The organism is Enterobacter sp. Ap-867 (genome assembly GCF_011752855.1).
Lineage (GTDB): Bacteria > Pseudomonadota > Gammaproteobacteria > Enterobacterales > Enterobacteriaceae > Cedecea.
The window spans coordinates 1140985-1197370 of the sequence record NZ_VWWS01000001.1 but is presented as its reverse complement, the minus strand read 5'-3'; the positions used below and the strand labels follow the sequence as shown (position 1 = coordinate 1197370).

54 protein-coding genes and 1 pseudogene (2 of these 55 running past the window's edge) are annotated in these 56386 nt (G+C 55.9%); 27 read left to right on the top strand and 28 right to left on the bottom strand.

What is annotated here, in order from left to right; translation table 11 throughout:
- Positions 1–2082 carry the 5' portion of a YdbH family protein gene (locus F3J26_RS05705; RefSeq protein WP_166992153.1) on the bottom strand. The gene continues 564 nt to the left of window position 1, outside the view, so the window shows 2082 of its 2646 coding nt (coding positions 1–2082); the start codon lies at positions 2080–2082; its stop codon lies off the left edge, out of view.
- Between the two features lie 212 nt (positions 2083–2294).
- Between F3J26_RS05705 and F3J26_RS05700 the strand changes: the two genes are divergently transcribed.
- Positions 2295–3284, top strand: coding sequence for a 2-hydroxyacid dehydrogenase (locus F3J26_RS05700; protein WP_008461388.1), 990 nt, complete (start codon positions 2295–2297; stop codon positions 3282–3284).
- A gap of 120 nt (positions 3285–3404) precedes the next feature.
- A complete protein-coding gene (gene hslJ / locus F3J26_RS05695) occupies positions 3405–3842 on the top strand; it encodes a heat shock protein HslJ (RefSeq protein ID WP_008461387.1) in 438 nt (145 codons plus the stop codon).
- Here hslJ and F3J26_RS05690 read toward each other — a convergent pair whose 3' ends face one another.
- Complete coding sequence (locus F3J26_RS05690; protein WP_008461385.1) at positions 3843–4109, bottom strand: putative hemolysin; 267 nt, start codon at positions 4107–4109, stop codon at positions 3843–3845.
- A gap of 335 nt (positions 4110–4444) precedes the next feature.
- Between F3J26_RS05690 and nifJ the strand changes: the two genes are divergently transcribed.
- On the top strand, positions 4445–7972 hold the full coding sequence (gene nifJ / locus F3J26_RS05685) for a pyruvate:ferredoxin (flavodoxin) oxidoreductase (RefSeq protein WP_166992150.1): 3528 nt from the start codon (positions 4445–4447) through the stop codon (positions 7970–7972).
- 182 nt (positions 7973–8154) lie between these two features.
- Here nifJ and dbpA read toward each other — a convergent pair whose 3' ends face one another.
- Positions 8155–9528: an ATP-dependent RNA helicase DbpA gene (dbpA, locus tag F3J26_RS05680; RefSeq protein WP_166992959.1), complete on the bottom strand. Its 1374-nt coding sequence runs from the start codon at positions 9526–9528 to the stop codon at positions 8155–8157.
- A 152-nt stretch (positions 9529–9680) separates the two neighbouring features.
- On the bottom strand, positions 9681–10184 hold the full coding sequence (locus tag F3J26_RS05675; RefSeq protein WP_008461379.1) for a DUF1543 domain-containing protein: 504 nt from the start codon (positions 10182–10184) through the stop codon (positions 9681–9683).
- Between the two features lie 184 nt (positions 10185–10368).
- On the opposite strand from F3J26_RS05675, the gene F3J26_RS05670 reads away from it, so the two are divergent.
- On the top strand, positions 10369–10788 hold the full coding sequence (locus F3J26_RS05670) for a DUF2000 family protein (RefSeq protein ID WP_166992146.1): 420 nt from the start codon (positions 10369–10371) through the stop codon (positions 10786–10788).
- 39 nt (positions 10789–10827) lie between these two features.
- Here the strand turns inward: F3J26_RS05670 and F3J26_RS05665 are convergent, their stop codons facing one another.
- Positions 10828–10971 carry a hypothetical protein gene (locus F3J26_RS05665; protein WP_156107034.1) on the bottom strand — a complete coding sequence of 48 codons (144 nt, stop codon included), beginning with the start codon at positions 10969–10971 and terminating at the stop codon, positions 10828–10830.
- A gap of 167 nt (positions 10972–11138) precedes the next feature.
- Between F3J26_RS05665 and F3J26_RS05660 the strand changes: the two genes are divergently transcribed.
- Positions 11139–11669 carry an RES family NAD+ phosphorylase gene (locus F3J26_RS05660; RefSeq protein WP_008461375.1) on the top strand — a complete coding sequence of 177 codons (531 nt, stop codon included), beginning with the start codon at positions 11139–11141 and terminating at the stop codon, positions 11667–11669.
- Between the two features lie 11 nt (positions 11670–11680).
- On the opposite strand, the gene umuC is transcribed toward F3J26_RS05660, so the two are convergent.
- Both umuC and umuD read right to left on the bottom strand, forming a co-directional pair.
- Positions 11681–12952 (bottom strand): translesion error-prone DNA polymerase V subunit UmuC, encoded by a 1272-nt coding sequence (gene umuC, locus F3J26_RS05655; protein WP_166992143.1) that lies wholly within the window; start codon positions 12950–12952, stop codon positions 11681–11683.
- Positions 12953–12954: 2 nt separating this feature from the next.
- On the bottom strand, positions 12955–13374 hold the full coding sequence (umuD, locus tag F3J26_RS05650) for a translesion error-prone DNA polymerase V autoproteolytic subunit (protein WP_039293957.1): 420 nt from the start codon (positions 13372–13374) through the stop codon (positions 12955–12957).
- 211 nt (positions 13375–13585) lie between these two features.
- Between umuD and F3J26_RS05645 the strand changes: the two genes are divergently transcribed.
- Together F3J26_RS05645 and F3J26_RS05640 are read left to right on the top strand one after the other, a co-directional pair.
- Positions 13586–15622, top strand: coding sequence for a prolyl oligopeptidase family serine peptidase (locus F3J26_RS05645; RefSeq protein WP_166992140.1), 2037 nt, complete (start codon positions 13586–13588; stop codon positions 15620–15622).
- A 131-nt stretch (positions 15623–15753) separates the two neighbouring features.
- On the top strand, positions 15754–16152 hold the full coding sequence (locus F3J26_RS05640; protein ID WP_166992137.1) for an ACT domain-containing protein: 399 nt from the start codon (positions 15754–15756) through the stop codon (positions 16150–16152).
- Between the two features lie 51 nt (positions 16153–16203).
- Here F3J26_RS05640 and F3J26_RS05635 read toward each other — a convergent pair whose 3' ends face one another.
- The gene (locus tag F3J26_RS05635; RefSeq protein WP_166992134.1) at positions 16204–17040 is read right to left on the bottom strand and encodes an alpha/beta fold hydrolase; all 837 of its coding nucleotides are present in this window, start codon (positions 17038–17040) and stop codon (positions 16204–16206) included.
- A 281-nt stretch (positions 17041–17321) separates the two neighbouring features.
- Between F3J26_RS05635 and F3J26_RS05630 the strand changes: the two are divergent.
- Together F3J26_RS05630 and ttcA are read left to right on the top strand one after the other, a co-directional pair.
- A pseudogene (locus F3J26_RS05630) lies at positions 17322–17585 on the top strand (tyrosine-type recombinase/integrase); the annotation flags it as partial.
- Positions 17586–17633: 48 nt separating this feature from the next.
- Positions 17634–18569 carry a tRNA 2-thiocytidine(32) synthetase TtcA gene (gene ttcA / locus F3J26_RS05625; RefSeq protein WP_008461368.1) on the top strand — a complete coding sequence of 312 codons (936 nt, stop codon included), beginning with the start codon at positions 17634–17636 and terminating at the stop codon, positions 18567–18569.
- A gap of 34 nt (positions 18570–18603) precedes the next feature.
- Here the strand turns inward: ttcA and ynaL are convergent, their stop codons facing one another.
- The 4 genes from ynaL to F3J26_RS05610 form a co-directional block, all read right to left on the bottom strand.
- Positions 18604–18762: a proline-rich small protein YnaL gene (gene ynaL, locus F3J26_RS22835; RefSeq protein ID WP_269320697.1), complete on the bottom strand. Its 159-nt coding sequence runs from the start codon at positions 18760–18762 to the stop codon at positions 18604–18606.
- Between the two features lie 267 nt (positions 18763–19029).
- Positions 19030–20013, bottom strand: coding sequence for a zinc transporter ZntB (gene zntB, locus F3J26_RS05620; protein ID WP_008461367.1), 984 nt, complete (start codon positions 20011–20013; stop codon positions 19030–19032).
- Between the two features lie 159 nt (positions 20014–20172).
- Positions 20173–20439, bottom strand: coding sequence for a DksA/TraR family C4-type zinc finger protein (locus tag F3J26_RS05615; protein ID WP_166873458.1), 267 nt, complete (start codon positions 20437–20439; stop codon positions 20173–20175).
- Between the two features lie 72 nt (positions 20440–20511).
- A complete protein-coding gene (locus F3J26_RS05610) occupies positions 20512–22131 on the bottom strand; it encodes an ABC transporter substrate-binding protein (RefSeq protein WP_166992131.1) in 1620 nt (539 codons plus the stop codon).
- 168 nt (positions 22132–22299) lie between these two features.
- Here F3J26_RS05610 and mpaA point away from each other — a divergent pair, with 168 nt between their 5' ends.
- Positions 22300–23007, top strand: a complete 708-nt coding sequence (gene mpaA / locus F3J26_RS05605) for a murein tripeptide amidase MpaA (protein ID WP_166992128.1) — start codon at positions 22300–22302, stop codon at positions 23005–23007.
- 3 nt (positions 23008–23010) lie between these two features.
- On the opposite strand, the gene ycjG is transcribed toward mpaA, so the two are convergent.
- Positions 23011–23976, bottom strand: coding sequence for an L-Ala-D/L-Glu epimerase (ycjG, locus tag F3J26_RS05600; protein ID WP_166992956.1), 966 nt, complete (start codon positions 23974–23976; stop codon positions 23011–23013).
- A gap of 138 nt (positions 23977–24114) precedes the next feature.
- Here ycjG and tpx point away from each other — a divergent pair, with 138 nt between their 5' ends.
- Positions 24115–24621 carry a thiol peroxidase gene (gene tpx, locus F3J26_RS05595; protein WP_008461361.1) on the top strand — a complete coding sequence of 169 codons (507 nt, stop codon included), beginning with the start codon at positions 24115–24117 and terminating at the stop codon, positions 24619–24621.
- Between the two features lie 51 nt (positions 24622–24672).
- Here tpx and tyrR read toward each other — a convergent pair whose 3' ends face one another.
- The 7 genes from tyrR to pspA form a co-directional block, all read right to left on the bottom strand.
- The gene (tyrR, locus tag F3J26_RS05590) at positions 24673–26235 is read right to left on the bottom strand and encodes a transcriptional regulator TyrR (RefSeq protein WP_008461360.1); all 1563 of its coding nucleotides are present in this window, start codon (positions 26233–26235) and stop codon (positions 24673–24675) included.
- Between the two features lie 226 nt (positions 26236–26461).
- Positions 26462–27529: a TIGR01620 family protein gene (locus F3J26_RS05585; RefSeq protein ID WP_166992125.1), complete on the bottom strand. Its 1068-nt coding sequence runs from the start codon at positions 27527–27529 to the stop codon at positions 26462–26464.
- A complete protein-coding gene (locus F3J26_RS05580; RefSeq protein WP_166992122.1) occupies positions 27526–28923 on the bottom strand; it encodes a YcjX family GTP-binding protein in 1398 nt (465 codons plus the stop codon). Before F3J26_RS05580 ends, F3J26_RS05585 begins: the two co-directional genes overlap by 4 nt.
- A gap of 112 nt (positions 28924–29035) precedes the next feature.
- Complete coding sequence (gene pspD, locus F3J26_RS05575; protein ID WP_008461357.1) at positions 29036–29266, bottom strand: phage shock protein PspD; 231 nt, start codon at positions 29264–29266, stop codon at positions 29036–29038.
- Between the two features lie 127 nt (positions 29267–29393).
- Positions 29394–29753, bottom strand: coding sequence for an envelope stress response membrane protein PspC (gene pspC, locus F3J26_RS05570; RefSeq protein ID WP_039303566.1), 360 nt, complete (start codon positions 29751–29753; stop codon positions 29394–29396).
- On the bottom strand, positions 29753–29977 hold the full coding sequence (pspB, locus tag F3J26_RS05565; RefSeq protein WP_008461355.1) for an envelope stress response membrane protein PspB: 225 nt from the start codon (positions 29975–29977) through the stop codon (positions 29753–29755). The genes pspC and pspB overlap by 1 nt, the downstream gene beginning before the upstream one ends.
- A gap of 61 nt (positions 29978–30038) precedes the next feature.
- Positions 30039–30707, bottom strand: a complete 669-nt coding sequence (gene pspA, locus F3J26_RS05560) for a phage shock protein PspA (protein WP_008461354.1) — start codon at positions 30705–30707, stop codon at positions 30039–30041.
- A gap of 172 nt (positions 30708–30879) precedes the next feature.
- Between pspA and pspF the strand changes: the two genes are divergently transcribed.
- The 10 genes from pspF (at position 30880) to pdeR (ending at position 43931) form a co-directional block, all read left to right on the top strand.
- Entirely contained in the window at positions 30880–31878 is a 999-nt protein-coding gene (pspF, locus tag F3J26_RS05555; RefSeq protein WP_166992119.1) for a phage shock protein operon transcriptional activator, read from the top strand.
- A 114-nt stretch (positions 31879–31992) separates the two neighbouring features.
- A complete protein-coding gene (sapA, locus tag F3J26_RS05550; RefSeq protein WP_008461350.1) occupies positions 31993–33630 on the top strand; it encodes an ABC transporter substrate-binding protein SapA in 1638 nt (545 codons plus the stop codon).
- Positions 33630–34595, top strand: coding sequence for a putrescine export ABC transporter permease SapB (gene sapB / locus F3J26_RS05545; RefSeq protein WP_166992116.1), 966 nt, complete (start codon positions 33630–33632; stop codon positions 34593–34595). The genes sapA and sapB overlap by 1 nt, the downstream gene beginning before the upstream one ends.
- A complete protein-coding gene (sapC, locus tag F3J26_RS05540; RefSeq protein WP_008461347.1) occupies positions 34582–35472 on the top strand; it encodes a putrescine export ABC transporter permease SapC in 891 nt (296 codons plus the stop codon). The genes sapB and sapC overlap by 14 nt, the downstream gene beginning before the upstream one ends.
- Entirely contained in the window at positions 35472–36464 is a 993-nt protein-coding gene (gene sapD, locus F3J26_RS05535) for a putrescine export ABC transporter ATP-binding protein SapD (protein WP_008461346.1), read from the top strand. Before sapC ends, sapD begins: the two co-directional genes overlap by 1 nt.
- A complete protein-coding gene (gene sapF, locus F3J26_RS05530; protein ID WP_008461344.1) occupies positions 36464–37270 on the top strand; it encodes a putrescine export ABC transporter ATP-binding protein SapF in 807 nt (268 codons plus the stop codon). The genes sapD and sapF overlap by 1 nt, the downstream gene beginning before the upstream one ends.
- Before the next feature lie 276 nt (positions 37271–37546).
- Entirely contained in the window at positions 37547–38338 is a 792-nt protein-coding gene (gene fabI, locus F3J26_RS05525; protein ID WP_039294025.1) for an enoyl-ACP reductase FabI, read from the top strand.
- Between the two features lie 211 nt (positions 38339–38549).
- On the top strand, positions 38550–39725 hold the full coding sequence (locus F3J26_RS05520) for a CMD domain-containing protein (RefSeq protein ID WP_166992113.1): 1176 nt from the start codon (positions 38550–38552) through the stop codon (positions 39723–39725).
- Between the two features lie 85 nt (positions 39726–39810).
- Positions 39811–41745, top strand: a complete 1935-nt coding sequence (locus F3J26_RS05515) for an exoribonuclease II (protein WP_166992109.1) — start codon at positions 39811–39813, stop codon at positions 41743–41745.
- Between the two features lie 194 nt (positions 41746–41939).
- Positions 41940–43931 carry a cyclic di-GMP phosphodiesterase gene (gene pdeR, locus F3J26_RS05510; protein WP_166873431.1) on the top strand — a complete coding sequence of 664 codons (1992 nt, stop codon included), beginning with the start codon at positions 41940–41942 and terminating at the stop codon, positions 43929–43931.
- On the opposite strand, the gene F3J26_RS05505 is transcribed toward pdeR, so the two are convergent.
- The gene (locus tag F3J26_RS05505; RefSeq protein WP_008461339.1) at positions 43928–44797 is read right to left on the bottom strand and encodes a crotonase/enoyl-CoA hydratase family protein; all 870 of its coding nucleotides are present in this window, start codon (positions 44795–44797) and stop codon (positions 43928–43930) included. The two genes, pdeR and F3J26_RS05505, sit on opposite strands and share 4 nt — an antisense overlap.
- 222 nt (positions 44798–45019) lie before the next feature.
- Here F3J26_RS05505 and yciZ point away from each other — a divergent pair, with 222 nt between their 5' ends.
- The gene (gene yciZ, locus F3J26_RS05500) at positions 45020–45202 is read left to right on the top strand and encodes a protein YciZ/DeoL (protein WP_008461338.1); all 183 of its coding nucleotides are present in this window, start codon (positions 45020–45022) and stop codon (positions 45200–45202) included.
- Positions 45203–45246: 44 nt separating this feature from the next.
- Here the strand turns inward: yciZ and fsa are convergent, their stop codons facing one another.
- Positions 45247–45909 (bottom strand): fructose-6-phosphate aldolase, encoded by a 663-nt coding sequence (gene fsa, locus F3J26_RS05495; protein ID WP_166992106.1) that lies wholly within the window; start codon positions 45907–45909, stop codon positions 45247–45249.
- Between the two features lie 136 nt (positions 45910–46045).
- Here fsa and F3J26_RS05490 point away from each other — a divergent pair, with 136 nt between their 5' ends.
- The 4 genes from F3J26_RS05490 to osmB all read left to right on the top strand — a co-directional run bounded on the left by F3J26_RS05490 (position 46046) and on the right by osmB (position 50661).
- On the top strand, positions 46046–46945 hold the full coding sequence (locus F3J26_RS05490) for a glycyl-radical enzyme activating protein (RefSeq protein WP_166992103.1): 900 nt from the start codon (positions 46046–46048) through the stop codon (positions 46943–46945).
- Between the two features lie 5 nt (positions 46946–46950).
- The gene (locus tag F3J26_RS05485; RefSeq protein ID WP_166992100.1) at positions 46951–49383 is read left to right on the top strand and encodes a formate C-acetyltransferase/glycerol dehydratase family glycyl radical enzyme; all 2433 of its coding nucleotides are present in this window, start codon (positions 46951–46953) and stop codon (positions 49381–49383) included.
- Positions 49384–49424: 41 nt separating this feature from the next.
- Positions 49425–50183, top strand: a complete 759-nt coding sequence (gene yciT, locus F3J26_RS05480; RefSeq protein ID WP_166992097.1) for a DNA-binding transcriptional regulator YciT — start codon at positions 49425–49427, stop codon at positions 50181–50183.
- Between the two features lie 259 nt (positions 50184–50442).
- A complete protein-coding gene (gene osmB, locus F3J26_RS05475) occupies positions 50443–50661 on the top strand; it encodes an osmotically-inducible lipoprotein OsmB (RefSeq protein ID WP_166992953.1) in 219 nt (72 codons plus the stop codon).
- 130 nt (positions 50662–50791) lie between these two features.
- On the opposite strand, the gene yciH is transcribed toward osmB, so the two are convergent.
- From yciH to pgpB, 5 genes are all read right to left on the bottom strand, one after another.
- Positions 50792–51118, bottom strand: a complete 327-nt coding sequence (yciH, locus tag F3J26_RS05470; protein WP_166873417.1) for a stress response translation initiation inhibitor YciH — start codon at positions 51116–51118, stop codon at positions 50792–50794.
- On the bottom strand, positions 51118–51855 hold the full coding sequence (pyrF, locus tag F3J26_RS05465) for an orotidine-5'-phosphate decarboxylase (RefSeq protein ID WP_166992093.1): 738 nt from the start codon (positions 51853–51855) through the stop codon (positions 51118–51120). The genes yciH and pyrF overlap by 1 nt, the downstream gene beginning before the upstream one ends.
- 193 nt (positions 51856–52048) lie before the next feature.
- On the bottom strand, positions 52049–53218 hold the full coding sequence (gene lapB / locus F3J26_RS05460) for a lipopolysaccharide assembly protein LapB (RefSeq protein ID WP_008461326.1): 1170 nt from the start codon (positions 53216–53218) through the stop codon (positions 52049–52051).
- A 6-nt stretch (positions 53219–53224) separates the two neighbouring features.
- Positions 53225–53530, bottom strand: a complete 306-nt coding sequence (locus F3J26_RS05455) for a LapA family protein (RefSeq protein WP_008461324.1) — start codon at positions 53528–53530, stop codon at positions 53225–53227.
- A 140-nt stretch (positions 53531–53670) separates the two neighbouring features.
- The gene (gene pgpB / locus F3J26_RS05450) at positions 53671–54435 is read right to left on the bottom strand and encodes a phosphatidylglycerophosphatase B (protein WP_166992090.1); all 765 of its coding nucleotides are present in this window, start codon (positions 54433–54435) and stop codon (positions 53671–53673) included.
- A gap of 206 nt (positions 54436–54641) precedes the next feature.
- On the opposite strand from pgpB, the gene ribA reads away from it, so the two are divergent.
- Positions 54642–55232, top strand: coding sequence for a GTP cyclohydrolase II (gene ribA / locus F3J26_RS05445; RefSeq protein WP_008461322.1), 591 nt, complete (start codon positions 54642–54644; stop codon positions 55230–55232).
- 48 nt (positions 55233–55280) lie between these two features.
- On the opposite strand, the gene acnA is transcribed toward ribA, so the two are convergent.
- On the bottom strand, positions 55281–56386 hold the final stretch of the coding sequence (acnA, locus tag F3J26_RS05440) for an aconitate hydratase AcnA (RefSeq protein WP_166992086.1). Its footprint extends 1570 nt past the window's final position; only the last 1106 of its 2676 coding nucleotides appear in the window; its start codon lies beyond the right edge, outside the window — the gene reads right to left on this strand; the stop codon is at positions 55281–55283.

Sequence of the window (56386 nt, the reverse complement as noted above, 5' to 3'; positions counted from 1 at the left end):
CGCATTGACGTTGGTCAGCAGCAGCGGCTGCTGTTCGCTCCATGGATACCAGCCTTCCAGATCGGCGGTGATGTTTTGTGCCGCTATCTGGTTGCGAATTTCAGCAATGCGCAGCGTGACCGGCCTATGCCTGCCAAAGTGCCAGGTTGAATCGCTAAATCGGAACGGCAGTACAAAATCGACGCCGTTAATCTGGTTATCCGGCATCCACACGCTGCCGCTTTTGACCACGCCGTGGCCCCCGGCTTCAAAGCCCTGCCCGGCCGCCGCGGAGAAGGCCACCTGGGCGTAGAGATTGCCCCCTTTCAAATCCATTTTCCAGTCGGCGGGCAGCAGCGGCTGGAACACGGTGAGCGTCTGTTTTGGCCACCACGCGTTGCCTCTCAGACGCTCCCCGTCCCAGCGTCCGACCACACGCACCGGGCCAATTTTCCCGGCGTGTAAATTGCCTTTGAACAGGAAAGCAGTCGGGTTTTGCCCGTCCACGCTGAATTTAAGCGTCGATGGCGGCAAGGTGCTGCCGCCGCTAAAGGTGGTCGCCCCCGCGTCCAGAGAGAAATCGCCGGTGAAGATCTCTTTTTCTTCGTTCCGCTCCCAGCGCAGCGGGTTGTCCAGGCTAAGACGAGGCTTCGACATCAGCATTGAGCCGTACTGCAGCTTGTCGAAACCGGTGGACAGCGAACTCAGTTCAATGGCGCTGTCACGCCATTCGCCCACGCCGCGAACGTCCCATTTTGCCTGCATCGGCGTAAAGCTGCCTTTGCCCCAGTAGCGCCATTGCCACAGCCCGGCGTCCGGCAGGAAGTCATTGGCTTTCCCGTCCAGATGCAGTTCCACGGCGCCCATTTCATTGTCGTGGGCGCGTAAGATAGCCTGTAGCCTGCCGTCGATGCCTTTACTGGAGACTCGCACGCCCGCCAGCGGCCAGCGCACATCGTCAATATTCAGCGTTTCAATCAGGCGGCCACGGGAACGCAGCAAGGCGCCCGGATGGAACAGCAGCGACGGGTCGGTCAATGCGCCCGTCAGTTCACCGGGCAACGCGGCATAGAAAATAAGCTGGTCCTGCTTCGCCTCTCCGGTGAGCTGTAGCGGCAAAGCGCTGTCGGTCAGGCTGAGTTTTCCTGGGCCGAAGTTAAGCACGGCGTTGCCCTTCCCGGCGTCGCCCTGAGTCAGCACATTCAGCCGCCCGGTGAAAATGGCGTTATCCAGCCCGGCCTGCCAGTTATCCACCTTCAGCGACACTCCGCCGCCCAGCGGGAAACCTTCATAAGGCCAGCGCCACTGCCCGGCGTTAATCTCAAGGGCGTTTTCGCTCAGGCGCCAGGGAATGCTCAGCAGCGGGGCCTCGTCGCCTGATAATTTTTTCACCGTCAGGTTGCCGGCGTTAGTGTGCCAGTTCAGGGCCACGTGCAGCCTGTCCGGCTCCTGCGGAATTTGCACCTGCGTGGCCACTTGCCCATCCGTCGGCAGGCCATCCGGCACCAGCGGGAGCGTTAAGTCACCCACCAGCTCAAGCGGCGGAAGCCCTTCGAATGCCCCGACTTTTAGATCGCTAATTTTCAGGTTTTGCCCTTTAAGCGTGGCGGAAAGCGTGAGCAATTTCCCCTGATAATCCAGCTGTTGCTGCTGCGGGGTCAAAGAGAGATGCAGCGCCCCCGCATACTGCAGCCACGGCGTGACGTTAAGCTGGTCGATAGTCAGCCAGGTGTTCGGCAGCATTTTCTGCCATTCTTCAAGGGTGCGCGGTGCGGCGGGAGCCACATCATCGGCGGGGATCTTGCTGATGCAGTCTGGATTGAGATTCAGTTCCGCGAGGTGAAGCCGCCAGCGGCTCGGATGACTGACGCTTGCATCTTTGAGGCTGGCAAGCTCGCACTCCCCGGCCAGATAACGAAGATCGGGGATAATAATCGCCCCGTTGTGCAGGCGTGGGCTGGCCTCCAGCGCAATACGGGTGCCCTGTGGCAGCCAGATCCCGGCTAGCGTCGGCAGCCAGTACGCCACCGTGAGCAGCAGCGACAGCGGCAGCAGAATCAATGCAAGTATCAGCGCAAGCGCGGCTTTATATTTACCCTTCATGGGTGGTTAATATCCTGATTCAGCGACAATTTAAGCCGAAATATGTCATTATTCTGGCACGATTCAGGCCGGGCGTGAAGGCGGCGGCAATAGTAAGCATAGTCTGCCCGGGAAGTGAAATAGTCACCTGCCGTTAAAATTTCAGTTTATAAATTGTATGATTATTTTAAGCATGATAGTTTTGGAACCAACCCTTTCTGGAGATAAGTCTTATGAAACTTGCGGTTTATAGCACAAAACAGTACGACAAAAAGTATCTGGAGCAGGTTAACCAGGAATATGGCTTTGATCTTGAATTTTTTGACTTCCTGTTGAGCGAAAAAACCGCCAAAACGGCCAACGGCTGCGACGGCGTGTGTATTTTCGTTAATGATGATGGTAGTCGCCCGGTGCTGGAAGAGCTAAAAAAACACGGCGTTAAGTTTATCGCGCTGCGCTGTGCCGGCTTTAACAACGTCGATTTAGACGCGGCGAAAGAGCTTGGTATGCCCGTGGTTCGCGTCCCTGCCTACTCGCCGGAAGCCGTGGCTGAACACGCTATCGGGATGATGATGTGCCTTAATCGTCGCATTCATCGCGCCTACCAGCGCACACGTGACGCCAACTTTTCGCTCGAAGGCTTAACCGGTTTTACCATGCACGGCAAAACGGCAGGCGTGATCGGCACCGGGAAAATCGGCGTTGCCGCGCTGCGGATCCTGAAAGGGTTTGGCCTGCGCCTGCTGGCGTTTGATCCTTATCCGAGCGCAGCGGCGCTGGATTTAGGCGTAGAATATGTCGATCTCGAAACGCTGTTTGCGCAGTCCGACATTATTTCCCTGCACTGCCCGTTGACGCCGGAAAACTATCACCTGCTCAACCACTCCGCCTTTGATCAAATGAAAGACGGCGTGATGGTGATAAACACCAGCCGCGGCGGGCTGATTGATTCCCAGGCCGCCATCGACGCGCTCAAGCACCAGAAAATCGGCGCGCTGGGCATGGATGTGTACGAGAACGAACGCGATCTGTTCTTTGAAGATAAGTCTAACGACGTGATTCAGGACGACGTGTTCCGCCGCCTTTCCGCCTGCCACAACGTGTTGTTTACCGGCCACCAGGCATTTTTGACGGCGGAGGCGCTGACCAGCATTTCCGAAACGACGCTTGAAAACCTGCGTCAGCTGGAAAAAGGCGAGCCTTGCCCGAACCAGTTGAATTGATTTTCCGCCCGCCTCTCGCAGGAGGCGGTTAATTTTAAGAGTATCCTTACTGATTCATGCGCCACATCCTGCGAAAGTGGCGCGCTTTCATTGATGACTGATAAAACTTAGGGAGAAGAAATGAAAAAGTTCGCTTCACTGATGCTGGCAAGCGTAGTGCTGGCAGGTTGCGCCCAGCCGTCAGATTCCGATAAAGGTGCCGTGACCGCACAAGATTTGCAGCACCATCGCTTTGTGCTGGAGAGCGTAGACGGTAAGCCTCTGGACGTGAAAAACAGCAAACGCGCGCCTGAGCTTAGCTTCGGTGAAAACATGCAGATTTATGGTCAGATGTGTAACCGCTTTATGGGCCAGGCAACCCTGGAACACAACACGCTGAAGGCGAAAGGCGTGGGCATGACGATGATGCTTTGCAGCGACCCGCTGTTGAACGACCTGGATCACCGTATCAATGACATGCTGACCAGCGGGGCCAAAGTTTCTCTGGCTAACCAGCAGTTGGTGCTGAAGAGCGGCCAGCATACGCTGACGTACAAACTGGCCGATCTCGTTAATTAATCAGTAGCTTCCACAGGTGCCAGCGGCAAGCGAGTTTTCGTTACAGCGCTTGCCGTTCGGCATGGCACACATGCCAATCGCGCTGCCGTCCAGCTGACGCGCAACGCTCATCGTACCGCCAATCATCGCACAGTTCGCTTCGCCCTGGCTGGACATTGCCGCCCTGAGGCCAGGAGGAACGTGGGCCGCAGTGGCCTGTTGAGGGGGTTCATTACTGCATGCCGATAATAACAGTGCGGCACAACCGGCTAAAAACGCAGCGCGCATGGCTTCTCTCTCCCGTCTGAATATGCAAAACCTTTGCATAATGGCGCATGGTTCCCGCTGCGTCGAGAGCATAAGGCAATAAAATGTGTTGATTTTTGTGGCACAGATCACCTTTCAAGCCAAAACATCAGAGTTTTCTGAGCATCCTTCATTCCTTTTATGATTCAGCGCAGTACGTCCCCAGGTTATTTCACTGTTAATCGTGGATCAATTTGTGCACTCGGCAGGCCCATAACTTCTAATGGCCAGGGTGGACACACTATAATTGAGGAATTACAACGGGGCTCCAGGCTTTCAGGCGAGTCCCTTTATTTTGCGCAATGTAAGGGTGTCTTATGATCACTATCGACGGCAACGGCGCAGTCGCCTCCGTGGCGTTTCGTGCCAGCGAAGTAATTGCCATCTACCCGATTACTCCCAGCTCGACAATGGCGGAACAGGCGGATGCCTGGTCGGGTGACGGCAGGAAGAACGTATGGGGCGATGTCCCTCGCGTAGTCGAGATGCAGTCTGAAGCAGGCGCAATTGGCGCGGTGCACGGGGCGCTGCAAACCGGGGCGCTTTCCACTTCGTTTACGTCATCGCAAGGCTTACTGCTGATGATCCCGACGCTGTACAAGCTTGCGGGCCAGCTGACGCCATTTGTTCTCCACGTTGCCGCGCGCACCGTGGCCACCCACGCGCTTTCCATTTTTGGCGATCATTCTGACGTGATGGCCGTGCGCCAGACCGGCTGCGCCATGCTGTGCGCCAGCAGCGTCCAGGAAGCACAGGACTTCGCACTGATTTCCCATATTGCGACCCTGAAAAGCCGCGTGCCGTTTATTCACTTCTTCGACGGCTTCCGCACCTCGCACGAAATCAACAAAATTGTGCCGCTGGCGGACGATACCCTTCGCGGCCTGCTGCCGCAAAAAGAGATCGATGAACATCGCGCCCGCGCCCTGAACCCGGAGCATCCGGTGATTCGCGGGACGTCGGCCAATCCGGATACGTACTTCCAGTCCCGCGAAGCGACCAACCCGTGGTACAACGCGGTTTACGCGCACGTTGAACAGGCGATGAACGACTTTGCCGCCACCACCGGCCGTAGCTATCGTCCGTTTGAGTATTACGGCCACCCGGAAGCGGAGCGCGTGATTATCGTGATGGGCTCCGCCGTCGGCACCTGTGAAGAAGTTGTCGATGAATTGCTGACCAGGGGCGAAAAAGTCGGCGTGCTGAAAGTGCGCCTGTACCGCCCCTTCTCCGCCGAACATTTGCTGGAAGTTCTGCCGCAAACCGCGCGTCAGGTGGCGGTGCTTGACCGTACTAAAGAGCCGGGGGCCCTTGCTGAGCCGCTGTATCTCGACGTGATGACCGCGCTTGCCGAGGCGGTAAGCCGTGGCGAGCGCGAAACGCTGCCTCGCGTGATTGGGGGCCGCTACGGGTTGTCATCCAAAGAGTTCGGTCCGGAATGCGTCCTGGCTATTTTCAATGAACTTCGCGAAGCCAAACCGCGCCCGCGCTTTACCGTGGGCATTTACGACGATGTGACCAACCTGTCGCTGCCGTTGCCGGAAAATACCCTGCCGAACCGCGCTAAACTCGAAGCGCTGTTTTATGGCCTGGGCAGCGACGGCAGCGTGTCTGCCACCAAAAACAATATCAAAATTATCGGTAACTCCACGCCGTGGTTTACCCAGGGTTATTTCGTTTATGACTCCAAAAAGGCCGGAGGGCTGACGGTTTCTCACCTGCGCGTGAGCGAGCAGCCGATCAACTCCACCTACCTGATTGAGAAAGCCGATTTCGTTGGCTGCCACCAGCTGCAGTTTATCGACAAGTACCAGATGGCCGAGCGCCTGAAGCCCGGCGGTATTTTCCTGCTGAACACGCCTTACGCCGCCGACGAGGTGTGGAGTCGCCTGCCGCAGGAAGTTCAGGCGGTGCTCAATCAGAAGCAGGCTCGCCTGTACGTCATTAACGCGGCGAAGATCGCCCGCGAGTGTCATCTTGGTGCCCGTATCAACACCGTAATGCAGATGGCATTCTTCCACCTGACGCAGATCCTGCCTGGCGACACCGCGCTGGCAGAGCTGCAGGGCGCGATTGCCAAAAGCTACAGCAGTAAAGGGACGGAAATCGTCGAGCGTAACTGGCAGGCGCTGGCGCTGGCTCGTGACTCCCTCGCCGAAGTGCCTCTGCAGGACGTTAACCCGGCAAGCGCGATGCGTCCGCCGGTCGTCTCCGACGCCGCACCTGATTTTGTGAAAACCGTTACCGCCGCGATGCTCGCCGGTCTCGGCGATGCCCTGCCGGTTTCCGCCCTGCCGCCGGACGGGACCTGGCCGATGGGCACGACCCGCTGGGAAAAACGCAACATCGCCGAAGAGATTCCTATCTGGAAGCCGGATATTTGTACCCAGTGCAACCACTGCGTCGCCGCCTGCCCGCATTCGGCTATTCGTGCCAAAGTGGTTCAGCCTGAGGCAATGGAAGGCGCCCCGGAAGCCCTGCAGTCGCTGGACGTGAAGTCCCGGGATATGCGCGGCCAGAAATACGTGCTGCAGGTAGCGCCGGAAGATTGCACCGGCTGTAACCTTTGCGTAGAAGTTTGCCCGGCCAAAGATCGCCAGAACCCGGAAATCAAGGCGATTAATATGCTGTCTCGCCTTGAACACGTTGAAGAAGAGAAAGAGAACTATGACTTCTTCCTCGCGCTGCCGGAAATCGATCGCACCAGCCTGGAGCGTATCGATATCCGTACCTCGCAGCTGCTAACGCCGCTGTTTGAATACTCCGGGGCCTGCTCAGGCTGCGGCGAAACGCCGTACATTAAAATTCTGACCCAGCTGTTCGGCGACCGTATGCTGATCGCTAACGCCACCGGCTGTTCGTCTATTTACGGCGGCAACCTGCCATCCACGCCGTACACCACCGACGCAAACGGCCGCGGGCCAGCCTGGGCTAACTCGCTGTTTGAGGATAACGCCGAATTTGGGCTGGGCTTCCGCCTGACGGTGGATCAGCACCGCGCCCGCGTCATGCGTTTACTGGGCCAGTTTGCCGATAAACTTCCGGCCGAGCTTAATGAGCAGCTTCACGCGGAAGCGACACCGGAAGTCCGCCGTGAACAGGTCGCCGAGCTGCGTAAACATCTGGCGAACATTGACGATGCTGATGCCCGTCAGCTGGTCACCGATGCCGACGCGCTGGTGGAGAAATCTATCTGGCTGATTGGCGGTGACGGCTGGGCCTATGACATCGGTTTCGGTGGCCTCGACCACGTGCTGAGCCTGACCGAAAACGTCAACATTCTGGTGCTGGATACGCAGTGTTACTCCAACACCGGCGGCCAGGCGTCTAAAGCCACGCCGCTGGGCGCCGTCACCAAGTTTGGCGAGCACGGCAAGCGTAAAGCACGTAAAGATCTGGGCGTCAGCATGATGATGTACGGCCATGTGTACGTCGCGCAGATTTCGCTGGGGGCACAGCTGAACCAGACGATGAAGGCCATTCAGGAGGCGGAGGCTTATCCTGGTCCATCGCTGATCATCGCCTACAGCCCTTGCGAAGAGCACGGCTACGATCTGGCGCTGAGCCACGATCAGATGCGCCAGCTGACCGCCACCGGCTTCTGGCCGCTTTATCGCTTCGACCCGCGTAGGGCTGATGAAGGCAAGGTGCCGCTGGCGCTGGATTCCCGTCCACCGTCCGATGCGCTGGCCGACACGTTAATGAAGGAGCAGCGTTTCCGCCGCCTGAACGCCCAGCAGCCGGAAGTCGCCGAGCAGCTGTGGAAAGATGCCGCCGCCGATTTGCAGAAGCGATACGACTTCCTGGCGCAGCTGGCGGGTAAAGCGGAGAAGGTTAGCGAGTAATCGGGGGAATGACCCTCACCCCGGCCCTCTCCCTGGAAGGGAGAGGGGGAAAACATAGATTGGCGTTCTTTTATCCCCTCTCCCCCATGGGGAGAGGGTTAGGGTGAGGGGAAAACACGCCCACCCCGTTTCAGATACCTTCGCCCCTGTGGGGAGAAAGTCAGGCGGAGGAGAAAACGCGTTTACTTCAGCAGGCGAACCTTCACTGATTTACCTTTGATTTTGCCCTGCTGCAGCTGTTTCCACGCGTGACGCGCCACGGACTGGCGCACCGCAACGTAAACATGGATTGGGTGGACGTCGATTTTGCCGATGTCCGCACCTTCCAGCCCCATATCGCCGGTTAACGCCCCCAAAATATCGCCCGGACGCATTTTGGCTTTCTTGCCGCCGTCAATGCACAGCGTCGCCATTTCCGCTTCCAGCGGCTTCACGGAAACGCCGGACGGCACCTGCTGCCATTTCAGCGAAAGATTCAGCATTTCAGCCAGCACGCTCGCGCGCTGCGCTTCTTCCGGGGCGCAGAAGCTGATAGCCAGCCCGCTTTGCCCGGCTCGCGCGGTACGGCCAATGCGGTGAACGTGCACTTCCGGGTCCCACGACAGCTCGTAGTTAATGACCATTTCCAGCGCTTTGATATCCAGCCCACGCGCCGCAACGTCTGTTGCCACCAGCACGCGGCTACTGCCGTTGGCAAAACGCACCAGCGTCTGGTCGCGGTCGCGCTGTTCCATGTCGCCGTGCAGCGCTAACGCACTTTGATGTCGCTCGTTCAGCGCATCGCACACGGCCTGGCAATCTTTTTTGGTGTTGCAGAACACCACGCAGGACGCCGGCTGATGCTTGCTGAGCAGCGCCAGCAGCAGGCCGATTTTGCCCCCGCGGGAGATTTCATAGAACTGCTGTTCAACGGACGGCAGCTCATCAACGGTATCAATTTCGATAGTCTGCGGGTCGCGCTGAATTCGCCCGCTGATAACGGCAATGGCGGCAGGCCAGGTGGCGGAGAAAAGCAGCGTCTGGCGTTTGGCCGGCGCATGGGCAATAACTTCATCGATGGCGTCGGCGAAGCCCATGTCCAGCATACGGTCGGCTTCGTCCAGCACCAGCGTTTGCAGAGCCTCCAGCTTCACCGTTTCTTTTTTCAGGTGATCTAACAGGCGGCCCGGCGTGGCCACGATAATGTGCGGCGCATGCTGTAACGAGTCGCGCTGTACGCCAAACGGCTGGCCACCACACAGGGTTAAAATTTTAATATTTGGCATGTAGCGTGCCAGGCGACGCAGCTCTTTAGCGACCTGGTCGGCCAGTTCGCGGGTTGGGCACAGCACCAGCGACTGGGTTAAAAACTGGCTGGCATCAATGTGCTGCAGCAGGCCAAGGCCAAAAGCTGCGGTTTTGCCGCTGCCGGTTTTGGCCTGAGCACGGACGTCTTTTCCGGCCAGAATGGCGGGCAAGGCCGCTTCCTGAACGGGCGTCATTTCGTGATACCCCAGTTCGCTAAGGTTGGCGAGTTGTGCTTCAGGTAAAGCGTTCAGTACGGAAAAAGCGGTCACAATGGTCATCTCTTAATAATAACGGGCAGGCGCGTATGCTAGCAGATTCGCGTGGTTCAGGCGTGAGTTTATCAATTTTGCTGCGTTAGCGAGTGAAACAGTAAAAACGGTGCCTTTCGCTAAGGCACCGTTTTCCATTGGGAATAATAGCGCTATTCGCTAATCGGCAAATAGCCCTGCCATTCTGGCCTGAAGCGTTCGCCCTGCTCCGCTTTTTCCAGATGGATAAAATAATCCCCCACGCTTTCTAACAGCAGGCAGTCATCGACATCTTTCAGGTTGTCTTTGTGCTGCTGGTAGCTTTCGACCAGCAGGTTGGCAATCGCCTTCTCTTTTGCCTGGGCCGGATTTTCAGCCACGAAGAAATCAAAGTCATGCAGCTCCGCCAGCGTTTTCGGGCTGTAGCCGCCGACGTTCACAAAAAAGAGCTTTGGCGTTTGCTCAACGGGTTTATCGGAAAGACTAATGCGGTAGCCGTCGGCCCAGCGCAGCTTGCCGTACCCGTCGATATGGATTTTATCTTTGTCACCAAACCAGGCCGCCCGCAGCGCGGGCCACGCGTCCTCTGGCTTCTCTGCAGCCACAAACTGGACGTCATGCACTTCGATATTGGATTTTCCGGCATTGCCGCCCACATAAAAGACGTAAAGTTCCATTTGTTCTCCTTATTAATCGCTATATAAAATAATATATAACGATTGATATTTGAATGACTTTCATGTGGTGGGAAGATTGATCGCAAGCAGGAAGACGGATAAAAAAACGATTACTATGCTTGAGCTTTTCGCCCTAAGCTAAATCAGCAGCCAAAGCAGAAGCTTAAACAGACAAGGAGCCAGAATGTTCGAAGATAATGACTATAAGCTGTATGTCATCGTGAACCGCACTGCCGACGTCAGCGTGCAAATGAATGCCGTGGGCCACCTCTGCGGCGGTATTATGCTTAAAGTCGAGGAGCCTGTATTTCATGACTATCCCAACCAGGATAGCGGCTTAAGCGCCTGGATGAACCATTATCCGGTGGTTGTACTTCAGTCTAAAAACAGCAGCCAGTTGGGGACGACGCTGGAGAAATGCAGGGAAGAAGGCGTGCTGTATAACTTCTTTACCACCACCATGCTGTCGCACTCTTCTGAGCAGCAGATCAAAGATACGCGCGACACGCCTTTCGCTGAGCTCGATTTTGTTGGCATCGCGCTGTACGGCGAAACGAAAAAACTCAAACCGCTGACCAAAAAGTTTTCCGTCTTTAAAGGTTAAACATTCCGGGTAATGATGCCTCGCGCAGTTACCCACCTCTTACCCTTCGTCTCCGGCGTAAAAATTGATGATGTCATCTTCAAACCAGCAGCCCACTTTGTAATACATCGCACAGCCAATCAGAAAACTGGCAATGAGTATTAATGCTGTCAACAATCCTTTCACTTCGAAACGCTCTCCCATGATGCTTGCTGTGATATTGACAGGCCGGTTGAAAAAAAGTTCAGCGGCGAAACTATTCTGGCCATAGCACGATCATCACAGACGCTTCGGTCTTTGCGATGGCAATTCTGTCACAACGTTCTGGTTAAACTAGGGTTGCTAATTTTCTGAGCAAACCAGGTGCCATTGTGTCCGATAACCACCTTCATTTCAAAAACGTCAGCGGTTTCTTTTTTCGCGCCGTTCCGGCGGAGTTCCTCAGTAGCGTGCTGTCGCGCACCCGGCCCGATTCCCCAGGGCGTTACCATCGGCCAGGGCAAACAATTCTTTATATGAGCCCGGTACCTGAGTGGGCAAGGCTGGCGGTTGCCGCCCATATGCAAAAAGACGGCAAGCCGCGGCTTCTCGTCCCACTGTATGTCGAAGACGCGCGGGTGCTGGACCAGCGAGATGAATATTCATGCCTGGCTTTAGGCATCAACCGCGATCTGTCTAATCACTGCTGGCTCAGCGCCCTGCAGCAAAATGTCGACCCGCCTTCGTGGCAAAACGCTGACCGGGCTCGCTTCTCCAATGCCGATGGCATTATCGACCGTTCCCGAAGTATTCCCGATGGCTGGCACCTGAATTTATTCCGCTGGAACGAACTTGGCGGCCCACGCGTCACGGTGTGCGGGGAACCGATCGCTGTTCCGCTTCCCGAAAATGTGAATGTGTAACGGCAGCATATTCAGCACACCCACGCCTGCGGTAGATCGGCATAGCGAGTGGTATAGCGCGGCGACAGCATGTCGCGCTTCATCGCCCACGGCTGCTGTATGCCCTGCCCGGCAAAATAGAGCGTGCCTTTGCCCTGCTTTTTATTCAGGAAGTCCAGCACGGTCATCAGTTTTTCGCCGTTAGGGCGTGGAACATGGTTGTCGAATAAATCGAATTGCGCCACGCCCTGACTAAAAAAATCCCCCAGCATCACGCCGGCTTTCTGGTAGCGATGCCCCGCCTGCCAGATAGCGTCCAGGCTCTGCAACGCGGCCTGGATAATATCCCGGCTGTCCTGTGTGGGGATGAGCAGCGAGACGGACGAGCAGTTGCCGTAATAGGGTTCGTTCACGGCAAACGGACTGCTTTTCACAAAGGCAGAGATCACCCGGCAATATTGGTGCTCAGCCCGCAGCTTTTCCGCCGCCCGGCTGGCGTAGCTGCCGATCGCCTGGCGCATAGCCTCATACTCGGTAATGCGTTCTCCGAACGAGCGGCTGCAGATGATCTCCTGTTTGGCGGCGGAGAACTCATCCATTTCAAGGCATGATTCCCCGCGCAATTCGCGCACGGTTCTTTCCAGCACCACGCTGAAATGCCGTCGAATAAAACGAATATCCGCGTCGGCAAGCTGTAAAACCGTTCTGATGCCCATGTCGTCGAGTTTTTTCGACAGCCGCCGCCCCACGCCCCATACTTCGCCCACGGGCAGCTGTGCCATAAGCCAGCGCTGGTGCTTCGGGCGGGATAAATCAACCACGCCACCGGTTCGTTCTTGCCACGTTTTTGCCGCCAGGTTTGCCAGTTTAGCCAGCGTTTTTGTCGGCGCGATGCCCACGCCCACCGTCAGGCGGGTGCGCTGGCGAATGGTCGAACGGATCGTCTGGCCAAAGGCCTTCAGGTTGTAGCAATTGCTCACGCCCGTTAAGTCACAAAATGCCTCGTCAATGGAGTAAATCTCGACCCTGGGCAGCAGCTCTTCAAGCACGCCCATCACCCGCTCGCTCATGTCGGCATACAGCTCGTAGTTGCTGCTAAACGTCAGCACGCCATGCCGCCTGAGCGCCTCTTTCTGTTTAAAAAAAGGCGCCCCCATTTTGACAAAGGGCCGGGCTTCCGCAGAGCGGGCGATGACGCAGCCGTCATTATTGGATAAAACCACCACCGGCTTTCCGGCTAAATCCGGGCGGAATGCCGTTTCGCAGGAGGCGTAGAAGCTGTTGACGTCCACCAGCGCAAACATGTTTAGCCCGCCGCTTTGATGATAAAAGTGACGATGCCAAAAATATCGAGTTCGGCCTCATCGGTGACGGGAATCGGTGCCCAGGCGCTGTTCATCGGCAGTAGCATCACCGTGGGGCGAAGCTGCAGGCGCTTCACGGTGAACGCCCCGTCAATCGCCGCAATCACAATATCGCCCTGTGACGCGGTTCTTGAGCTGTCCACAATCAGCAAGTCCCCTTCGCCAATTCCCCCTTCTACCATGGAATCCCCCGCCGCCTTTACGAAATAGGTCGCGCCGGGATTGCGCACCAGCAGCTTATTAAGATCGATACGTTGCTCAACATAGTCCTGAGCCGGTGACGGAAAGCCGCATTGCACCAGGTCAGCAAAGAGAGGAAAGGAAGCGTCCGGGCAACAGGCCGCAGGTTTGAGAAGATTCATGATACCGCCAATACAAATACTGTTTAAATATACAGTATCAGGTAAAAAAGACACTTCAAGTAAGAAAACACGTACTTTTGCTAAGCCCTTCGTTTTGCAAACGAAAAAATTCGAGCATGCTGGCAGAAACCACAAAAGCCTTCAGGTGTAATGGGCATAAGCATAATGATATGGTCGATTGCAGGCCCGTTACCCAACAAAAGGACGCGTGATGACACAGCCAGTGAGTCAGGATTTGCTTAGCCAGCTCGAAACCCCGGAAGATGCCGCGGCGCTAAGCTGGGTGGAAAAACAAAATAAGCGCACCACGGACAGGTTTGCCACGGGAGAGCGCTTCCAGCAGATGCGGGGCGCGATCCTGCAGTCGCTGGACGATAAAACCAACATTCCCTGGGGGAGCCACTACCGCAACGAGGTGTATAACTTCTGGCAGGATGACGAACACCCACGCGGTATCTGGCGTCGCACCACTGAAAGCTCTTACTTTACCGCTGCACCAGAATGGGAAACGGTGCTGGATGTCGATCGCCTGAACGAAGAGGAAGGCGCGAACTGGAGCTATCACGGCGCCGATCTTCTCCACCCGGACTATTCCCGGGCGCTGATCTTTTTATCCAGCGGCGGCGATGCCTGTGAAATTCGTGAATTTGATCTGGTAAATAAAACGTTTATCCCCGAGGGCTTTTTCCTGCCGGAAAGCAAAAGTTCGGTCAGTTGGCTGGATGAAAACACGCTGCTGCTGGCGCTCGATGCAGGGGATGATACGCTCACCACCTCCGGCTATCCACGCCGTGTCTATCGCTGGACTCGAGGGACATCACCGCAGGATGCACCGCTGATCTACGCAGGTGAAGCAACGGATATGGCCGTTTCCGCCTGGCATGATGATACCCCCGGTTTTGAGCGGGATGTGGTGCACTGCAGCAAAGACTTTTACCACGGGCAAACCTGGCTTTTGACCGGCCACAACACCCTGACGCTTATCGCCATTCCGGAAGATGCCTCCTGCGGATTTTTCAAAGACTGGCTGCTGGTGACGCTTAATTCCGACTGGACAATCGCTGAAACAACCTGGCCTGCAGGCGCTCTGCTGGCTATTGATTTAGCTGATTTTCAGCGAGGTGAGCGCAATTTCATTTCGCTCTTCACGCCAAATTCGCGCACGACGCTGCAAGGCTACAGCTCAACCCGCGATTACCTTCTGCTGAACCTGAGCCAGGACGCCGTTGAGAAGGTCGAAGTTGTGAAAATCGACGGCGGCCAGCGGCACTGCATAAAAACGCTTGAGCTGCCCGATTTCACCAACGTTTCCGCCGGCGGCATCGACGATGAAAGTAACCGCTACCGGCTGGTCAGCCACGGTTTCCTGCAGCCCCACAGTCTCAGCTATGGCGATCTGGACGACGACACGCTAAGCCTCGTGAAACAGGATCCAACCTGCTTTGACGCGGGAGAATTTAGCGTGACCCAGCACTTTGCCCTTTCACTGGATGGCACCCGCGTCCCCTACTTCCAGGTGGCCGCCAAAGCACTGGCGCTGTCCGGTGATAATCCGACGCTGCTGTACGGTTACGGTGGATTTGAGGTTTCTTTAACACCTCATTACCTGGACTCAAAAGGCGCGACGTGGCTGCAAAAAGGCGGGGTTTACGTCGTCGCGAATATTCGGGGGGGCGGTGAATACGGCCCCGGCTGGCACCAGGCTGCGCTCAAACAGCATCGTCATCGTGCCTGGGAAGATTTTACCGCTGTCGCAAGCGATCTGGCGGCGCGGAAAGTGACCTGTGCCGCGAAGCTTGCCGCTCAGGGTGGGAGCAACGGCGGCCTGTTGATCGGTAATATGCTCACCGACTACCCAGAATTATTTGGCGCGCTGGTGTGCGAAGTCCCGCTGCTGGATATGCTGAATTATCCCCGCTGGCTCGCGGGAGCCTCCTGGATTGCCGAGTATGGCGACCCGGACATTGCCGAAGAACGAGAGTGGCTGCAGCGTTATTCTCCGTTCGACAAAGTGTCCGCCGATGTGGATTATCCCCCCACGCTGTTCACCACCGGCACCCAGGATGACAGGGTTAGCCCGGCCCACGCGCGTCGGATGGTGGCGCGGATGCAGCAACAAGGGCACGAGAACGTCTGGCTGTATGAGGAAACGGATGCCGGCCACGGCAGCGCGCCGGAAAATAGCCAGACGGCGGCCCACCAGGCCATGATCGAAGAGTTTCTCTGGCAGATGCTGACCGGGAAATAAGCGCGGGCGGTGCGTCAAAGACGCGCCGCCTCATCATTAGCGCACCTAATGCAACAGCATATTTTTTAATTTTTATTTATCACTCAAACGCTATTTAATTCGTCCTCACTCAATGAAAAGGAGACGGATAAATGGCTGGCGAGAATAACCTGGCAATACTACTGAGTAATGCTGCCCCGGAGCTTAACCCGGGTAAATATGTTTTTTGCACTTTAGCCTCACCTTCTGCGGAATTAAAAGATGCCGCCATTGTGACCGCCCGCGAGGCTGAAGGCGTCACGCTGGTCCTGCCTCAGGATCTGGCGGATAAACATGCCGTAAGCTATGACTACGTCGCCAGTTGGATCACCCTGAAGATTCACTCATCCCTCGCCGCCGTTGGCCTTACCGCCGCATTTTCACGCGCGCTGGCGAAAAAAGGTATCAGCTGTAACGTGGTGGCTGGGTATTATCACGACCATATTTTCGTGGCCCATAAAGATACCGAGTCGGCGATGGCGGCCTTGTCATCTTTGGCATCCGAGGCATAAGCGGGGAAATAAGAAGGGGAAGCTTTCGGCCTCCCCCTGATAACAGCGCTATCAGCTGCGGATAAATTTCAGGATATCCGCATTGATGGTATCGGCATGCGTGGTATGCATCCCGTGAGGATAGCCGGGGTAGATGTGCAGCGTGCTATTGCTGAGCAGTTTATCCTGCAGAATAGCCGCATTTTTGTACGGCACAACCTGGTCGTCATCGCCCTGCAGAACCAGAACCGGCACGGTGATGGCTTTCAGATCGTCGGTCTGGTCGGTTTCTGAAAACGCTTTGATCCCTTCATAGTGGGCCTTCGCGCTGCCGGCCATGCCCTGCCGCCACCAGTTCCGAACACTCCCCTCAGAAACATCGGCGCCCTGGCGGTTAAAGCCGTAGAACGGGCCTGAGGCAACATCAAGGTAAAACTGCGCACGATTTGCCGCCAGCGCCTTACGGAAGCCGTCAAACACCTCGAGCGGCGTTCCGCCCGGATTACTCGCCGTTTTCACCATCAGCGGCGGCACGGCACTGACTAAAACGGCTTTCGCAACGCGCCCCTGAGGCTGCCCGTATTGGGCGACATAGCGAGCCACTTGCCCACCGCCGGTTGAGTGGCCGACGTGCACGGCATTTTTAAGATCCAGATGTTCCACCACCACCGAGGCATCTGCCGCATAATGATCCATATCGTGCCCATCGCTGACCTGGTCAGAACGGCCATGCCCGCGTCTGTCGAACGCGATAACCCGGAAGCCTTCGCCTAAGAAAAACAGCATCTGGTTATCCCAGTCATCGGCGCTGAGCGGCCAGCCGTGATGAAAAACAATCGGTTGTGCCGTTTTCGGCCCCCAGTCTTTATAAAAGATATTGACGCCATCTTTCGTCTTTACGAATGTCATAAACCTCACTCCTTGTTGCTATGAATGTTCGGTAACCTGGTAAAGCATAGTCGATGGACGTGGCGTGACCGTAAATCCTGCTGGCATTCGCCGCCGCAATCCGTACCCTACGCGCCGGCATGACACGCCGTGCGTGTTGGATTCAGAGCCAGAGACTTTCATGGCCACTCAAAAAGAACAATACAACCTGATTTAGCACTGCATTGATTTTGGGCCAGGGTCAAAAACCCGGAAATCTCAAAAAGTGCGTGGAACTAAAACGGGTGTACTTACATAAAGACGAACAAAAACCGTATGACAACGTGTCGAGCATTGGTGACCGTCGGGGCGCAGCTGTAAAACGTGCTGGAATTCGCCGCCGGAATCCGTACCATACACGCCACACTTACGCATGCTGGCTGTTATCTGCAGGTGCGAACCCCTCATTTATTGCAAATCAGATGGGGCATGAAAACGCGCAGATGGTTTATGAAGTCTATGCTGCATGGATTGAAGAACTGAGCGGCAACCAGGTGAATAGGCTTCACAGTAAGCTGGCGCTTTGAAAAAGTTTGCCCCTTATATGCCCCTTTTGGTTTCAGAGACAGTAAATAATGCAATTGAATCAAGAAGCTACAAAAAAAGAACAGTACAACCTGAACAAGTTACAAAAACGCCTGCGCCGTAACGTGGGTGAAGCGATTGCCGATTACAACATGATTGAAGACGGCGACCGCATTATGGTTTGCCTTTCCGGCGGCAAAGACAGCTACACCATGCTGGAAATCCTGCGTAACCTGCAGCAAAGCGCGCCAATCAGCTTTAGTCTCGTGGCGGTAAATCTCGACCAGAAACAGCCGGGGTTCCCTGAGCACGTGCTGCCTGCCTACCTGGAAAGCATCGGCGTTGAATACAAGATTGTGGAAGAGAACACCTACGGCATCGTGAAAGAAAAGATCCCGGAAGGCAAAACCACCTGTTCTCTGTGTTCGCGCCTGCGTCGCGGCATTCTTTACCGCACCGCCACCGAGCTGGGCTGTACCAAAATCGCCCTGGGCCACCATCGCGACGATATTCTGCAAACGCTGTTCCTGAACATGTTCTATGGCGGCAAGATGAAGGGCATGCCACCGAAGCTGATGAGCGACGACGGAAAACATATTGTTATCCGCCCGCTGGCCTACTGCCGCGAGAAAGACATTGAGCGTTTTGCCATCGCCCGCGAATACCCAATTATTCCGTGCAACCTGTGCGGCTCGCAGCCAAACCTGCAGCGCCAGGTGATTGCCGACATGCTGCGCGACTGGGATAAACGCTATCCGGGCCGCATTGAGACGATGTTCAGCGCGATGCAGAACGTGGTGCCATCACATCTCTGCGATACCGAGCTGTTTGATTTTGCAGGCATTACCCACGGTGCAGAAGTGGTGAACGGGGGCGACCTGGCGTTCGATCGCGAAGAGATCCCTATGCAGCCCGTCGGCTGGCAGCCGGAAGAAGACAGCGCTGACGCCCCGCTGCAGCGCCTGGATATTCTGGAAATTAAATAATCCCCATTCCCTCTCCGCCCGGAGAGGGAAAACTTCAATGGTGTGTCGGAGGGTCGATTATCGGCCTTGGATCCGGGTCGGTCGGCGGATCGGGTATGGGCTGTGGCCGCGGAAGCGGGTCGGGTACCGGCACGGGTTCGGTGGGGAAAGCCGGGTCGCTCATCATCAGGCTGTTGCGATACAGCATCGTCATCTCCTGCGTGGGTGAATCGCCCTTTAAAGCATAGTCCACAAATTGCAGGCAAAAAAAAGCCGACTTTGAAAGTCGGCATGGTATGAATCAATTGTGCTATGCAGTAATTCTAAAAAAGGAAGTAAGACAATATGGAGCGCAACGCCCATCGCTTGACGTTGCATTCACCTGCAAGAGAGAGTTTGCCGCGGCAAGGCTTTCGGTTTCTTGATTTTGCTCAATAACAGCGCCGTTTTCGCCCACAAACTCGTTCCAAATCCCGCAACTTTACAGCCATTTACTGCGATGTAACCACCAGGCAACACCACCAATCATAACCACCAACATGATGCAGAACAGCGCAAAGCCGAAGGCCCAGCCTCCGCCGGGAATACCGCCGAGGTTCACGCCAAACAGCCCGGTTAAAAACGTGCTGGGTAAAAATACCATCGCCATCAGAGACATGGTGTAGGTTCTGCGGTTTAAGGATTCCTGCATAACCTGGGAGATTTCATCGGTCATCACGCCGGTGCGGGCGATGCAGGCGTCGATTTCATCCAGCCCCCTGCCCAGCCTGTCGGCAATATCCTGCATGCGGCGGCGCTGGTCGTCGTTCATCCAGCTTAGCCGCTCGCTGGCGAGGCGCGCATAGACGTCACGCTGCGGAGACATATAGCGCCGCATGACAATCAGCTGTTTACGCAACAACGCCAGCGCCCCACGAGGCGGCACCTGCTGGTCGAGCAAATTGTCTTCAAGGTCGATGATTTTATCGTGCATTTGCTCGATAAATTCGCTGGCGTGGTCGGTCAGCGCATCGCAGGCATCCACCAGCCAGCTGCCGCAGTCGGTTGGGCCAGTGCCTTCATTCAGGTCGTTCACCACATCATCCAGCGCAAGAACCTGCCGCCTGCGGGTTGAGACAATCAGCCGTTCGTCAATGTAGAGCCGCACGGCTACCAGCTGGTCCGGGCGTTCATCGGTATTGCCGTTGATGCAACGCAGAGTGATTAGCGTGCCGTCACCCACGCGAGAAACGCGGGGACGCATGCTTTCACCGGCTAACGCCTCCCTGACATAGTTCGGCAACAGCGGCGTGTTGGCCAGCCAGTCGGCGCTGTCGGCGTTGGTGTAATTCAGGTGTAGCCAGCAGGGATGCTCGCTGTCGATAATTTCATTGTTGTCGAGAGGCCTGACGCCGCCCCTGCCATCCAGTTGCCAGGCAAACACCGCGTCCGGCACGTGCAGCTCGCTGCCTTTAATTACATCCACTGCGCAATCCTCAAGCTGAATCAGTTCTTTCTGTCAGTCTAGCCATCTCTGAAACGAAGGCAACCACCTGAGGTTATCAAACGCGCTGAATTTGCAGAGAAAAGAGTAAATAAAGCTTAACCGGAGACATAAAAAAACCGGGCGATGGCCCGGTTCTTACTAGCGTAACTGGCTGTCTTTCGAGCCACGGCGGTTATAGCCTGAGAATGTGGCCCGGCGCGCATCTTCCGCCTGCTGGCAGCGAATACACAGCCGCACGCCCTGAATCGCTTTGCGCCGTGCTTCCGGAATGCGTTCGCCGCATTCTTCGCAGTATTCGAGGCTTTCGCCCTTCGGTAGCTCGCTACGCGCTCTGGCCACGGCGTCGTCCACGGTACTGTCGATTTGCTCCTGAACGGCGCCGTCATTGGCCCAACCTGATGCCATCTCGTCACCTCCGCAATCGCTATGCCTGAGGTGACGATCATAGCACTTTTTCTGGCTAAACTTTAGCCATACTTAGTGTTTGATAATATACATCGTGCGGCTGTAGGCCACGTCTTCCGGGTTGTTGATCGGGTAGCCCTTCAGCCACGGTTTGATCAGGCGACCGTTGGTGTACTGGTAGATTGGCGCGATAGGCGCTTTTTCCTGAATGATTTTTTCGGCGGCGTTGTAATCCGCATTCCGCGCTTTGTCGGTAGTTTCCTGCGCGGCCTGGGACAGCAGCTTGTCGTATTCCGGGGAATTGAAGCGTGAAATATTCCCGCTGTGGGTGGACGTTAGCAGCGACAGGAAAGTAGAAGGTTCATTGTAATCCCCGACCCATGACGCACGAATAACGTCGAAATTGCCGGTGTTGCGGCTATCGATGTAGGTTTTCCACTCCTGATTTTGCAGCTTTACGTCAACGCCCAGATTTTTCTTCCACATCGACGCAACGGCAATCGCTATCTTCTGGTGGTTTTCAGAAGTGTTGTACAGCAGCGTCAGTTTAAGCGGTTTGGCATCGCCATAGCCGGCGGCACGCAGCAGCATTTTCGCCTGGGCGTTCAGCTCCTGCTGGCTCATGTCTTCGAACGGAGAGCGGTCTGGCTTAAAGCCCGCGGTAACGTCAGGCGTAAAGCGCCAGGCCGGTTTCTCTCCCGTGCCCAACACTTTTTCAGCCATCAGGCGGCGATCGATGGTCATACTCAGGGCGAGACGAACGCGAGCATCCGCCGTCGGTCCTTTTTGCGTGTTAAACGCATAATAATAAGTGCCAAGCTGCGGCGGCGTGTAAACCTGCCCCGGAATGTCCTTCAGCAGTTTCTGATAGAGATTTTTCGGGAAAGATTCGGTGATGTCGATATCGCCGGCCAGGTAACGCTTGGTGGCCGCCGACTCCTGGTTAATAGGAATAAAGGTCACTTTGGTCAGCACCGTTTTCCCGTTGTCCCAGTAATTTTTATTCGGCACAACAACCAGCTTCTCGTTCACTACGCGGTCCTGCAGCGTAAATGCGCCGTTGCCCACGAGATTGCCGGGTTTCGTCCATTCATTACCCAATTTTTCAACAACCGCTTTAGGCGTGGGATAGAAGGCAAAGTTTGCCGCCAGGCTTGGGAAGAACGGTACGGGTTTATCAAGCTGTACGCGAAGCGTTTTAGCATCTACGGCGGTAACGCCGAGCTTATCAGCCGGCATTTTCCCGTCGATAATGGCCTGGGCGTTGGTGATACCCGCCAGCGCGGCAAACCAGGCAAACGAAGAGGTATTTTTAGGGTCAACCAGCCGCTGCCAACTGTAAACAAAATCCTGCGCGGTGACAGGCGTTCCATCGGACCAGCGGGCGTTGTCTCGAAGCGTAAACGTCCAGATGCGGTTGTCGTTGCTTTGCCATTTGGTGGCAACACCTGGCACCAGTTCACCCTTTTCGTTTTGGTTAACCAGGCCTTCAAATAAATCGCGAATAACCTGAATTTCCGGCAGACCAACCGCTTTGATTGGGTCCAGGCTCGCAGGTTCATCTTTAATATGTCTGACTAACTCCTGACTGCTCGCCAGCTTCGTTCCCGCAGGAACATCCGCCGCCCAGGCGCTTTGCAGCATGGCGGCCACGGCCAACGCACAACAGCTAAAACTGAGGCTTTTTTTCATCGCTTTCCTTCCGTGTTTTTGCATTCAGGAGATTGGTGTAAGTTACTGTAGCGTAATTTATTCTTTTGATTCCAGGAAAAAGCTCACATCTGCGGATTAAGGTGAGTTTTCCCTAAAACATTGCTATTAATGACGTTAATAGCCGCTTTATTCAGTGAGAGGAATATCATGCCCACGACCCGCCCTCGCCCCCAGCGCGGCCACCTGCCGCCGGGCTGTGAACGCTACGGCAAATCGGTACTAGGTGCGCCGTTGCTCTATTTCCCCGCCACTCAAACGGAAGAACGCAGCGGGCTTATCATTGCCGGTACTCACGGGGATGAAAACGCCGCGATGGTGGCGCTTTCCTGCGCCTTAAGAACGCTTGAGCCGCAGTTCAGGCGGCACCACGTGGTGCTGGCGGTTAACCCGGACGGCTGCCAGCTTGGCCTGCGCGCCAACGCGCACGGCGTCGATTTGAACCGCAACTTCCCGGCGGCCAACTGGAAAGCTGGCGATACCGTTTACCGTTGGAACAGTAGCGCGGACAAGCGTGACGTGGTGCTTTCTACCGGGCAAACGCCGGGATCCGAACCAGAAACCACCGCGTTGTGCCAGCTTATTCATCAGCTGCAGCCCGCCTGGGTAGTCTCTTTTCACGATCCGCTGGGCTGTATTGAAGATCCGCACAGCTCCGCGCTGGGGCACTGGCTGGCAGAAGCCTTTACGCTCCCGCTGGTGACCAGCGTTGGCTACGAAACGCCGGGGTCGTTCGGCAGCTGGTGTGCCGATTTAGGCCTGCCGTGCATTACGGCTGAATTCCCACCGATTTCAGCCGATGAGGCCAGCGAGCGCTACCTGCGGGCGATGACTGACCTTTTGCACTGGCACAGGTAAGCATTAGGGATAAAGTTTTCCCGTTTCAAAATGCAGCGAGGGCTCCACGTCGACGGCAAGCCAGGTGGGGCCATCGAGATCGGCAAAGCGCACCTTAGCCGCCAGCGGTAAAGCGGCGGCAATGGCGCGAGATGTGCAGAGCATACAGCCGAGCATGACATCAAAACCCTGTTCTCGCGCGGCCTGAGCCAGCAATAATGCCTCAGTTAAGCCCCCGGTTTTATCGAGCTTAACGTTCACCATGTCGTAGCGCCCGGCAAGCGCTGGCAGGCTACTACGGGTGTGGCAGCTTTCGTCGGCGCAAATCGGCAATGGGTGAATAAAATTCGCCAGCGCATCATCATCCCCCGCCGGCAGCGGCTGTTCCAGCATCGCCACGTTGAGATCGGCCAGCAGCTGGCAGCGGGCGGCCAGGCCATCACTCCGCCAGGACTCGTTGGCATCCACAATCAAAATGGCTTCCGGCACCGCCGCCCTGATAGCCACCATCCGTTCGGTGATGAGGCGATCGTCCAGTTTCACCTTGAGCAGTCGGGCGCCCTTCTGCCAAAGCAAAGCCGCTGAGGCAGCCATTTGTTCCGGGGCGGCAATCGTAACGGTTTGCGCCGTGGTCACCATTTCCGGCAATTCGACGGCGTTCAGGGCCGATATCGTGGTGTGTTTCTGGCGGGCTTCCAGGTCCCAAAGCGCGCTGTCAATGGCGTTCCGCGCCGCCCCTGGCGGAAGAGCCTGCTGTAATTCAGCGCGCGTCATGCCGCGCTCAAGCTGTGAAAGTACCGTGGTGACCTGGGCCAGCACCGAAGCATCGCTTTCGCCATAGCGTGGATACGGCGTGCATTCGCCGACGCCTTTTATGCCGCCTTGTTCGATTTCCACCACCACAACAACCGCCTCGCTGCGGGTTCCACGCGAGATTACAAATGGCGTATGGAGCGGCCAGGCTTCCTGGTAAACTTTCACTGTTCTCATCATCAGTCTCCCTTGGGGTTATCGCCTGAGTATAGCGAGCCCGCGCTTTTGCATGTACTTTCAGTTTTTTATGTTCATCACGGATTTCCTGGAATACACTGTTCCCGGCGTTAATTTTATGTAAAAGGAAGATTAAACATGTCACAAACCGTTCATTTCCAGGGCAACCCGGTCAAGGTTGCAGGTCAGATCCCACAGAAAGGCAGCAAAGCCGCCGCCTTCTCTCTGGTCGCGAAAGATCTTTCTGACGTTGCGCTGAGCCAGTTTGCCGGCAAACGTAAAGTGCTGAATATTTTCCCAAGCATCGACACCGGCGTGTGTGCCGCGTCCGTGCGCAAATTCAACCAGCTGGCTACCGAGCTGGATAACACCGTTGTGCTGTGTATTTCTGCCGACCTGCCGTTCGCTCAGTCCCGTTTCTGCGGCGCTGAAGGCCTGAACAACGTTGTCACCCTTTCCACCCTGCGTAACCCTGAGTTCCAGCAGACTTACGGCGTCAGCATTGCCGAAGGCGCGCTGAAAGGCCTGACCGCACGTGCGGTAGTGGTTATCAATGAAAACGATGAAGTGATCTTCAGCGAGCTGGTGAATGAAATCACCACCGAGCCGGATTACGCTGCGGCACTGGACGTGCTGAAGGCTTAAGCCTCAGACCTGTATGAAAAGAAAACCCCGGATTTCCGGGGTTTTTTGTTTTTACTCTTCGCCCTTCTTCTGGCTCAGTCCATACTCACGTAGCTTGTTGGCGATCGCGGTATGGGAAACACCCAGCCGTTTTGCCAGCTTACGCGTACTTGGATAACTGCGGTACAGCTGTGTTAACACGGAACGCTCAAAACGGCTGGTAATATCGTCCAGCGAGCCTTCCATCGCCTCTTCCCCCACGGCCAGGCTGGCCGAGTCGAAGTCCGGCAACAGGATGTCCTGAGGGCGCAGCTCGTAGCCTTCCAACTGAGTTAGCGCGCGGTAAATGGCGTTTTTCAGCTGACGCACGTTACCCGGCCAGCCGTAGCGGGTCAGCACGCTGCTTAAATCGTGAGACAGCTTAGGCCGCGGTACGCCCTGCTCGTCGGCAAAGCGCGCCACAAACAGCTCCGTCAGCGGCATGATGTCCTGCGGGCGATCGCGCAGCGGCGGCAGGTTCAGGGTCAGGACGTTGAGGCGATAATAGAGATCCTCGCGGAACTCGCCTTTCTGCACCAGCTCCACCAGATTTTTTTGTGTCGCGCAAATCACGCGGACATCAACATGCACCTCATGCTCTTCTCCAACGCGACGGAACGTGCCATCGTTCAGGAAGCGCAGCAGTTTGGTCTGCATACGCGGCGACATTTCACCGATTTCGTCCAGCAGCACAGAGCCCCCGTTGGCCTGCTCAAAGAAGCCTTTTTTTCCTTCGACGGCGTTGGCATAAGCCCCGGCCGCGTGACCAAACAGTTCGCTTTCGATCACGTCGTCAGGAATAGAGCCGCAGTTCAGCGCCAGATAAGGTTTTTGCGCTCGCGGGCTGCTCAGGTGGCAGGCATTGGCCAGAAGATCTTTGCCCGTACCGGTATCGCCCACAATCAGCAACGGGGCATTCAACAGCGACAGTTTGCGCGCCTGCTCAACCACATGACGCATTTTCTGGCTGACGGCGACAATCTGGTCAAAGGCGCTGAAATCGCTGCTGGAGAGGTTTTGCAGCTGGCGCCCCATGCGCACGGTAGAGCGCAGCATCACCACCGCGCCCACCAGCAGCGGCTGATTATCTTCGCCATCGAGATGAACCGGGGTGATCTCCAGCAGGAAGTTTTGCCCGTGGATCACAACATGTTCGGTGTGGGAGTCGTGTGGTTCGCTCTCCAGCCAGCGGGTAAAGTTAAACCCGCTGATCAACGTGCCCGCATTATGGTTACGCAGACGATCTTCGCTCTGCCCGAACAGCGCGCAGCTTGCCGGGTTGGCCAGTTCAACTTTGCTGCGCATATCCAGCGACAGCACCGGCTCCGGCAGCGCCTCAAGTAGCGCACTCAGGGCGCGATGTTCACGCTCGGAAGGCATCCACGGTACTTTACGCACGTCGGTAACGTCAGGGATGCGGCGAATTTCCGCCATCAGGCTGCTGAAAGATTCAAAATCAAGGGAGGAGAAATTAAGGTAAATACGCCCGATCGGGTCAATTTCGATACCGCGCAAATCAATACCGCGCAGCACTAACAGATCGAGCAGTTCACGAGTGAGACCAAGGCGGTCCTGACAAAAGACTTCCAGACGCATGCAGGTGACCTTATGTTACGGAAAACGGCCTATACGACCTTCAGCCGGGCTGAAGGACCTCATAGAGTTGCAGGGATAATAACGCAGTTAACCGTTGGCAAGAAGATGCCTGTCATGAAATGTTGACACTAAAAGACAAACCACTGGTCAACAAGCACGAAATTTATACGTGTGCTGTAAACAACAAAGGGCAGCCGAAGCTGCCCTCCAGGTCAATGATACAAATTCAGTTGGTAGGTTTTTTTTTCCCGGAGGCCAGCGTCTCTTTCAGCTGAACCAGAAGCTGTTTGCGGAAATCCCCCAGCCGGGGCTTGTCATCCTCCAGCCACGGCAGCGGACGGCAGAGCTCCATCGCCTTAATGCCCAGGCGGGCAGTTAACAGCCCGGCCCCAATCCCCTGCGCGGCGCGAGCCGAAAGTCTGGCAGCAATGTCCTGCGACATCCAGTCCATGCCGACTTCACGCACCAGCTCGCTCGCCCCGGCGAAAGCAATATTCAGCAGCACCAGGCGGAACAGGCGAATACGGCTGAAATAGCCCAGTTCGATACCGTACAGCGTGGCGATGCGGTTGATCAGGCGCAGGTTACGCCAGGCAATAAAAGCCATATCCACCAGCGCCAGCGGGCTGACGGCGATCATCAGCGTGGATTCGGCAGCAGAGCGGCTAATTTCACGCCGGGCCTGAGCGTCCAGCACCGGCTGAATAAGCTGGGCATAAAGCGCCACGACTTCCCGGTCGTTGTGGGTTTCATGGATCGAGGCATACCAGCGCTGCAGCGCCGGATGGCCTTTATCCAGCCCGGCCTGGCTGGCCAGTTTTTCGCAGAACGCCCGCCCTCTGCCCGTGCTGTGACTGGCGAGCAGTTCTCGTGCCTCGTCACGCTCTTCGGCACGCTGGCGCAAACGCCACAACCTCCGCCATTCGCTGGCAATCGAGCCGACGCCAGCCGCGACGATAAGCCCCCCGGCAACGCCGCCGCCAAGCGCGATCCAGTCCTGAGTCACAAAAGCGTTGTGGGTCCACTGTACGCCCTGAGCCACAACGCTGACGCCAAACAGCGCCAGTCCGGCTGTCACCATTTTGCGCCACAGGCTGCGTTTCGGTCTTAAAGCAGCTTCAATAACAGCCTCGGCCTGCCCTTCTTCGTCGGCAAGCGTTTCAACGCTGGTGGTGACCGGGATAAACTTTTGCGCTTCCGGTTCACTGAACGCGTGTGCCGCTTTCCAGTCCTGCTCTTTTTCCGCCTCCAGCGGCTGCGCAAAATCGATGCGCGGTTTAATAGGATCGCTCATCGCAATTTATCTCCAATTAAGAATTCCAGCGCCGCGTCCAGCCTGATGTGCGGCAGCGGACGGTCAACGTCCATCACCTGCGGCCGGAACTGTTCGAACTGAAAGCCCTGATTTTGCCAGAAAGCATTGCCGGGCAGGCGCGAAGGCACCTCCCCCGGATACACCGTCAGCGGCGCACCGTCGTTCAGGCGATTGCCGCGCAGCGCCGGGATTTGCTCCCCCTGCACGTCTACGATGCCGCTTTGCGTTGCCTGCACGGAGGCCAGCCCCATGCAGTCCATGCTGATGCCTTCGAAGGCCGCGTTTTGCCAGGCATCCTGCACCAGCTGTTGCAGGAGAGAAACCATGTTAGCGTGCTGGTCTACCGTGACATGGTCGGCTTTGGTGGCGGCAAACAGCAGCTTATCGATCACCGGGGAAAACAGGCGACGGAACAGCGTGCGCTGCCCGTAGTGGAAGCTTTGCATCAGCTGGGTTAACGCCAGGCGCATATCGTTGAACGCCTGGGGCCCACTGTTGAGCGGCTGCAGGCAATCCACCAGCACAATCTGTCTGTCGAAGCGCAGGAAGTGATTCTTATAGAACCCTTTCACCACCTTTTCACAGTAGTAATCAAAACGCGCGCGCAGCATGCCGATGTTGCTGCCCTTATCCGCCTGGGCCAGCTTCGAGTCACCAAAAGCATCCACATCCGGCCATGGGAAAAACTGCAGCGCGGGCGCGCCCGCCATATCTCCGGGCAGGACAAAGCGCCCCGGCTGAATAAAATGCAGCCCTTCTTTCTTGCAGCGCATCAGGTAGTCGGTCCACGCTTCGGCAACCGCCGCCAGGCGGTTCTCATCGGCGGGAGCGAGAGGATCTAAACCCTCGCAAAGGCGACGCCATTCCGCCGACCACTCGGCACGCTGGCCCTGCAGCAGGCCTGTCATCTGGCGCGACCAGCTCAGGTAATCCTGCGCCAGCATGGGCAGGTCAAGCAGCCACTCCCCCGGATAATCAACAATCTCCAGGTAAAGCGTGGACGTGTCTTTGAAGTGGCGCAGCAGCGAATCGTTGGAGCGGTAGCGTAACGCAAGGCGCATTTCGCTTACGCCACGAGTCGGCGTCGGCCAGGCCGGTGGCGTGCCGAAAAGCTGCGCCATGCCTTCATCATAGGTGAAACGCTGAATGCCCAGATCGCGCTGCGGCACGCGCTTAACGCCGAGCAAACGCTCTTCACGAGCGGCGCTAAGCATTGGCAGCCGTGCGCCGGTGTGAATGCCCAGCAACTGGTTGACCATCGCGGTGATAAATGCGGTTTTACCGCTGCGGCTCAGCCCGGTTACCGCGAGGCGTAAATGACGATCAACGCCCCGGTTTACCAGGGCGTTAAATTCGTTTTTGAGTCGGTTCATAAGCGTCCTGATTGCCTTCCGCTGCAGAAAATACCTTTATTGATAATATCAAATGGGGCTGATTACCAAGAATCAAAACGTTAAGCGGAAGATTTCGCCGCCGCGAGGAGGGTTATTTTGCCATGCGGCGGTCGTAACGGTCAGAGACGTTGCGCAGGATGCGGGTCAGTAACGGCTCCAGCACCACGGCCAGTATCATTTTCAGCGGGCGGCGGGCTACCGATTTGATCGCCCACGCCGCAAAACCCGCCGGGCCGAACCGCAGCGCGGCAAGTAAAGCAAGCTTCCCGGCAAGTTTCAGGCCTGGTTTAGCTTTCTGGCTGACGGAATGGAATGTAGTCATTGTCTCTCCAAAAGCGGTTAATTGCGGTGGGTGGTTGGTATTGAGCCTGGGCGCCCTCACCCCGGCCCTCTCCCCCAGGAGAGGGAGAAAACCTGTTTATCCCCTCTCCGTCAGGGAGAGGGTTGCTTTACAGCTGGCGAAAACGGCTGCGCAGCGTGAAAGTGTCAGACGTAATGTAACGCTCCATCGAGCGTAAACGTTGCTCACCGGCGGCCAGTTCCGCATCCACCGCGTTCAGCAGATCGCGGTTGGTCGGTTGCGTATCTTTTTCATCTGCGCCGTAGGGCATCGGGTCCAGCACAAATGTCATCACGATGTAGGCCACCAGCACAAAGAACGACAGGCCAAAGAATATCGATAAAATTGCAATGGCGCGGACCAGTTTGACCGGCACATCAAGGTATTGCGCAATACCCGCGCAAACTCCTTTTACCATCCCCTTCTCAGGGATACGCCACAGCTTACGACCGGAAAATGAATTCACCATCAGTTGTTTCTCCAGTTCGGGTGTTCGGCATCAAGGATCTGTTCCAGAGACTGAATGCGCTCCCGCATCTGTCGCGCCTCATCGGTCAACTGGGCAAGCCGCTGCTGCTCACTCTGTGAAAGCTGCCCTGCATCAGGACGATTGCTGTAGTGAAGCCACAGCCAAATCGGCGCCACGAACAGCACAAAAATGGTCAGCGGGATAGCAAGAAAAAGCGCAGTCATGTGTACTCCTTACGGGTCAGGCTTGAGTCGCGATGCGCCGGGCGCATCGCGGCCTGGATTATTATTGACGATCCTGGTTCATTTTTGCTTTCAGCGCAGCTATCTGGGCGCTGATTTCATCATCGGCTTTTAGCTCGGCAAACTGCGCGTCCAGAGACTTCTGTTTGCCAAAGGCGTGGCTTTCCGCCTCGGATTCCATCTGGTCGATGCGGCGCTCGAAAGATTCGAACCGGGCCATCGCTTCATCCAGTTTACCACTATCCAACTGGCGGCGAACATCGCGTGAAGAAGAGGCAGCCTGATGACGCAGGGTCAGCGCCTGCTGGCGAGCGCGAGTTTCGCTCAGCTTGTTTTCCAGCTCGCCGATTTCTTTCTTCATGCGCGCCAGAGTTTCATCCACGTGCACAACTTCATTTTCCAGCGTGACGATCAGGTCGGTCAGCTTCTGTTTTTCAATCAGCGCGGCACGCGCCAGATCTTCTTTCTCTTTACGCAGCGCCAGCTCGGCTTTTTCTTGCCATTCGGCCTGCTGCGCGGTAGCTTGCTCCACGCGGCGGCTCAGCTGTTTCTTTTCGGCCAGCGCGCGGGCTGAAGTGGAACGCACTTCCACCAGCGTGTCTTCCATTTCCTGAATCATCAGGCGCACCAGCTTCTGCGGATCTTCCGCTTTCTCCAGCAGGGAGTTGATGTTCGCATTCACGATGTCGGCAAAACGAGAAAAAATACCCATAATTCAATCCTCTTAGTCATTATCTCAGGTGCCAGGCACTCTGCTCTGACAGGATATTGCAGCATCCGTGCCAACTTTTTACTTCATTGATTAATAAGAATTAATGTAAATTTGACGATCCCATAAAAGCCGCTATAGTGGTTAAATTAACTAACTATTAGGGAATTTAACCATGCCTGAAAACAAGGACAGCCTCATTGGAGAAGCTAATAGCTTTCTGGAGGTCATGGAACAAGTTTCCCGCCTGGCCCCGCTGAATAAACCGGTGCTGGTCATCGGCGAACGCGGCACCGGGAAGGAACTCATCGCCAACCGCCTGCATTTCCTCTCCCAGCGCTGGCAGGGGCCTTTTATCTCCCTCAACTGTGCGGCACTGAACGAAAACCTGCTCGACAGCGAGCTGTTTGGCCACGAAGCCGGCGCGTTTACCGGCGCGCAGAAGCGCCATCAGGGTCGTTTTGAACGAGCTGAAGGCGGCACGCTGTTTCTTGATGAGCTGGCCACGGCCCCAATGCTGGTGCAGGAGAAGCTGCTGCGGGTGGTGGAATACGGCGAACTTGAGCGCGTGGGCGGCAGCCAGCCGCTACAGGTGAATACTCGCCTGGTCTGCGCCACCAATGCCGATTTGCCGGAGCTGGCCGAACAAGGGAAATTCCGCGCCGACCTGCTCGACAGGCTGGCGTTTGACGTGGTGATGCTCCCGCCGCTGCGCGAGCGGCGATCGGATATCCTGCTGCTGGCCGATCACTTTGCGATTCAAATGTGCCGGGAACTTAATTTGCCGCTGTTCCCCGGTTTTACCGAAAGGGCCTGCGAGACGCTGCTTAACTATGGCTGGCCGGGCAATATTCGCGAGCTGAAAAACGTGGTTGAGCGCTCGGTGTACCGCCACGGCTCAAGCGATGAAGCGCTGGACAACATTATCCTTAACCCTTTCACTCATAAACCTGCCCCGCTCCATCAGGCCAGACAAGAGGCTCCGGCGCACCTGCCCGGCCTGCCGCTCGATCTGCGAAGCTGGCAAAACGAACAGGAGAAAAACCTGCTGGAACAAAGCCTGAAGCAGGCAAATTTTAACCAGCGCCGGGCTGCAGAACTGCTGGGCGTGAGTTATCATCAGCTACGAGCGATGCTGAAAAAACACCAATTAAGCAGCCTGACGCCGGACTGAGCGGCGTTTTTTTCATCGTCCTGCGCAGAAAATTGCCGATCGTCACCAGTAATTTTGGGGAGAAGGCAAGAGTGCGATACACTTTGCCCATCACTTGAGATAACTCAAAAACTTATGCGCGGAATGCTCTCCTCCCTGTTACTGGGTTTATGCTGCCTGAGCGGCGCGGCGCGTGCCGCTGCGCCCGCTGAAAAACCGGCAGATATTCGCCGCAGTGGCTTTGTTTATTGCGTCAACGGGCAGGTCAACACCTTTAACCCGCAAATGACCAGCGGCGGCCTGACCGTCGACACGCTGGCGGCGCAGCTTTATGACCGCCTGCTGGACGTTGACCCTTATACCTATCGCCTGGTGCCTGAACTGGCGGAAAGCTGGGAAGTGCTGGATAACGGCGCGACTTACCGTTTCCACCTGCGCCACAATGTCCAGTTCCAGACTACCGCCTGGTTTAAACCCACCCGCGCGCTAAACGCCGATGATGTGGTGTTTACCTTTGAGCGTATCTTCGACCGCAACCATCCGTGGCATAACGTTAACGGCGGCAGCTACCCCTATTTCGACAGTCTCCAGTTCCCGGAAACGGTGAAAAGCGTTCGCAAGCTGGATGACAATACCGTTGAATTCCGCCTCAATAAGCCGGACGCCTCCTTCCTCTGGCATTTAGCTACGCATTACGCGTCGGTGATGTCCGCCGAATACGCAGCGCAGTTGACCAAAGCTGACCACCAGGAATTGATGGACAGGCAGCCGGTCGGCACCGGCCCTTTCCTGCTCAGCGAATACCGCGCCGGGCAGTACATTCGCCTGGCGCGTAACCAGCACTTCTGGCGCGGCGTACCGCTGATGCCGCAGGTGGTGGTCGATCTCGGTTCCGGCGGCACCGGCCGTCTTTCCAAACTGCTCACCGGCGAATGCGACGTGCTGGCCTGGCCTGCGGCAAGTCAGTTGACTATTCTGCGCGACGATCCGCGTCTGCGCCTGACGCTGCGCCCGGGCATGAACATCGCGTACCTGGCGTTTAACACCAACAAACCGCCGCTGAATAACCCGGCCGTTCGCCACGCGCTGTCCCTTGCCATTAATAATCAGCGCCTGATGCAGTCTATTTATTACGGGACGGCAGAAACGGCTGCATCCATTTTGCCTCGCGCCTCCTGGGCCTACGATAACGACGCAAAAATTACCGAATACAACCCGGCGAAAGCCCGTGAGCAGTTACAGGCCCTGGGCGTGGATAAACTGGAACTCCGTCTGTGGGTGCCGACCAGCTCCCAGGCCTGGAACCCAAGCCCGCTCAAAACCGCCGAGCTGATTCAGGCGGATATGGCGCAGATTGGCGTGAAGGTGATTATCGTGCCGATGGAGGGCCGCTTCCAGGAAGCCAGACTGATGGACATGAACCACGATCTGACGCTTGCCGGCTGGGCAACGGACAGTAACGACCCGGACAGCTTCTTCCGCCCGATGCTGAGCTGCGCGGCCATCGGCTCGCAAACTAACTATGCCCGCTGGTGCAACCCGCATTTCGACAGCGTGCTGCAAAAAGCGCTCTCTTCCCAGCAGCTTTCCGCCCGTATTGAAGCCTACAACGAAGCGCAGGATATTCTTTCCGCAGAGCTGCCGGTGCTGCCGCTGGCCTCTTCGTTAAGGCTGCAGGCCTACCGCTACGACATGAAAGGCCTGGTGCTCAGCCCCTTCGGCAACGCCTCGTTTGCAGGCGTGTCCAGGGAAAATGAAGAGGCGAAAAAATAATGATCATTTTCACGCTAAGGCGATTATTGCTGCTGCTGATCACTCTGCTGTTTCTGGCGGTGGTCGGCTTTAGCCTCAACTATTTTACGCCCCACGCGCCGCTGCAGGGTGCCTCGCTGTGGAACGCCTGGGTGTTCTGGTTTGAGAGCCTGCTGCACTGGGATTTTGGCGTTTCCAGCATCAACGGCCAGTCGATTAACGAGCAATTACGCGACGTGTTCCCGGCCACCATGGAACTGTGCATTCTGGCCTTCGGCCTGGCGCTGCTGATTGGTATTCCGGTGGGGATGCTGGCGGGCATCATGCGCAATAAGTGGCAGGACAGGCTAATCAGCGCCCTGGCGCTGGTCGGTTTTTCGATTCCGGTGTTCTGGCTGGCGCTGCTGCTGACGCTGTTCTTCTCGCTGACGCTGGGCTGGTTCCCGGTTTCAGGGCGTTTTGACCTGCTTTATGAGGTTAAGTCCGTCACCGGCTTTGCGCTGGTGGATGCGTGGCTCTCGGACTCGCCTTATCGCAGCGAAATGATCGTCAGCGCCCTGCGCCACATGGTGCTGCCGGTCGCCGCCCTGGCCGTCGCCCCGACCACCGAAGTGATTCGCCTGATGCGCATCAGTACCATCGAGGTGTTCGATCAGAACTACGTCAAAGCCGCCGCCACGCGCGGGCTTTCCCGCTTCACTATTTTGCATCGCCACGTGCTGCACAACGCGCTGCCGCCGGTGATCCCTCGCCTGGGCCTGCAGTTTTCAACCATGCTGACGCTGGCGATGATCACCGAAGTGGTCTTTAGCTGGCCCGGCCTGGGCCGCTGGCTGATTAACGCCATTCGCCAGCAGGATTACATGGCGATTTCCGCCGGGGTGATGGTGATTGGCTCGCTGGTGATTGTTGTTAACGTGATTTCCGATATTTTGGGCGCTATGGCCAACCCACTGAAGCATAAGGAATGGTATGCCTTACGATAGCGTCTACCGCGAAAAGCGACCGCCAAGCACGCTGCGTCTGACGTGGCGTAAATTCTATGGCGATACCACGGCGATGATTGGCCTCTACGGCTGCGGCGGCCTGGCTATTCTGTGCCTGTTTGGCGGTCTTTTTGCCCCGTATCAAATTGACCAACAGTTTCTGGGCTATCAGCTTTTGCCGCCGTCATGGTCCCGCTATGGGGAAGTTTCGTTCTTCCTCGGTACCGACGATCTTGGCCGTGACGTGCTAAGCCGCCTGCTGAGCGGCGCAGCTCCGACGGTGGGCGGCGCGTTTGTCGTCACGCTTGCGGCAACAATCTGCGGCATCGTGCTCGGCGTGATAGCGGGGTCGACCCACGGTCTGCGCTCCGCGGTGCTGAACCACATTCTCGATACGCTGCTGTCGATTCCTTCCCTGCTGCTGGCGATTATTGTGGTCGCCTTTGCTGGCCCCCATCTCAGCCATGCGATGTTTGCCGTCTGGCTGGCGCTGCTGCCGCGAATGGTACGTTCGGTCTACAGCGCGGTGCACGATGAACTGGAGAAAGAGTACGTGGTCGCCGCCCGTCTGGATGGCGCTTCCACGCTAAATATTCTCTGGTTTGCCGTCATGCCCAATATCACCGCCACGCTGGTAACAGAAATCACACGAGCGCTCTCTATGGCGATTCTGGACATTGCCGCACTCGGTTTTCTCGATCTTGGCGCGCAGCTCCCTTCCCCGGAATGGGGTGCAATGCTCGGTGATGCGCTGGAGCTGATTTACGTTGCGCCCTGGACGGTGATGCTGCCGGGGGCGGCCATCATGATAAGCGTCCTGCTGGTTAACCTGCTTGGCGACGGCCTGCGCCGCGCGATTAACGCGGGGGTGCAATAATGCCGCTACTTGATATCCGCAATCTGACCATCGAATTTATGACCTCCGAAGGTTGGGTAAAAGCCGTCGATCGCGTGAGCATGACGCTGGGCGAAGGGGAAATTCGTGGTCTGGTCGGCGAATCCGGCTCAGGGAAAAGTCTCATCGCGAAAGCTATCTGTGGCGTCACCAAAGATAACTGGCGGGTTACCGCCGACCGTATGCGCTTTGACGATATCGACCTGCTGCGGCTCTCGCCGCGTGAGCGCCGCCGCCTGGTGGGCCACAACGTGTCGATGATTTTCCAGGAGCCACAATCCTGCCTGGATCCGTCGGAAAGAATTGGCCGTCAGTTGACCCAAAATATTCCCGGCTGGACTTATAAAGGCCGCTGGTGGCAACGCTTTGGCTGGCGCAAGCGCCGCGCCATCGAACTGCTGCACCGCGTGGGGATTAAAGATCACAGAGACGCCATGAGCAGCTATCCGTACGAGCTGACGGAAGGCGAATGCCAGAAGGTGATGATCGCCATCGCGCTGGCAAACCAGCCTCGCCTGCTGATTGCGGATGAGCCCACCAACGCCATGGAGCCGACCACGCAGTCGCAGATCTTCCGTCTGTTAACGCGGCTCAATCAGAACAACAACACCACCATTCTGCTGATTAGCCACGACCTGCAGATGCTGAGCCAGTGGGCGGATAAAATTAACGTGATGTACTGCGGGCAAACCGTGGAAAGCGCGACGAGCGAAGAGCTGGTTGCCACGCCACACCACCCGTATACTCAGGCGCTGATCCGCGCGATCCCTGACTTTGGTAGCCCGATGCCGCACAAGAGCCGGTTAAACACCATGCCGGGTGCGATTCCGCTGCTGGAGCAATTGCCGCTGGGCTGCCGTCTGGGGCCTCGCTGCCCTTATGCCCAGCGCAAATGCATTGAAGCGCCAAGGCTTGAAGGGGCGAAAAATCACCTCTACGCCTGTCATTTCCCGCTGAATATGGAGAGTCAGTAATGGTCGAAACGCTGCTGGAAGTCCGCAATTTAAGTAAGACGTTTCGCTACCGTACAGGTTTGTTTCACCGCCAGCACGTAGAAGCGGTGAAGCCGCTCAACTTTACGCTGCGCGAGAAGCAGACGCTGGCGATTATCGGGGAAAATGGCTCGGGTAAATCTACGCTGGCAAAAATGCTGGCGGGAATGATTGAGCCGACCACCGGCGAGTTAGTGATTGACGATCACCCTCTCCACTTCGGCGATTACTCCTGGCGCAGCCAGCGGATCCGCATGATATTCCAGGATCCCAGTACTTCCCTGAACCCACGCCAGCGCATCTCGCAGATTCTGGACTTCCCGCTGCGGTTGAATACCGAGCTGGAGCCAGAGCTGCGGCAAAAACGCATTCTGGACACCTTACGCATGGTTGGTCTGCTGCCGGACCACGCCAGCTATTACCCGCATATGCTGGCGCCGGGGCAAAAACAGCGTCTGGGCCTGGCCCGCGCGCTGATCCTCCGGCCCAAGGTCATTATCGCCGATGAAGCGCTGGCCTCGCTGGATATGTCCATGCGCTCGCAGCTGATTAACCTGATGCTTGAACTGCAGGAAAAACAAGGCATTTCTTATATTTACGTGACCCAGCACATTGGCATGATGAAGCACATCAGCGACCAGGTGATGGTGATGCACGAAGGCGAAGTGGTGGAGCGCGGCAGCACGGCCGACGTGCTCGCCTCCCCGCTGCATGAATTGACTAAACGGCTGATTAACAGCCACTTCGGCGAGGCCTTAACCGCTGACGCCTGGCGTAGGGATCGTTAATTTAGACTACTTCGCCACGATCATTCTCCCCCAACTTCCACTAGATAATTTGAGTTGCGGGTAGGCGGCATGGGAGCAGTTTTCAGGAGCTTACTGAAGTAAGTGACTGAGAAATGGGCGTGCAGCCAACATCCCTGCGGCTCAAATTATGACGTGGAAAAGTGGTCGGATTAACGCTTACGCGGGAGTCATGTTAGAATCGCCCGGTCTTAACGTCGGCCTGCCTGTTTTTTCACCTGCTGGCCGCAACAACAATGACTATTAAGGATTAAAGCTATGGGTTTTCTTACCGGTAAACGCATTCTGATCACTGGCGTCGCCAGTAAACTCTCCATTGCCTACGGTATTGCACAGGCGATGCACCGCGAAGGCGCCGAGCTGGCATTCACCTACCAGAACGAGAAGCTGAAAGGCCGTGTGGAAGGTTTTGCTGCCGAGCTGGGTTCAAGCATCGTGCTGCCTTGCGATGTGGCTGAAGATGAGAGCATCGAAGCGCTGTTTACCGAACTGGCGAAAAGCTGGCCGAAATTTGACGGTTTCGTTCACTCCATCGGCTTCGCCCCTGGCGATCAGCTGGATGGCGACTACGTGAACGCCGTTACCCGTGAAGGCTTTAAAATTGCCCACGACATCAGCGCATACAGCTTCGTTGCCATGGCGAAAGTTTGCCGTGAAATGCTGAACCCAGGTTCCGCCCTGCTGACCCTGTCCTACCTGGGCGCAGAGCGTGCAATCCCTAACTACAACGTTATGGGCCTGGCCAAAGCGTCTCTGGAAGCTAACGTTCGCTACATGGCTAATGCCATGGGTCCAGAAGGCGTGCGCGTGAACGCCATCTCCGCTGGCCCAATCCGTACTCTGGCCGCTTCCGGCATCAAAGACTTCCGTAAAATGCTGGCCCACTGTGAAGCCGTTACCCCGATTCGTCGCACCGTAACCATTGAAGACGTGGGTAACTCCGCAGCCTTCCTGTGTTCTGACCTGTCTGCCGGTATCTCCGGGGAAGTGGTTCACGTTGACGGCGGCTTCAGCATCGCAGCCATGAACGAGCTGGAACTGAAAGACTAATTTCTGTTCCTGGGCGAAGCGGGCTGCGGCCCGTTTCGCTATTTCCCCCTGCTTTCCTCCCCTGAATCCGATTTAGTTATACCTTTCCGATATTTATTATCACCGATCATTCTTTTGTCACCTCCCGAGCTTGCGCCAGGATAAAACAGCGAACCAGGCCCGGCTTCCACGTTGTATCCGGGTCTGCAAACTTTTTGACCAAGGAACGACCATGGAACAACGCCGCTTTTCTGGTAAAAGCCACTGGTATCATGAAACCCAGTCCAGTCTGTGCCCGGCGGATGTACTGCCTTTAGTTCCCGAAGCAGCGCAGGTTGAAGACCGCTTTCTGCTTGATGTAGCCCCTTCTGAAGCACAATTGATTGTTGAAGCCCCGTGGCTTGATGCCGCCCGAGCGGTAGCCGATGTGCTGCTGCCGGAAAGGATTAACGTGACGCGTTTACACACCCTGAGCAGCTACGATCGCCTGAGCACGGCGCTGACCGTTGCGCAGGTCTACGGGGTCCAACGCCTGTGTAACCACTATGCCGCTCGCCTTGCTCCCCAGCCCGGCCCCGACTCATCCCGCGAAAGCAACCGTCGCCTGACTCAGATCACCCAGTTTGCCCGCCAGCTTGCCAGCCAGCCGACGCTTATCGACGATAGCGCCTTAGCGCAGTTGGATGAATGCGGCCTCTCGGTGGACGATATTGTCTCCTTTACCCAGATTATCGGCTTCGTGGGCTTCCAGGCGCGCGCTATTGCCGTCTGGCAAGCGCTGCAGGGGCTGCCCGTTCGCTGGCTGCCGGGGCTGGACGGGCAACAGGACGCGGAACCTGCGTTGTTTACGCCGTACCCGGTCAACTGGCTTCCGGGGCTGGCGCCCGTTGAAATGCGTTATGCCCGGGCGGAACAGCTGGAAGTCTTGAGCATCAGCCAGCCGCTGCGCACGCTGCGTGATATTGCCTGGCTGCTTGCTCACGATGAGCGGCCGCTGTCTTACCTCAGCCAGCTCACCCGCCTGTTCTGGCAGACCACCGCGCAGCAACCAGACGATGCGCTGCTGGTGGTGATGCTGACGTCACGGATTAACGGCAGCGCCGCCTGCTTTAGCGATGCCGCGGCGGCCTGGCAGGGAGATGCTGGATTACCGGACGCGATGCGCAACGGAGAACGGGCGCTTAACGCCTGGAGTCACAATCACCCTCGTGAAAAAGCGATTATTCAGGCCGTGCAGCTGTTAACTCGCGCCCCGGACAGATTTAGCGCCGCGCAGATTCAACCTTTGTATGAGCAAGGTTTTAGCGAGCAGCAGGTGCTGAAACTACTGGTTAGTGCCGGGCTGGCCGGGTGGATAAACCGCCTGAAAATTGGCCTGGGAAATACCGCTCAAGCGCTGAATCCATAAGCCTTCACGGCAATCAGCGCTTGCCGCAAGGTACGGTTTCGCGTAAAACTGTCAGCCGCTCTTTTGGCCACGAAAACGAAACGATATGCTTCAGGATAACCCGCTGCTCGCGCAGCTAAAACAGCAACTGCATTCTCAGACTCCACGCGCTGAAGGCGTGGTGAAAGGCACGGAAAAAGGGTTCGGCTTCCTCGAAGTCGATGCGAATAAAAGCTACTTTATTCCGCCGCCGCAGATGAAAAAAGTGATGCACGGCGACCGTATCAGCGCCGTCATCCACACCGATAAAGACCGTGAGTCCGCCGAGCCGGAAACGCTTATCGAACCTTTCCTGACGCGTTTTGTTGGCCGCGTTCAGAAAAAAGACGACCGCCTGTCAATTGTGCCGGATCATCCGCTGTTGAGAGATGCCATTCAGTGCCGCGCAGCTCGCGACGTGACCCATGACTTCCAGAACGGTGACTGGGCGGTAGCTGAAATGCGCCGTCACCCGCTAAAGGGCGACCGTGGCTTCTATGCCGAGTTAACGCAATTCATCACCTTCGGCGACGATCATCTTGCGCCGTGGTGGGTGACACTGTCACGTCATAATCTTGAACGCGAAGCGCCGGACGGCGTCGCCACCGAGATGCTTGACGACGGCCTGGTGCGCGAAGACTTAACGTCGCTGGATTTTGTCACCATCGACAGCGCCAGCACCGAAGATATGGACGATGCGCTGTACGTTGAAGAACTTGCCGACGGCAAACTGCAGCTGACCGTGGCCATCGCTGACCCAACGGCGTGGATCGCAGAAGGCAGCAAACTCGACGGCATCGCCAAAATTCGTGCCTTTACCAACTATCTGCCTGGCTTCAACATTCCAATGCTGCCGCGCGAGCTGTCAGACGATCTCTGCTCCCTGCGTGCCAACGTTGTCCGCCCTGTCCTCGCCTGCCGCATGACCATTGAGCAGGACGGCGCTATCGCCAGCGACATTCATTTCTTCGCCGCCAATATCGAGTCCAAAGCCAAGCTGGTTTATGACGAAGTCTCTGACTGGCTGGAAGAGAAAGGTGGCTGGCAGCCGCAGAGCGACGCCATTGCACAGCAAATTCGCCTGCTGCATCGCGTTTGTCTGACCCGCAGCGAATGGCGCCAGACCCACGCTCTGGTCTTTAAAGATCGCCCTGACTACCGCTTTGTCTTGGGCGAGAAAGGCGAAGTGCTGGATATCGTGGCCGAGCCGCGTCGTATCGCAAACCGTATCGTTGAAGAGTCGATGATTGCGGCTAACGTTTGTGCGGCCATCGTGCTGCGCGAGAAACTGGGCTTCGGGATTTATAACGTCCATACCGGTTTCGATCCGGCCAATACTGAACAGCTGGCAACCATGCTGCAAACCCACGGCATCACCGTGGACGCGCAGGAAGTCCTTACGCTGGAAGGTTTCTGCAAACTGCGCCGCGAACTGGACGCTCAGCCTACCGGGTTCCTGGACAGCCGCATTCGCCGTTACCAGTCGTTCGCCGAGATCAGCACCGAACCTGGCCCGCACTTCGGCCTTGGCCTCGAAGCCTATGCCACATGGACTTCCCCAATCCGTAAATTCGGCGATATGGTTAACCACCGTTTGCTGAAAGCGATTATTAAAGGCGAAGCGGCGACGCGTCCGGCGGAAGAAACCACCGTCCAGATGGCGGAACGTCGCCGTCTGAACCGGATGGCCGAGCGTGACGTGGGCGACTGGCTGTACGCTCGCTTCCTGAGCCCGAAAGCCGGCACCGATACTCGCTTCGCAGCAGAAATTATCGATGTTAGCCGCGGCGGGATGCGCGTACGCCTGGTGGACAACGGGGCCGTGGCGTTTATCCCTGCACCGTTCATCCACGCGGTACGTGATGAGCTGGTTTGCAGCCAGGAAAACGGCACCGTGCAGATCAAGGGCGAAGTCGTTTATAAAGTGACCGACGTTATCGACGTGACCATCGCGGAAGTTCGCATGGAAACGCGCAGCGTTATCGCTCGCCCTGCGGCCTGATCCTGATTTTCACCCTATAAAGCCGGGCGCTCTGCCCGGCTTTTTCATTACTGTCATCTCATGTGCCGATATATTGCACATCCTCTGCAAAAACAAGATCTTTTCCTCTTTACCGGGGCTTTAACATCGGCCGTCTGTTGCTACTATAAATAATAGATTTAGGTGATATTTTCCCCTGAGGCTCAGGAGCACGAATGAAAGACGATTTGGAGCAGAACCTGCTTTATCGTTACCTGGGGACGACCAGCCCCTACTGGCGTCTACCGGCGGACAGCAACGCCCTTCAGCTGGCGGCCAGTGAAGATTCAGACACAGGCCAGGTGGTGGCGCTGGACATGATACAGGCCGACGAAATTCGTCAGATGACGGTGATTACCTCCAGCCTGACCATGACGCTGTCGCTGTTCGGCATAGAAGTCCCGGTGCATATGGTCGGCCGCAAAGTGTCTAAACGCGAGTGGGCGGGCACCGCCTCGGCCTGGCACGACACCCATTCGGTGGCTCGCGACCTGGTCCAGGGCCTCTCTTTTGCCGAGCAGGTTGTCTCTGAAGCGAATTCAGTCATTGTCATTCTTGATAAACAGGGAAATATCCAGCGCTTCAATCGGTTAAGTGAAGAATACACCGGGATGAAAGAACATGAGGTCATCGGTCAGAATGTCTTCAAGCTGTTTATGAGCCGCAGCGAAGCCGCCGCCTCAAAGCGCAATATCAGCGGATTTTTTCGCAATGGCAGCTCCTATGAAGTTGAACGTTGGGTCAAAACCCGTAAAGGCCAGCGGCTGTTTTTGTTCCGCAACAAGTTTGTCCACAGCGGCAGCGGCAAAAACGAAATCTACCTGATTTGTTCCGGCACCGACATTACCGAAGAGCGCCGCGCGCAGGAGCGACTGCGGGTGCTGGCCAATACCGATACCATCACCGGACTGCCTAACCGCAACGCCATTTATGACCTGATCACCGAGGCCATCGCCAAACGGGGCGACACGCAGGTCGGCATCGTTTATCTGGATCTCGATAACTTTAAAAAAGTGAACGATGCCTACGGCCACATGTTTGGCGATCAGCTATTGCAGGCCGTGTCGCTGGCGATTTTAAGCTGCCTCGAAGAAGGCCAGGTGCTGGCGCGCCTCGGAGGCGATGAATTTATTGTGCTGGCAACAAACACCTCTCAGGGCTCGCTGGAAGCGATGTCTTCCCGCATTCTGACCCGCCTGAAGCAGCCCTTCAGGATCGGTCTGATTGAGGTCTATAGCGGCTGTTCGCTGGGTATATCTCTCGCCCCGCAGCACGGGGATGAACGAGAGAATCTGATTCGTAACGCCGACACCGCCATGTACACCGCCAAAGAGAGCGGCCGCGGGAAGTTTTGCGTGTTCTCTCCCGAGATGAACCAGAGGGTATTTGAGTATTTGTGGCTGGATACCAATCTGCGTAAAGCGCTGGATAACGATCAACTGGTGATCCATTACCAGCCCAAGATGACCTGGCGCGGCGAAGTCCGTAGCCTGGAAGCGCTGGTGCGCTGGCAGTCTCCCGAACGGGGTCTGATTCCTCCTCATGGCTTTATTTCCTATGCCGAGGAGTCTGGCCTGATTGTGCCGCTAGGGCGCTGGGTGATGGTTAGCGTTGTGCAGCAGGTGGCAAAGTGGCGGGACAAAGGCATTAATCTCCGCGTGGCGGTCAACGTGTCCGCCCGCCAGCTCGCCGATCAGACTATTTTTAGCGATCTCAAGCAAGCGCTGAAGGATCTGAATTTTGAATACTGCCCGATTGACGTTGAGCTGACCGAGAGCTGTCTTATCGAAAACGAAGAGCTGGCGCTGTCGGTTATCAAGCAATTCAGTCAACTGGGAGCGCAGGTGCATCTGGACGACTTCGGCACGGGGTACTCGTCCTTATCGCAGCTGGCGCGCTTCCCTATCGACGCTATTAAGCTCGATCAGTCTTTTGTGCGCGACGTGCATAAACATTCCGTGTCTCAGTCGCTGGTGAGAGCCATCGTGGCCGTGGCACAGGCGCTGAATTTACAGGTGATCGCCGAGGGCGTGGAAAACCAAAAAGAAGACGCCTTTCTTACCAAGAATGGCGTCAACGAACGGCAGGGGTTCTTATTTGCAAAACCAATGCCCGCTGCCGTGTTCGAGCGTTGGTTTAAGCGCTATCAGGCCAGAACAAAGCGCTAGCCCGCTTTACGCAGAGCCGTCGACGTATGGCGATTTTGCAGCATGACCAGCCGTTCCATATAGGCAATGTCCTTGTCCTCCAGGCAGAATGCGGCATCCACCCAGTCTTCGGTGATGTCCATCAGCTCTGAGCGCGGCAGCTGTAACACGCGCTGCCGCGCGCGCAGCATGGCCTTCACGCCGTTAAGTTTAGGCTGGAGGGTATCGATGAAGGTGCGCGTGGCCAGGTATCCCTGTCCCGGCTCAAACAGCTGATCCACCAGCCCATACTGCTGGTACCATTCCGCCGTGTGGGACTCGCCCTTATAGATCAACTCTTCAGCAAGTTTCATGCCCGAACGGCGAGCAACCAAAGAGTACGCCCCCATCCCGGGAAACAGGTTGAAGGCAATTTCCGGGAATCCCAGCCTGGCATCGCGCTGTGCCAGCAGGAAATGGTGCGCGAGCGCCGCCTCAAATCCGCCGCCAAGCGCACTGCCCTCAACCATCGCCAGGCTGATAGCCCCCGTATCAAAACCGCGAGACGCGGCATGCACGCAGTCCACACAGGCACGGGCATAGGCGCGGAGCGCTTCCCGACGCCCATTACGAATAGTTTCCACAAAAAAGCCTAAATCGCCGCCGGTATTGTACATTCCGGGGACCAGCGAGCCGGTAACCCAGAAATCGACTTTAAATCCGGCCTTCTGGACGATATATCCCAGGTTCATTATTTCCTCGATAAGTCCGTGATTGAAGCAGGGACGCGGGCGGGCACGAAGCATCATCCAGACTGTACGGCGTTCTTCTTCGTAATATCCAGACAGTTGAGTAAAACGTGCAGTGTCAGTAAAGAGTTTGCAGGTTGGTTGGTTGATAACTGTCATAGCCAGATCCTCATTAAATGAAAGTGCGGTCATCGCAGGATCAGACTAATCCACGGCTGTAGTTTGATGAATGCAGCGTAAGGATTAATAATTAATGCTTATATGTTGTGCGATAATTTATTGAAGAATAAGGCTAAGAATTCGCCGAGTGCCCTTCTCTTTATCGGCTATTTTTTGCATTATGGGCGAATGATTCATTCCCTAACACAGACAGGATTAACAATGCCAACACTGGATCCGCAGCAGCTTGCCAAACGTATTGATACCGTGCTGGATATTCTGGTTGCCAAAGATTATGCCTCCGCGATAAACAACCTTGAGATCCTTAAAGCGGAATTGCTGAGCATAAATAACGATGAAAACAAGCAGGACGGCGAGCAAAAAAAATCGCCCTGGGAAATTTAATTCTTTTGGAAATATAGGCCACCGCGAACGGTGGCCATAAATGATTAGAGCGTTAACGAGCCGAAAGCCCCCTGCCAGTCTTTTTCAAACCCGTCTATCGCCGCCGTCACCGCAGGCGTGACCAGCATCTGTTCAACCACATCAATCGGCAGCGTGATCGCTTCGCAGCCGGCCAGAAGGCATGACATCGCCTGGTGCGGCGTGCGGAAGCTGGCCGCCAGCACTTTCGCGTCAGGGGCATGCAGCGTCAGAAGCTGCTGGAGATCCTGTACCATCTGAATCCCGTCCCCGCCCTGAGCATCCAGCCGGTTCACATAAGGCGCAACATATTCAGCGCCCGCCAGCGCGGCCAGTAGCCCCTGCGTCGCGCCATAAACTGCCGTACCCAGCGTTGGGATCCCGAGGACTTTAAGCTGTTTAAGTGCCGCCAGGCCTTCCGGCGTAGTGGGAACCTTAACAACCAGCCCCGGTACCCGCGTGGTTAGCAGCTGTGCTTCTTTCACCATTTCATCAGCCTGGTTCGCAATCACCTGAGCAAACAGCTGACCTTCGCCCCCCAGCGCGTCCTGCAGTGCAGGCAGCACTTCCCACAGGGATATTCCCGCTTTGGCAACGATGGAAGGGTTGGTGGTTACGCCCTGCAGCGGCAGAACACGGGCAAGACGCTTAACGGCGGCAACATCTGCGGTATCTAAATACAGTTCCATTACGCTCTCCAGAATTAGAGTCATCTCTCATTGACCGCATCATAACCCGACTGTCGATTGCTTAGCTGATCAATATCAATATAACTTTCATTCGAAAGTAATTTAATTTACGAAAGAAACAAAGAGAGAGAATGCCATGCTGTTCAATATTCAGCGCTACTCCACGCACGATGGCCCAGGGATCCGCACGGTGGTCTTCCTGAAAGGATGCTCGCTGGGCTGCCGCTGGTGCCAGAATCCCGAAAGCCGTAGCCGTGAATGCGACGTTTTGCTGGACCGCCGTTTGTGCATCGCCGGCTGCGAACTTTGCCAGCAGGCCGTACCGGACGTGGTTTCCCGTGTAGACAGCGAACTGGTTATTGCCCGTGGCAAACTCAACCCCAATGCTATCAATGCGCTGAGAGAGTGTTGCCCTACCCAGGCGTTGACCGTCTGCGGTGAAGTAAAAACGGCGGATTCTATTATGGCCACCGTGCTGCGCGATAAACCTTTTTATGCTCGCAGCGGAGGGGGAATTACCCTTTCCGGCGGGGAGCCTTTTATGCAGCCGGAGCTGGCGCGGGAACTGCTACAGCGCAGTAAAGAGGCCGACCTGCATACTGCCGTGGAATCCTGCCTGCACGTGCCCTGGAAATACATTGCGCCTTCATTACCTTTTTTGGATTTGCTGCTGGCGGATCTTAAGCACGTAGACAAAGCACGCTTTCAGCAGTGGACCGACGGCAACGCCGAACGCGTGATAAATAACTTTCGCAAGCTGGCCGCCCGCGGCGTAGAGATGACCATCCGCGTGCCGTTGATTCCCGATTTTAACGCCGATGAACGTTCCATCCGCGCCATCAGCGATTTCGCCGCCGACGAAATTGGCGCGAAATCTATCCATTTTCTGCCTTATCACACCTTAGGGATAAACAAATACACCCTGTTGGAGCAGCCCTACCTGGCCGCCAGCAGGCCGCTTGATGCACCAGACCTTCTGCACTTCGCCGAACAGTACGCCAGCCAAAAAGGCATGACAGCCTGGATTAGAGGATAATCATCATGACCGAACTGAACCTGAATTTTCTCAGCCCACGTATAAAGGCGCACAAAGAAGCGCTGATACATATCGTGAAGCCGCCGGTCTGCACCGAGCGTGCCCGCCACTACACTGCTGTTTACCAGCGGCATCAGGATAAACCGCTGCCGGTTCGCCGCGCGATGGCGCTGGCCCATCATCTGGCGGAGCGAACCATCTGGATCAAACATGACGAGCTGATCGTCGGCAACCAGGCAAGCCATGTGCGCGGGGCGCCGTTCTTCCCGGAATACACCGTGGGTTGGATTGAGAGCGAAATCGACGATCTTGGCGACCGTCCGGGTGCCGGCTTTTCAATTTCCGACGCGGATAAAGCGGTCATGCATGAAGTTTGCCCCTGGTGGCGCGGACAAACGGTGCAGGATCGCTGTTATGGCATGTTTACCGACGAGCAAAAGGCACTGCTGGCGACCGGGATCATAAAAGCCGAAGGCAATATGACTTCCGGCGACGCTCACCTGGCGGTGAATTTCCCGCTGCTGCTTGAGCTGGGTATTAGTGGGTTGCGTGACAAAGTCGCCGAGCGACGCGGGCGTTTGCAACTTACCGACTGGGACGACCTGCACAAAGAACAGTTCCTGAAAGCCATTGATATGACTTTTGTTGCCCTGAGCGACCATATATTACGCTACGCAGAATTGGCGAAGAAAATGGCCTCCGACGAAAAACGAGAGGCACGCCGGGATGAACTGTTGGCGATCGCTGAAAACTGCGAACATATCGCCAGCAATCCGCCGGTCACTTTCTGGCAGGCTTTACAGCTCAGCTATTTCGTACAGCTTGTACTGCAAATTGAATCCAACGGGCACTCCGTCTCCTTTGGTCGGCTCGATCAGTACCTTTATCCGTGGTACCGCCGGGATGTAGAATTACAGCGAACCACCAGCCGGGAACAGGCCATTGAACTGCTGCAAAGCTGCTGGCTGAAGCTGCTTGAGGTGAATAAAATTCGCTCCGGCTCGCATTCAAAAGCTTCCGCCGGCAGCCCGCTTTACCAAAACGTCACCATCGGAGGACAAACGCTGGTGCACGGCGTCGCGGTGGATGCCGTTAACCCGCTCTCCTGGGACATTCTTGAGTCCTGCGGCCGCCTGCGCTCAACGCAGCCTAACCTCAACGTTCGCTATCACGCCGGGATGAGCAGCGACTTCCTTGATGCCTGTGTGCAGGTGATTCGCTGCGGATTCGGCATGCCGGCGTTTAACAATGATGAAATTGTTATCGAGGCATTCATTAAGCTTGGCGTTAGCCGGGAAGATGCTTATGACTATGCGGCTATCGGCTGCATTGAAACCGCCGTCGGCGGAAAATGGGGCTACCGTTGCACCGGCATGAGCTTCATCAACTTTGCCCGCGTGATGCTGGCAAGCCTTGAACATGGCCGGGATGCCACCAGCGGGAGCATCTTCCTCCCACAGCAAAAGGCGCTGTCTGAAGGCAATTTCACTTCGTTTGACGAAGTCCTCGAAACCTGGGACCAGCAAATTCGTTATTACACGCAAAAATCGATCGAGATCGAATGCGTGGTAGATACCGTGTTGGAAGAAAACGCGCACGATATTCTTTGTTCGGCGCTGGTGGATGATTGCATTGAACGAGGCAAAAGTATCAAGCAAGGTGGCGCCAAATACGACTGGGTTTCAGGACTTCAGGTCGGGATTGCCAATCTTGGGAATAGCCTTTCAGCCGTAAAAAAACTGGTCTTTGAACAGGGCATCATCGGGCAGCAACAGCTGGCGGATGCCCTGGCCAACGATTTTGTCGGGCTGAGCGGCGAGCAGCTTCGCCAGCGACTAATCAACGGCGCGCCAAAATACGGCAACGACGATGACGAAGTCGATATGCTGCTCGCCCGCGCCTATCAAACCTACATTGATGAACTTAAGCGCTATCACAACACGCGCTTTGGCCGCGGCCCTGTTGGCGGAACATACTACGCGGGAACCTCTTCTATTTCAGCAAACGTGCCGTTTGGCGCAGCCACGATGGCCACACCGGATGGCCGGAGAGCACATACACCTTTGGCAGAAGGCGCCAGCCCCGCGTCCGGGACCGATCATTTTGGCCCTACGGCGGTCATCAGTTCCGTGGGCAAACTGCCGACCAATAAAATCCTCGGCGGTGTTTTATTGAACCAAAAACTGAATCCTTCAACGTTAGATAATCCACGCGATCGTGAAAAATTAATGTTTATGCTGCGCACCTTCTTCGAATCACACAAGGGCTGGCACGTTCAGTACAACATTGTCTCCCGCGAAACACTGCTTGATGCCAAACAAAATCCTGATAAATATCGAGATTTGGTGGTAAGGGTTGCAGGATACTCGGCCTTCTTTACGGCCTTATCTCCTGACGCGCAGGATGATATTATAGCCCGCACGGAACATACTCTTTGACGAGAAGGCGGGGTTAATCCCCCGCCTGACTACTGGCTGACATGAACTCAAGACAACAAATTATCCTGCAGATGGTTATCGATCAAGGCCGGGTTAGCGTCGCCTCTCTGGCGAAAACAACCGGCGTTTCAGAAGTCACCATCCGCCAGGATTTGAACCTGCTGGAAAAAAATAATTACCTTCGTCGCACGCATGGCTTTGCTGTCCCGCTGGATAGCGATGATGTTGAAACTCGCATGATGAACAACTACACCCTCAAGCTGCAGCTTGCGCAATATGCCGCCTCGCTGGTGAGTGATGGTGAAACCGTGTTTATCGAAAACGGCAGCAGCAACGCGCTTCTCGCCCGTACTCTGGCGGAGCAAAAAAAGGTCACGCTGATCACCGTCAGCAGCTACATCGCCCATTTGCTGAAAGACACCGATTGTGAAGTCATTCTGGTCGGCGGGATCTATCAGAAGAAAAGCGAAAGCATGGTCGGGCCGCTTACCCGCCAGTTTATCCAGCAGCTGCATTTCAGTAAGGCTTTTATCGGCATCGACGGTTTCTTGCCGGAAACCGGTTTTACCGGGCGCGATATGCTGCGTACCGACGTGGTGAATTCTGTGCTGGAGAAAGGTAGCGAGGCCATTGTGCTGACGGACAGCAGCAAGTTTGGCAACGTGCATCCGTATACTTTGGGCCCGATTTCACGCTTCAACCGCGTTATCACCGACGCCGCAATTAGCCAGGAGACGCTGGAGCAACTGAAAGCAGTCCACCTGCAGGTGGATATTGTTGACCCCTACGCCGCCGTCTAAATCTCTGCTGCCCGCGCCGCGCGTGGGCTTCTTCTCTCTCAGAATATTCCCACGCTGGAATTAAGAGTTTTTACCTGTGTTAATCATACGGAAAAAATAGAATAGAATTTAGCGATATAACAGGGAGTAATAAACGCACCTGCCCTTTTTTAAGCTTATATCGCGACATCGTTTCACGAACCGCCCGGTAAAGTGGTGAATTCTTACTATACTTACCTGAGACTGGCTTCCGTGAATCAATTATTCTGGAGAAAGTATGATGACCTTAAATAACAAAAAAATGGCCGCTGCAATGCTGGCTATTACCCTCGCAATGTCCCTGAGTGCATGTTCTAACTGGTCTAAGCGTGACCGCAACACGGCAATCGGCGCAGGTGCCGGTGCGCTGGGTGGCGCAGTACTGACCGACGGCAGCACGCTGGGTACGCTTGGCGGTGCGGCAGTAGGCGGTATTATCGGTCACCAGGTGGGTAAATAAGGCAGGACGCCAGCAAAAGCTAACTCGCTTTGACGAATTCATTACGTGTTAATTTTCAGGTCTGACTAACAGCAGTAAAAATAAAAGGCCACGGTATTTGCCGTGGCCCAATAATTAATATTATTCCGAATTACCCGCCCGCGAGTTTCACTTTCATGCCTTTCGCTTCAAGCAATGATTTTATCAAATCGCGCTTATCGCCCTGGATTTCAATCACGCCGTCTTTGACCGCGCCACCGCAGCCACATTTCTTTTTCAGCTCCGCAGCAATGGCTGCCAGCGTCGCATCGTCGGCATCAATACCAGAAATCAGGCATACGCCCTTCCCTTTGCGGCCGCTGGTCTGCTTTTGAATGCGCACAATGCCGTCGCCTTTTGGGCGCTGAACTTCAACTTTAGGTTCGTCTATACGCCCGGTTTCCGTGGAGTAAACCAGCCGGCTGTTATTGTCTTTCATCAAGCCCCCTGCACCAGCGAGGCGCGAATATCGCGCAAAGTCTGCGCCGGGTCAGCCGATTGGGTGATCGGACGCCCAATGACCATAAAGTCTACTCCGGCTTGCAGAGCCTGCTGCGGTGTCATGATGCGGCGCTGATCGCCGGCATCACTGCCCATCGGGCGAATGCCTGGGGTAATAAGCTTGAATTCTCGGCCTAACGCCGCCTTAAAACGTACCGCCTCTTGCGCAGAGCACACTACGCCGTCCAGGCCACACTCTTTGGTCAGCGTCGCCAGACGCTCGGCATAATCTGCCGGGCTGGCGGTAATGCCCAGATCGGCCAGGTCGCTGGCTTCCATGCTGGTCAAAACGGTAACGGCGATCAGCAACGGCGCATCTTTCCCAAATGGGGCAAGTGCTTCTTTTGCGGCGCGCATCATTCGGGCTCCACCCGTAGCATGAACGTTGACCATCCACACGCCCATTTCTGCAGCAGCAGCTACGGCCCGCGCGGTGGTGTTCGGGATATCGTGGAATTTCAGATCGAGGAAGACATCAAACCCGCGCTGTTGCAGGTCACCCACCAGCTGTGGACCAAACAGGGTAAACATCTCCTTTCCAACTTTCAGACGGCAGTCGCGCGGGTCGATACGGTCGACAAAGGCCAGGGCGCTATCGCGATTATCATAATCAAGAGCAACGACTATCGGCGATTCAGTGGCAACACGGGAGGAGGATGACGCAGTTGAATTCATGGCAAAACCTTCTGACTGTTGGGCACCAGCGCGGCGCAAAAAAGTTAAACGGCAGCATTCTACTCGTCAGCCAGGTAAATTTACAGCCGCGATTGCCCCCTGCTAAGCGAAAGTTGCACGATGCTGAAGCTGGGGACGATGAAGCATTTAATAGTATGTTGTAACTAAAGTATGGATTTTTAAAAAACGCGGGCTATTGCCCATCCAGCCCGCGAATTGGTTTCACCGTTGACCAGGCGCGGCAGGATGGGCAATGCCAGTACATGGTGTAGGCAGTAAAGCCGCATTTTTGACAGCGATAGCGGGGCTTGGTGCGAATTTGCTCGCCCACCATATCCCTCAGTACCATCAAGCTTTCTTTCGCTCGCCCTTCCTCCGCCTCATGCAGGTGGTAATCCATCAGACGATGGAATACCCGCATTGTTGGATGCCGTTGCAGTTGACGGTTGATATACATCTGAGCCGTTTCAGCGCCTTCGCGCTGCTCGAGAATGCTCGCCAGCATAAGCTCTGCCACTGCCCCGCTGTTTTCTTCCACGCAACGCTTGAGGAAAGTTTCCCACTCGTCAGGTTTGCCTAGCTGTTGATAGCACACCTGCAGCATCTCCAGCGTTTCGCTGACCAGTTCGCTATCTTGCTCAATTACGCGTTTTAACGAATCTACCGCTTTGGCATATTCGCCTTTTTCCATGAAAATACGCCCCATCATGATGGAGACCCGGGCGCAATTTTTATCTGCAGCCGCCCCTTTTTTAAGCAGGGACATGGCCTTGTCCGTGTCGTCATTGCCAATGTTTTGCAGCGCAAGTTCACAGTAGAAGTGCGCGATTTCCACACGCTGTTTGTCTTTGCCGAGCTTAACCAGCCGTTCGGCCACGTCGATGGCTTTCTGCCAGTCGCTTGTTGCCTGGTGAATTTGCAGCAGCTGCTGCAGCGCGCTGATGCGGAAGTCGGTTTCGTCGATAAGCTGGCTGAACATATCTTCGGCGCGGTCATAAAGCCCGGCGGCCATGTAGTCTTTGCCGAGTTGCTGCACGGCAAGCAGACGCTGGTCGTAGTTCAACGACGCGCTTTCCATCAGCGACTGGTGAATACGGATAGCCCGATCAACCTCGCCACGCTGGCGGAAGAGATTCCCTAACGTGAGGTGAGCTTCAACGGTGCCGGTGTCCTCTTTAAGCATGTCGAGGAACAGATCAACCGCTTTGTCCTGCTGGTTAGCCAACAGGAAGTTCACCCCGGCGACATAGTCGCGAGAAAGGCGACTGGCCTCCTGCTGTTTGTCTTGCAGCGCACTTCTGCGCCCCATATACCAGCCATAAGCGGCTGCAATGGGTAACAGCAGAAACAGCAGTTCCAACATAAAAGATTATTCCTTCACGGCCGGCACAACGGGCGCCGAAACATCAGTAGTAGGGGTAACCTGTTGCTCAAGACGTTTAATTTTTCGCTCAGCACGGGCCAGGGACACACGGACGCGCAGCCAGAACAGACCGCAAATCAGCCATCCAAGAATAAACCCTGCCGCAAACAGCGTCGCCAGCAAAGTAGACACCCGGTACTCGCCTTGCGCTAACAGGTAATTAAAGTTCACAACCTGATCGTTTTGCGCCCCTAAAGTGATAGACACCACAAAGATGGCAAGTACCAGTAAGAAAATGAGTAAATATTTCACATGACATCCCGTTATGTGGTCACAGCTGGCTTAGCTATGCCAAAAATGAGTCCCGGAGGTATAAACTACCATTTCAGGCGAAACCGGGGAATCCATTAACCTCCCCGAATGCATAAGAAATGGGGGTTAAAACACTATTCTCAACTTTTTTCATGCCGTTCGGCTATTTCCTGGTCTTCTTCTGCAGGCGGAGTCAGCGGCCCACACCAGCGCTGCGCCAGCCAGGTCGCCAGAATAACTAACAAACCAGAGATAATCGTGGCGACAACCAGGTCACGTGGCCAATGCATGCCCAGCCACAGTCGGCTTCCCATTACGCCCGTTGCCCATAACAACAATACCACCAGCGTAAACGTCCGCCTGCGCGGCCAAAGTAATCCTACGCCCAACAGCGCCCAACTGGCAGCAAACATCGTGTGACCAGAAGGAAAAGCGAAGCCGGTTTCGAACTGCCAGTGTTTACGTAACCACCCGGGAATTTCATCCTGCCCTTCCAGCTGCGCTTTCACCAGTTCCGCACGCTGAGTACGCTTTAAAGTGTAGAACTGGTCGGTAGTGATATGGTGAGTTTTTTCAAGCCAGACGACGAATGGCCGGGGTTCCTGCACTTTGTTCTTGATAACGGACTTAATGCCCTGACCTATAAGGATAGCGGCAGCGAGGATAGCAAATAACATCAGCGCAGGCTTAAGGCGATAACGCAGGCACCACAGAAACCAGGCACAAAGCACAACATGCGTAATGACTCCCCAGGGCTGCGTCACGGTCTCAGTGACCCAATAAAGCATTTTTAACACGCTTTCATCGCCCCCAGGGGCCCATTTCCAGCCGCTGAACCAGACGATTAACGGCATGATTAACAGAAGCGTTGTGCCTGCGGTGATGCGTTTTGCTATTGCCTGCATGAAAACCTCATGATAATGAAAGCCTTTAAAGAATAACCGAAAAATGCCCAGGAAGGTTAAACCGCGATGCCGTCATTGGCAAAAATGGCTTTTTAATCTGTCAATGAAGCGAACGACCGCGCGTTATGGCAAAATATCTGACATTAACGTACAGGCCAGACTTCTGGCAGACACCACGGTGTCAAAATAAGTACCTGGAGAATCACATGCAGCTTAAACGTGTGGCAGAAGCCAAACTGCCAACCCCCTGGGGCGATTTCCTGATGGTGGGTTTTGAAGAAGTGGCAACGGGGCAGGATCATGTTGCCCTGGTTTTCGGGGATATTAGCGGTGAAGAGCCCGTGCTCGCGCGCGTCCACTCCGAATGTCTGACCGGTGATGCGCTGTTCAGCCTGCGCTGTGACTGCGGCTTCCAGCTTGAAGCCGCGTTAACCCACATAGCTGAACAAGGCCGTGGCGTGCTGCTTTACCATCGCCAGGAAGGCCGTAATATCGGGCTGCTGAATAAAATCCGGGCCTATGCGCTGCAGGATAAAGGCTACGACACGGTAGAGGCTAATCACCAGCTCGGCTTTGCCGCCGACGAACGTGACTTTACGCTGTGCGCCGACATGTTCAAGCTGCTGGGCGTGGATGCCGTGCGTTTACTCACCAACAACCCGAAAAAAGTCGAAATTTTGACTGAAGCCGGGATCAACATTGTTGAGCGCGTACCGCTCATCGTCGGCCGTAACCCGAAAAATGCGCATTATCTCGACACTAAAGCCGCCAAAATGGGCCATCTGCTGTCTGAGTAAAGACGCTCATCTCGTAAAAAAGCCCCTTTTCAGGGGCTTTGTCGTTTCTTACTTCAGCATATTCCTGATCACATAATGCAGGATGCCGTCGTGACGGAAATAGGTCAGCTCATTGCCGGTATCAATGCGGCAGCGGCAATCAATGACCTGTTGGCGCCCGTCGGCAAAGGTCAGCGTAACCGGCACGCTGGCGCCAGGTTTCAGTTGGTTTAACCCGCTAATATCCAGCTTTTCCTCCCCCGTCAGCCCCAGCGTTTTTCGCGTGACGCCCTGAGGGAACTCCAGCGGTAAAATGCCCATGCCGATAAGGTTCGAGCGGTGAATACGTTCGAACGATTCGGCAATGACCACCCGGACGCCCAGCAAGCGAGGGCCTTTGGCCGCCCAGTCGCGGCTTGAACCGGAGCCATACTCTTTCCCGGCGATCACCGCCAGCGGAATGCCCCGCTCTTTGTAACGCATTGCAGCGTCATAAATAGACAGAACTTCTTCACCCGGCAGTAACCGCGTCATGCCGCCTTCAACGCCTGGCACCATCTCGTTGCGAATACGAATGTTGGCAAACGTCCCGCGCATCATGACTTCATGGTTACCACGACGCGAACCGTAGGAGTTAAAGTCTCTGCGCTCTACGCCATGCCCCTGCAGGTAGCGCCCCGCCGGGCTGTCAGGTTTAATGCTCCCCGCCGGGGAAATATGGTCGGTAGTGACTGAATCCCCCAGCATCGCCAGCACGTTAGCCCCGTGAATATCTTCCACTGGTTTTGGCTCGGCGCCCATCTCGTCAAAGAACGGCGACAGTCGGATATAGGTTGAGTCGTCCTGCCAGCCGTAGGTGGCCGACCGCGCCACCTCAATGCTGCGCCACTCTTCGGTACCTTCAAACACTTCAGCATATTCTTTGTGGAACATCTCGGTAGTCACCTGCGCGACAGCCGCAGCAATTTCCTGGCTGCCCGGCCAGATGTCTTTCAGGTAGACGTCAGCGCCATTTTTATCCTGCCCTAATGGCTCTTTAGTCAGGTCGATGTTCATGTTTCCAGCCAGCGCGTAGGCGACGACAAGCGGCGGTGAGGCCAGCCAGTTCGTTTTCACCAGCGGGTGAATACGGCCTTCGAAGTTGCGGTTGCCGGAAAGCACCGCGCCCACGGTAA

What these genes read in the sequence shown, in the direction of transcription:
- yciZ (WP_008461338.1), top strand. Translation starts at nt 45,020, where the DNA reads ATGCCAACACTGGATCCGCAGCAGCTTGCCAAACGTATTGATACCGTG.
- F3J26_RS05515 (WP_166992109.1), top strand. Translation starts at nt 39,811, where the DNA reads ATGCTTCAGGATAACCCGCTGCTCGCGCAGCTAAAACAGCAACTGCAT.
- F3J26_RS05520 (WP_166992113.1), top strand. Translation starts at nt 38,550, where the DNA reads ATGGAACAACGCCGCTTTTCTGGTAAAAGCCACTGGTATCATGAAACC.
- F3J26_RS05670 (WP_166992146.1), top strand. Translation starts at nt 10,369, where the DNA reads ATGTTCGAAGATAATGACTATAAGCTGTATGTCATCGTGAACCGCACT.
- pspD (WP_008461357.1), bottom strand. Translation starts at nt 29,266, where the DNA reads ATGACTACATTCCATTCCGTCAGCCAGAAAGCTAAACCAGGCCTGAAA.
- sapF (WP_008461344.1), top strand. Translation starts at nt 36,464, where the DNA reads ATGGTCGAAACGCTGCTGGAAGTCCGCAATTTAAGTAAGACGTTTCGC.
- tyrR (WP_008461360.1), bottom strand. Translation starts at nt 26,235, where the DNA reads ATGCGTCTGGAAGTCTTTTGTCAGGACCGCCTTGGTCTCACTCGTGAA.
- F3J26_RS05645 (WP_166992140.1), top strand. Translation starts at nt 13,586, where the DNA reads ATGACACAGCCAGTGAGTCAGGATTTGCTTAGCCAGCTCGAAACCCCG.
- pspF (WP_166992119.1), top strand. Translation starts at nt 30,880, where the DNA reads ATGCCTGAAAACAAGGACAGCCTCATTGGAGAAGCTAATAGCTTTCTG.
- sapA (WP_008461350.1), top strand. Translation starts at nt 31,993, where the DNA reads ATGCGCGGAATGCTCTCCTCCCTGTTACTGGGTTTATGCTGCCTGAGC.
- F3J26_RS05640 (WP_166992137.1), top strand. Translation starts at nt 15,754, where the DNA reads ATGGCTGGCGAGAATAACCTGGCAATACTACTGAGTAATGCTGCCCCG.
- F3J26_RS05485 (WP_166992100.1), top strand. Translation starts at nt 46,951, where the DNA reads ATGACCGAACTGAACCTGAATTTTCTCAGCCCACGTATAAAGGCGCAC.
- F3J26_RS05615 (WP_166873458.1), bottom strand. Translation starts at nt 20,439, where the DNA reads ATGGCATCAGGTTGGGCCAATGACGGCGCCGTTCAGGAGCAAATCGAC.
- hslJ (WP_008461387.1), top strand. Translation starts at nt 3,405, where the DNA reads ATGAAAAAGTTCGCTTCACTGATGCTGGCAAGCGTAGTGCTGGCAGGT.
- F3J26_RS05505 (WP_008461339.1), bottom strand. Translation starts at nt 44,797, where the DNA reads ATGACAGTTATCAACCAACCAACCTGCAAACTCTTTACTGACACTGCA.
- sapC (WP_008461347.1), top strand. Translation starts at nt 34,582, where the DNA reads ATGCCTTACGATAGCGTCTACCGCGAAAAGCGACCGCCAAGCACGCTG.
- ribA (WP_008461322.1), top strand. Translation starts at nt 54,642, where the DNA reads ATGCAGCTTAAACGTGTGGCAGAAGCCAAACTGCCAACCCCCTGGGGC.
- umuC (WP_166992143.1), bottom strand. Translation starts at nt 12,952, where the DNA reads ATGTTTGCGCTGGTGGACGTCAACAGCTTCTACGCCTCCTGCGAAACG.
- pyrF (WP_166992093.1), bottom strand. Translation starts at nt 51,855, where the DNA reads ATGAATTCAACTGCGTCATCCTCCTCCCGTGTTGCCACTGAATCGCCG.
- F3J26_RS05490 (WP_166992103.1), top strand. Translation starts at nt 46,046, where the DNA reads ATGCTGTTCAATATTCAGCGCTACTCCACGCACGATGGCCCAGGGATC.
- mpaA (WP_166992128.1), top strand. Translation starts at nt 22,300, where the DNA reads ATGCCCACGACCCGCCCTCGCCCCCAGCGCGGCCACCTGCCGCCGGGC.
- ttcA (WP_008461368.1), top strand. Translation starts at nt 17,634, where the DNA reads ATGCAATTGAATCAAGAAGCTACAAAAAAAGAACAGTACAACCTGAAC.
- F3J26_RS05580 (WP_166992122.1), bottom strand. Translation starts at nt 28,923, where the DNA reads ATGAACCGACTCAAAAACGAATTTAACGCCCTGGTAAACCGGGGCGTT.
- osmB (WP_166992953.1), top strand. Translation starts at nt 50,443, where the DNA reads ATGACCTTAAATAACAAAAAAATGGCCGCTGCAATGCTGGCTATTACC.
- pgpB (WP_166992090.1), bottom strand. Translation starts at nt 54,435, where the DNA reads ATGCAGGCAATAGCAAAACGCATCACCGCAGGCACAACGCTTCTGTTA.
- pspA (WP_008461354.1), bottom strand. Translation starts at nt 30,707, where the DNA reads ATGGGTATTTTTTCTCGTTTTGCCGACATCGTGAATGCGAACATCAAC.
- F3J26_RS05700 (WP_008461388.1), top strand. Translation starts at nt 2,295, where the DNA reads ATGAAACTTGCGGTTTATAGCACAAAACAGTACGACAAAAAGTATCTG.
- pspC (WP_039303566.1), bottom strand. Translation starts at nt 29,753, where the DNA reads ATGGTGAATTCATTTTCCGGTCGTAAGCTGTGGCGTATCCCTGAGAAG.
- fabI (WP_039294025.1), top strand. Translation starts at nt 37,547, where the DNA reads ATGGGTTTTCTTACCGGTAAACGCATTCTGATCACTGGCGTCGCCAGT.
- sapB (WP_166992116.1), top strand. Translation starts at nt 33,630, where the DNA reads ATGATCATTTTCACGCTAAGGCGATTATTGCTGCTGCTGATCACTCTG.
- F3J26_RS05585 (WP_166992125.1), bottom strand. Translation starts at nt 27,529, where the DNA reads ATGAGCGATCCTATTAAACCGCGCATCGATTTTGCGCAGCCGCTGGAG.
- ynaL (WP_269320697.1), bottom strand. Translation starts at nt 18,762, where the DNA reads ATGACGATGCTGTATCGCAACAGCCTGATGATGAGCGACCCGGCTTTC.
- pdeR (WP_166873431.1), top strand. Translation starts at nt 41,940, where the DNA reads ATGAAAGACGATTTGGAGCAGAACCTGCTTTATCGTTACCTGGGGACG.
- lapB (WP_008461326.1), bottom strand. Translation starts at nt 53,218, where the DNA reads ATGTTGGAACTGCTGTTTCTGCTGTTACCCATTGCAGCCGCTTATGGC.
- F3J26_RS05635 (WP_166992134.1), bottom strand. Translation starts at nt 17,040, where the DNA reads ATGACATTCGTAAAGACGAAAGATGGCGTCAATATCTTTTATAAAGAC.
- ycjG (WP_166992956.1), bottom strand. Translation starts at nt 23,976, where the DNA reads ATGAGAACAGTGAAAGTTTACCAGGAAGCCTGGCCGCTCCATACGCCA.
- sapD (WP_008461346.1), top strand. Translation starts at nt 35,472, where the DNA reads ATGCCGCTACTTGATATCCGCAATCTGACCATCGAATTTATGACCTCC.
- F3J26_RS05665 (WP_156107034.1), bottom strand. Translation starts at nt 10,971, where the DNA reads ATGGGAGAGCGTTTCGAAGTGAAAGGATTGTTGACAGCATTAATACTC.
- F3J26_RS05690 (WP_008461385.1), bottom strand. Translation starts at nt 4,109, where the DNA reads ATGCGCGCTGCGTTTTTAGCCGGTTGTGCCGCACTGTTATTATCGGCA.
- nifJ (WP_166992150.1), top strand. Translation starts at nt 4,445, where the DNA reads ATGATCACTATCGACGGCAACGGCGCAGTCGCCTCCGTGGCGTTTCGT.
- tpx (WP_008461361.1), top strand. Translation starts at nt 24,115, where the DNA reads ATGTCACAAACCGTTCATTTCCAGGGCAACCCGGTCAAGGTTGCAGGT.
- F3J26_RS05610 (WP_166992131.1), bottom strand. Translation starts at nt 22,131, where the DNA reads ATGAAAAAAAGCCTCAGTTTTAGCTGTTGTGCGTTGGCCGTGGCCGCC.
- fsa (WP_166992106.1), bottom strand. Translation starts at nt 45,909, where the DNA reads ATGGAACTGTATTTAGATACCGCAGATGTTGCCGCCGTTAAGCGTCTT.
- yciT (WP_166992097.1), top strand. Translation starts at nt 49,425, where the DNA reads ATGAACTCAAGACAACAAATTATCCTGCAGATGGTTATCGATCAAGGC.
- yciH (WP_166873417.1), bottom strand. Translation starts at nt 51,118, where the DNA reads ATGAAAGACAATAACAGCCGGCTGGTTTACTCCACGGAAACCGGGCGT.
- umuD (WP_039293957.1), bottom strand. Translation starts at nt 13,374, where the DNA reads ATGAATCTTCTCAAACCTGCGGCCTGTTGCCCGGACGCTTCCTTTCCT.
- pspB (WP_008461355.1), bottom strand. Translation starts at nt 29,977, where the DNA reads ATGACTGCGCTTTTTCTTGCTATCCCGCTGACCATTTTTGTGCTGTTC.
- F3J26_RS05675 (WP_008461379.1), bottom strand. Translation starts at nt 10,184, where the DNA reads ATGGAACTTTACGTCTTTTATGTGGGCGGCAATGCCGGAAAATCCAAT.